The organism is Mesorhizobium sp. WSM4822, assembly GCF_055811155.1.
Window position 1 is genome coordinate 1 of record NZ_JBVVQM010000008.1, and the last position, 56,167, is coordinate 56,167.

53 protein-coding genes (1 of these 53 cut by a window edge) are annotated in these 56,167 nt (G+C 63.0%); 25 read left to right on the forward strand and 28 right to left on the reverse strand.

From position 1 onward, the window contains the following. Positions 1 to 151: 151 nt before the first annotated feature. Positions 152 to 598: a bifunctional adenosylcobinamide kinase/adenosylcobinamide-phosphate guanylyltransferase gene (cobU, locus tag AC0L3E_RS18900; RefSeq protein ID WP_473605502.1), complete on the forward strand. Its 447-nt coding sequence runs from the start codon at positions 152 to 154 to the stop codon at positions 596 to 598. Position 599: 1 nt separating this feature from the next. Beyond that, complete coding sequence (gene cobO / locus AC0L3E_RS18905; RefSeq protein WP_128309159.1) at positions 600 to 1,214, forward strand: cob(I)yrinic acid a,c-diamide adenosyltransferase; 615 nt, start codon at positions 600 to 602, stop codon at positions 1,212 to 1,214. Between the two features lie 39 nt (positions 1,215 to 1,253). On the opposite strand, the gene cbiB is transcribed toward cobO, so the two are convergent. Beyond that, positions 1,254 to 2,222, reverse strand: coding sequence for an adenosylcobinamide-phosphate synthase CbiB (gene cbiB / locus AC0L3E_RS18910; RefSeq protein WP_128309160.1), 969 nt, complete (start codon positions 2,220 to 2,222; stop codon positions 1,254 to 1,256). Between cbiB and cobD the strand changes: the two genes are divergently transcribed. Beyond that, positions 2,221 to 3,270 (forward strand): threonine-phosphate decarboxylase CobD, encoded by a 1,050-nt coding sequence (gene cobD / locus AC0L3E_RS18915; protein WP_473605356.1) that lies wholly within the window; start codon positions 2,221 to 2,223, stop codon positions 3,268 to 3,270. The genes cbiB and cobD overlap by 2 nt on opposite strands. Further along, positions 3,267 to 3,776: a tyrosine phosphatase family protein gene (locus AC0L3E_RS18920; protein ID WP_128309162.1), complete on the forward strand. Its 510-nt coding sequence runs from the start codon at positions 3,267 to 3,269 to the stop codon at positions 3,774 to 3,776. The genes cobD and AC0L3E_RS18920 overlap by 4 nt, the downstream gene beginning before the upstream one ends. A gap of 36 nt (positions 3,777 to 3,812) precedes the next feature. Here the strand turns inward: AC0L3E_RS18920 and AC0L3E_RS18925 are convergent, their stop codons facing one another. The 3 genes from AC0L3E_RS18925 to AC0L3E_RS18935 form a co-directional block, all read right to left on the reverse strand. Continuing rightward, a complete protein-coding gene (locus AC0L3E_RS18925; protein WP_368773604.1) occupies positions 3,813 to 4,202 on the reverse strand; it encodes an SMI1/KNR4 family protein in 390 nt (129 codons plus the stop codon). Positions 4,203 to 4,779: 577 nt separating this feature from the next. Next, positions 4,780 to 5,583 carry a creatininase family protein gene (locus AC0L3E_RS18930; RefSeq protein ID WP_473605357.1) on the reverse strand — a complete coding sequence of 268 codons (804 nt, stop codon included), beginning with the start codon at positions 5,581 to 5,583 and terminating at the stop codon, positions 4,780 to 4,782. Positions 5,584 to 5,637: 54 nt separating this feature from the next. Then, a complete protein-coding gene (locus tag AC0L3E_RS18935) occupies positions 5,638 to 6,021 on the reverse strand; it encodes a RidA family protein (protein ID WP_127271694.1) in 384 nt (127 codons plus the stop codon). A gap of 265 nt (positions 6,022 to 6,286) precedes the next feature. Here AC0L3E_RS18935 and AC0L3E_RS18940 point away from each other — a divergent pair, with 265 nt between their 5' ends. The 7 genes from AC0L3E_RS18940 to AC0L3E_RS18970 all read left to right on the forward strand — a co-directional run bounded on the left by AC0L3E_RS18940 (position 6,287) and on the right by AC0L3E_RS18970 (position 13,219). Then, the gene (locus AC0L3E_RS18940; protein WP_127272561.1) at positions 6,287 to 7,291 is read left to right on the forward strand and encodes an ABC transporter substrate-binding protein; all 1,005 of its coding nucleotides are present in this window, start codon (positions 6,287 to 6,289) and stop codon (positions 7,289 to 7,291) included. A 12-nt stretch (positions 7,292 to 7,303) separates the two neighbouring features. After that, positions 7,304 to 8,128, forward strand: a complete 825-nt coding sequence (locus AC0L3E_RS18945; protein WP_128309165.1) for an ABC transporter ATP-binding protein — start codon at positions 7,304 to 7,306, stop codon at positions 8,126 to 8,128. Beyond that, a complete protein-coding gene (locus AC0L3E_RS18950; protein WP_128309166.1) occupies positions 8,115 to 8,966 on the forward strand; it encodes an ABC transporter permease in 852 nt (283 codons plus the stop codon). Before AC0L3E_RS18945 ends, AC0L3E_RS18950 begins: the two co-directional genes overlap by 14 nt. A 186-nt stretch (positions 8,967 to 9,152) precedes the next feature. Further along, complete coding sequence (locus AC0L3E_RS18955) at positions 9,153 to 10,442, forward strand: cytosine deaminase (protein WP_128309829.1); 1,290 nt, start codon at positions 9,153 to 9,155, stop codon at positions 10,440 to 10,442. After that, positions 10,442 to 11,845 (forward strand): FAD-binding oxidoreductase, encoded by a 1,404-nt coding sequence (locus tag AC0L3E_RS18960; protein ID WP_128309830.1) that lies wholly within the window; start codon positions 10,442 to 10,444, stop codon positions 11,843 to 11,845. The genes AC0L3E_RS18955 and AC0L3E_RS18960 overlap by 1 nt, the downstream gene beginning before the upstream one ends. A gap of 205 nt (positions 11,846 to 12,050) precedes the next feature. Then, positions 12,051 to 12,632: an NAD(P)H-dependent oxidoreductase gene (locus AC0L3E_RS18965; RefSeq protein WP_473605358.1), complete on the forward strand. Its 582-nt coding sequence runs from the start codon at positions 12,051 to 12,053 to the stop codon at positions 12,630 to 12,632. Beyond that, entirely contained in the window at positions 12,632 to 13,219 is a 588-nt protein-coding gene (locus AC0L3E_RS18970) for an NAD(P)H-dependent oxidoreductase (protein ID WP_128309827.1), read from the forward strand. The genes AC0L3E_RS18965 and AC0L3E_RS18970 overlap by 1 nt, the downstream gene beginning before the upstream one ends. Before the next feature lie 168 nt (positions 13,220 to 13,387). On the opposite strand, the gene AC0L3E_RS18975 is transcribed toward AC0L3E_RS18970, so the two are convergent. Genes AC0L3E_RS18975 through AC0L3E_RS18995 form a run of 5 tightly spaced genes read right to left on the reverse strand, consistent with a single transcriptional unit; the run spans position 13,388 to position 20,954 of the window. After that, positions 13,388 to 15,844 carry a GcvT family protein gene (locus AC0L3E_RS18975; protein ID WP_473605359.1) on the reverse strand — a complete coding sequence of 819 codons (2,457 nt, stop codon included), beginning with the start codon at positions 15,842 to 15,844 and terminating at the stop codon, positions 13,388 to 13,390. Further along, the gene (locus AC0L3E_RS18980; RefSeq protein WP_027034771.1) at positions 15,841 to 17,022 is read right to left on the reverse strand and encodes a pyridoxal phosphate-dependent aminotransferase; all 1,182 of its coding nucleotides are present in this window, start codon (positions 17,020 to 17,022) and stop codon (positions 15,841 to 15,843) included. Before AC0L3E_RS18980 ends, AC0L3E_RS18975 begins: the two co-directional genes overlap by 4 nt. Beyond that, positions 17,015 to 17,920, reverse strand: coding sequence for a homocysteine S-methyltransferase family protein (locus AC0L3E_RS18985; protein WP_473605360.1), 906 nt, complete (start codon positions 17,918 to 17,920; stop codon positions 17,015 to 17,017). Before AC0L3E_RS18985 ends, AC0L3E_RS18980 begins: the two co-directional genes overlap by 8 nt. Then, positions 17,917 to 20,370 (reverse strand): GcvT family protein, encoded by a 2,454-nt coding sequence (locus tag AC0L3E_RS18990; RefSeq protein WP_128309352.1) that lies wholly within the window; start codon positions 20,368 to 20,370, stop codon positions 17,917 to 17,919. The genes AC0L3E_RS18985 and AC0L3E_RS18990 overlap by 4 nt, the downstream gene beginning before the upstream one ends. A 20-nt stretch (positions 20,371 to 20,390) precedes the next feature. Next, on the reverse strand, positions 20,391 to 20,954 hold the full coding sequence (locus AC0L3E_RS18995) for a helix-turn-helix domain-containing protein (RefSeq protein WP_127269323.1): 564 nt from the start codon (positions 20,952 to 20,954) through the stop codon (positions 20,391 to 20,393). 204 nt (positions 20,955 to 21,158) lie between these two features. On the opposite strand from AC0L3E_RS18995, the gene AC0L3E_RS19000 reads away from it, so the two are divergent. Then, complete coding sequence (locus tag AC0L3E_RS19000; protein ID WP_164748979.1) at positions 21,159 to 21,863, forward strand: nitroreductase; 705 nt, start codon at positions 21,159 to 21,161, stop codon at positions 21,861 to 21,863. Between the two features lie 11 nt (positions 21,864 to 21,874). Here AC0L3E_RS19000 and AC0L3E_RS19005 read toward each other — a convergent pair whose 3' ends face one another. The 5 genes from AC0L3E_RS19005 to AC0L3E_RS19025 all read right to left on the reverse strand — a co-directional run bounded on the left by AC0L3E_RS19005 (position 21,875) and on the right by AC0L3E_RS19025 (position 28,669). After that, positions 21,875 to 23,317, reverse strand: coding sequence for an MFS transporter (locus AC0L3E_RS19005; RefSeq protein WP_473605361.1), 1,443 nt, complete (start codon positions 23,315 to 23,317; stop codon positions 21,875 to 21,877). A 175-nt stretch (positions 23,318 to 23,492) separates the two neighbouring features. Further along, positions 23,493 to 24,095, reverse strand: a complete 603-nt coding sequence (locus AC0L3E_RS19010; RefSeq protein ID WP_128309354.1) for a sarcosine oxidase subunit gamma — start codon at positions 24,093 to 24,095, stop codon at positions 23,493 to 23,495. Then, on the reverse strand, positions 24,088 to 27,081 hold the full coding sequence (locus AC0L3E_RS19015; protein ID WP_473605362.1) for a sarcosine oxidase subunit alpha: 2,994 nt from the start codon (positions 27,079 to 27,081) through the stop codon (positions 24,088 to 24,090). Before AC0L3E_RS19015 ends, AC0L3E_RS19010 begins: the two co-directional genes overlap by 8 nt. Further along, the gene (locus AC0L3E_RS19020) at positions 27,078 to 27,392 is read right to left on the reverse strand and encodes a sarcosine oxidase subunit delta (protein ID WP_127381894.1); all 315 of its coding nucleotides are present in this window, start codon (positions 27,390 to 27,392) and stop codon (positions 27,078 to 27,080) included. Before AC0L3E_RS19020 ends, AC0L3E_RS19015 begins: the two co-directional genes overlap by 4 nt. 17 nt (positions 27,393 to 27,409) lie before the next feature. Beyond that, positions 27,410 to 28,669 carry a sarcosine oxidase subunit beta gene (locus AC0L3E_RS19025; RefSeq protein ID WP_128307500.1) on the reverse strand — a complete coding sequence of 420 codons (1,260 nt, stop codon included), beginning with the start codon at positions 28,667 to 28,669 and terminating at the stop codon, positions 27,410 to 27,412. Between the two features lie 241 nt (positions 28,670 to 28,910). Between AC0L3E_RS19025 and AC0L3E_RS19030 the strand changes: the two genes are divergently transcribed. From AC0L3E_RS19030 to AC0L3E_RS19085, 12 genes are all read left to right on the forward strand, one after another. Continuing rightward, a complete protein-coding gene (locus AC0L3E_RS19030; protein WP_473605364.1) occupies positions 28,911 to 31,397 on the forward strand; it encodes a mechanosensitive ion channel domain-containing protein in 2,487 nt (828 codons plus the stop codon). A gap of 156 nt (positions 31,398 to 31,553) precedes the next feature. Next, entirely contained in the window at positions 31,554 to 31,817 is a 264-nt protein-coding gene (locus AC0L3E_RS19035; RefSeq protein ID WP_164748978.1) for a hypothetical protein, read from the forward strand. 207 nt (positions 31,818 to 32,024) lie between these two features. Continuing rightward, a complete protein-coding gene (locus AC0L3E_RS19040) occupies positions 32,025 to 33,458 on the forward strand; it encodes a UbiA family prenyltransferase (protein WP_292701650.1) in 1,434 nt (477 codons plus the stop codon). A 2-nt stretch (positions 33,459 to 33,460) separates the two neighbouring features. After that, complete coding sequence (locus AC0L3E_RS19045; protein WP_128307502.1) at positions 33,461 to 34,813, forward strand: FAD-binding oxidoreductase; 1,353 nt, start codon at positions 33,461 to 33,463, stop codon at positions 34,811 to 34,813. A gap of 124 nt (positions 34,814 to 34,937) precedes the next feature. Then, on the forward strand, positions 34,938 to 35,387 hold the full coding sequence (locus tag AC0L3E_RS19050) for an EamA family transporter (protein ID WP_127330325.1): 450 nt from the start codon (positions 34,938 to 34,940) through the stop codon (positions 35,385 to 35,387). Then, complete coding sequence (locus tag AC0L3E_RS19055; RefSeq protein WP_473605365.1) at positions 35,384 to 36,391, forward strand: NAD-dependent epimerase/dehydratase family protein; 1,008 nt, start codon at positions 35,384 to 35,386, stop codon at positions 36,389 to 36,391. Before AC0L3E_RS19050 ends, AC0L3E_RS19055 begins: the two co-directional genes overlap by 4 nt. 104 nt (positions 36,392 to 36,495) lie before the next feature. Continuing rightward, complete coding sequence (locus AC0L3E_RS19060; protein ID WP_236383382.1) at positions 36,496 to 37,926, forward strand: aspartate aminotransferase family protein; 1,431 nt, start codon at positions 36,496 to 36,498, stop codon at positions 37,924 to 37,926. A gap of 19 nt (positions 37,927 to 37,945) precedes the next feature. Further along, positions 37,946 to 39,178, forward strand: coding sequence for a glycosyltransferase 87 family protein (locus AC0L3E_RS19065; RefSeq protein ID WP_128307504.1), 1,233 nt, complete (start codon positions 37,946 to 37,948; stop codon positions 39,176 to 39,178). Further along, positions 39,175 to 39,933: an FkbM family methyltransferase gene (locus AC0L3E_RS19070; RefSeq protein ID WP_128307505.1), complete on the forward strand. Its 759-nt coding sequence runs from the start codon at positions 39,175 to 39,177 to the stop codon at positions 39,931 to 39,933. Before AC0L3E_RS19065 ends, AC0L3E_RS19070 begins: the two co-directional genes overlap by 4 nt. 159 nt (positions 39,934 to 40,092) lie before the next feature. Beyond that, positions 40,093 to 42,654 (forward strand): GcvT family protein, encoded by a 2,562-nt coding sequence (locus AC0L3E_RS19075; RefSeq protein WP_128307506.1) that lies wholly within the window; start codon positions 40,093 to 40,095, stop codon positions 42,652 to 42,654. 93 nt (positions 42,655 to 42,747) lie between these two features. After that, positions 42,748 to 43,596 carry a DUF1194 domain-containing protein gene (locus AC0L3E_RS19080; RefSeq protein ID WP_128307507.1) on the forward strand — a complete coding sequence of 283 codons (849 nt, stop codon included), beginning with the start codon at positions 42,748 to 42,750 and terminating at the stop codon, positions 43,594 to 43,596. Between the two features lie 167 nt (positions 43,597 to 43,763). Beyond that, positions 43,764 to 44,105: a peptidase inhibitor family I36 protein gene (locus tag AC0L3E_RS19085; RefSeq protein ID WP_023812325.1), complete on the forward strand. Its 342-nt coding sequence runs from the start codon at positions 43,764 to 43,766 to the stop codon at positions 44,103 to 44,105. Between the two features lie 37 nt (positions 44,106 to 44,142). On the opposite strand, the gene AC0L3E_RS19090 is transcribed toward AC0L3E_RS19085, so the two are convergent. The 5 genes from AC0L3E_RS19090 to AC0L3E_RS19110 all read right to left on the reverse strand — a co-directional run bounded on the left by AC0L3E_RS19090 (position 44,143) and on the right by AC0L3E_RS19110 (position 46,937). Then, positions 44,143 to 44,634, reverse strand: a complete 492-nt coding sequence (locus AC0L3E_RS19090) for a GNAT family N-acetyltransferase (RefSeq protein WP_127317913.1) — start codon at positions 44,632 to 44,634, stop codon at positions 44,143 to 44,145. After that, positions 44,631 to 44,921, reverse strand: coding sequence for a type II toxin-antitoxin system TacA family antitoxin (locus tag AC0L3E_RS19095; protein ID WP_127317915.1), 291 nt, complete (start codon positions 44,919 to 44,921; stop codon positions 44,631 to 44,633). Before AC0L3E_RS19095 ends, AC0L3E_RS19090 begins: the two co-directional genes overlap by 4 nt. Before the next feature lie 72 nt (positions 44,922 to 44,993). Further along, positions 44,994 to 45,932 (reverse strand): GlxA family transcriptional regulator, encoded by a 939-nt coding sequence (locus tag AC0L3E_RS19100; RefSeq protein WP_348625597.1) that lies wholly within the window; start codon positions 45,930 to 45,932, stop codon positions 44,994 to 44,996. Positions 45,933 to 46,277: 345 nt separating this feature from the next. Beyond that, positions 46,278 to 46,412, reverse strand: a complete 135-nt coding sequence (locus tag AC0L3E_RS19105) for a hypothetical protein (RefSeq protein WP_013531161.1) — start codon at positions 46,410 to 46,412, stop codon at positions 46,278 to 46,280. A gap of 339 nt (positions 46,413 to 46,751) precedes the next feature. Next, positions 46,752 to 46,937 (reverse strand): hypothetical protein, encoded by a 186-nt coding sequence (locus AC0L3E_RS19110; RefSeq protein ID WP_032930657.1) that lies wholly within the window; start codon positions 46,935 to 46,937, stop codon positions 46,752 to 46,754. Positions 46,938 to 47,155: 218 nt separating this feature from the next. Here AC0L3E_RS19110 and AC0L3E_RS19115 point away from each other — a divergent pair, with 218 nt between their 5' ends. After that, positions 47,156 to 48,055 carry a LysR substrate-binding domain-containing protein gene (locus tag AC0L3E_RS19115; RefSeq protein ID WP_127411553.1) on the forward strand — a complete coding sequence of 300 codons (900 nt, stop codon included), beginning with the start codon at positions 47,156 to 47,158 and terminating at the stop codon, positions 48,053 to 48,055. Between the two features lie 27 nt (positions 48,056 to 48,082). On the opposite strand, the gene AC0L3E_RS19120 is transcribed toward AC0L3E_RS19115, so the two are convergent. From AC0L3E_RS19120 to AC0L3E_RS19160, 9 genes are all read right to left on the reverse strand, one after another. Further along, entirely contained in the window at positions 48,083 to 49,030 is a 948-nt protein-coding gene (locus tag AC0L3E_RS19120; protein ID WP_128307510.1) for an alpha/beta hydrolase, read from the reverse strand. 232 nt (positions 49,031 to 49,262) lie between these two features. Beyond that, positions 49,263 to 49,448, reverse strand: coding sequence for a hypothetical protein (locus tag AC0L3E_RS19125; RefSeq protein ID WP_127271300.1), 186 nt, complete (start codon positions 49,446 to 49,448; stop codon positions 49,263 to 49,265). 188 nt (positions 49,449 to 49,636) lie between these two features. Next, positions 49,637 to 51,787: an ASKHA domain-containing protein gene (locus AC0L3E_RS19130; RefSeq protein ID WP_473605366.1), complete on the reverse strand. Its 2,151-nt coding sequence runs from the start codon at positions 51,785 to 51,787 to the stop codon at positions 49,637 to 49,639. Continuing rightward, complete coding sequence (locus AC0L3E_RS19135) at positions 51,738 to 52,712, reverse strand: methyltetrahydrofolate cobalamin methyltransferase (protein ID WP_127271735.1); 975 nt, start codon at positions 52,710 to 52,712, stop codon at positions 51,738 to 51,740. Before AC0L3E_RS19135 ends, AC0L3E_RS19130 begins: the two co-directional genes overlap by 50 nt. An 81-nt stretch (positions 52,713 to 52,793) precedes the next feature. Beyond that, positions 52,794 to 53,885 carry a methylenetetrahydrofolate reductase gene (locus AC0L3E_RS19140; protein WP_473605367.1) on the reverse strand — a complete coding sequence of 364 codons (1,092 nt, stop codon included), beginning with the start codon at positions 53,883 to 53,885 and terminating at the stop codon, positions 52,794 to 52,796. Then, positions 53,882 to 54,508 (reverse strand): methylenetetrahydrofolate reductase C-terminal domain-containing protein, encoded by a 627-nt coding sequence (locus AC0L3E_RS19145; protein ID WP_128307509.1) that lies wholly within the window; start codon positions 54,506 to 54,508, stop codon positions 53,882 to 53,884. Before AC0L3E_RS19145 ends, AC0L3E_RS19140 begins: the two co-directional genes overlap by 4 nt. Continuing rightward, a complete protein-coding gene (locus AC0L3E_RS19150; protein ID WP_127258521.1) occupies positions 54,501 to 54,803 on the reverse strand; it encodes a virulence factor in 303 nt (100 codons plus the stop codon). Before AC0L3E_RS19150 ends, AC0L3E_RS19145 begins: the two co-directional genes overlap by 8 nt. Positions 54,804 to 55,007: 204 nt before the next feature. Beyond that, on the reverse strand, positions 55,008 to 55,790 hold the full coding sequence (locus AC0L3E_RS19155) for a formyl transferase (protein ID WP_473605368.1): 783 nt from the start codon (positions 55,788 to 55,790) through the stop codon (positions 55,008 to 55,010). A 93-nt stretch (positions 55,791 to 55,883) separates the two neighbouring features. Beyond that, on the reverse strand, positions 55,884 to 56,167 hold the 3' portion of the coding sequence (locus AC0L3E_RS19160; RefSeq protein ID WP_128309598.1) for a DUF4893 domain-containing protein. Its footprint extends 292 nt past the window's final position; the window shows 284 of its 576 coding nt (coding positions 293-576); its start codon lies beyond the right edge, outside the window; the stop codon is at positions 55,884 to 55,886.

Consider the following 56,167-nt stretch of genomic DNA (forward strand, 5'->3'; position numbering starts at 1 on the left):
CCCCCCCCCCCCCCCCCCCCCCCCCCCCCCCCCCCCCCCCCCCCCCCCCCCCCCCCCCCCCCCCCCCCCCCCCTCCCTCCCCCCCCCCCCCCCCCCCCCCCCCCCCCCCCCCCCCCCCCCCCCCCCCCCCCCCCCCCCCCCCCACGCCGAAATTTTGGCGACCGCCTTGCCGCCGCCCTGGACCTATATCGCCACGGCGCAAGCCTATGATGACGAGATGCATGAACGCATCGCGTTGCACCGATCGCGGCGCGGCGAAGGCTGGACGACCATCGACGCACCGCTCGATCTCGCCGGTACGCTTGCCGCCTTGCCGGAGGATCGGCCGGTGCTTGTCGACTGCCTGACGCTGTGGCTGACCAACCACATGCTGGCCGAACACGATTTCGAGCTGGAATGCCGGCGATTGACGGAGGTGCTGTCGCGGCCGCGCGGGCCCTGGTTCGTGGTGTCCAATGAGGTCGGCCAGGGTATCGTGCCGGACAATGCACTGGCGCGCCGGTTTCGCGATGCCGCCGGTCGGCTCAACCAGCAGGTCGCCGCCGTCGCCGACATGGTGCTGCTTATGGTGGCAGGGCTGCCGCTCAAGGTGAAATGACATGACCGACATCGACAATAGGGACGAAGAACGCCACCGCGCCAAGATGGCCAAGCGCAAGGCTGTGCAGGATGCCGAGGTGGCGAGCAAGACGGTCGAGAAGGGATTGCTGATCGTCAACACCGGTCCCGGCAAGGGCAAGACCACGGCTGCCTTCGGCCTGGCGCTGCGGATGCTCGGCTACGGCAAGCGCGTCGGCGTTGTCCAGTTCATCAAGGGCAAGTGGCACACCGGCGAGAAGGACGCCTTCGCCGCCTTCGGCGACCGCGTCGTCTGGCACGCGATGGGCGAGGGGTTCACCTGGGAAACGCAGGACCTGAAGCGCGACATCGCCGCCGCCGAAGCCGCCTGGGCCAAGGTGCTCGAACTGATGGCCGATCCGTCGATCAGCCTGCTGGTGCTCGACGAACTGAACATTGCGCTGCGCTACGACTATCTCGATCTCGACAAAGTGGTTGCGGCGTTGAAGGCGCGGCGTGAGGGCCTGCATGTCGTGGTCACCGGCCGCAACGCCAAGCCGGCGCTGGTTGAGGCCGCCGACCTCGTCACCGAAATGGGCGTGACCAAGCACCATTTTTCCGCAGGCGTGAAAGCGCAGCAGGGGATCGAGTTCTGAGCGTTTCTTACCCTCCCCACAAGGGGAGGGTGAAGTAGATCACGCCACGATGACAACGACCGAAACCAACCCGAACAGCGCGATCAGCAGATAGTCGGCGATGCGATAGAGTTTCAGCGCTCGCCTTATGTCGACGCTGTCGGCCTCGCGCCGCCCACCTTCGCCCATGAAGACGTCGTCCACGAGCACGCCGCCGTAGCTGCGCGGCCCGGCGAGCGCCAGGCCGAGCGCACCGGCCATCGCCGCTTCCGGCCAGCCGGCATTGGGTGAGCGGTGTTTTTTCGCGTCGCGCCACACCGCATGCCAGGCATTTTTCGCATCAGCGCCTTTGACGAAGAACGCCGCCAGCACGATCAGCAGCGCCGTCAGCCGCGACGCCGGCAGATTGATCCAGTCGTCGAAGCGCGCCGCCGCCCAGCCGAAGGCCTCGTGGCGCGGGGTGCGGTGGCCGATCATCGAATCGGCGGTGTTGGCGGCCTTGTAGGCGGCGCCGCCAGCCAGGCCGCCGACGCCGGTCCAGAAGGCAGGGGCGACGATGCCGTCGGAAAAATTCTCGGCCAGGCTCTCTATCGCCGCGCGGCAGACGCCGGCCCTGTCGAGCGTTTCAGGGTCGCGGCCGACGATCCGCGAAACGGCAAGGCGGGCCAAGGCGAGGCCGCCGGTGTCGAGGGCGTCAGCCACCGCCTCGACATGCTCATAGAGGCTCTTCTGCGACAGAAGCGATGTTGCCAGGAGGGCCGTGATGACCAGGCCCATGGGAACGAACCAGAACAGGATCTGTACGCCCAGGCCAATTATCGCCGGCACCAGCACGATGACCAGCAGCGCCTGGACACCACGCTTGCGACGCAGCGCGTCGGGATCAGTGGCGCGGTTGAGCCTGCGGTCGAGAAAGGATATCAGCCTGCCGAACCACGTCACCGGATGGCCGATGGCGCGAAACAGCCAATCGGGGTAACCGAGGGCGAATTCGACGGCCAATGACAGGAAAGCGATCAGGACTGACATGAAGCTTCTTAATGGGGCGGTTGTGGACCATGGTGGAAGTCTTGGCCGCGCGAGGGCGCTTTTCCCCAACGCCCTGCTGCCATTCGTCGACCTCTCGACCGGTATCAATCCGCACTCCTACCCGCTTTTCGACCTGCCCGCCACCTCGCTGTCGCGGTTGCCGGAAGCCGCGCGCACGCGTGAGCTGACAGAGATCGCTGCCAGTGCCTATGGGGCGCCGTCGCCAGCCAACATCGTGGCGGCACCGGGCACGCAGATCCTGTTGCCGCGCGTCGCCTCGCTGATTACCCCCGGAAGGGCGCTGGTGCTGGGTCCGACCTACGCCGAACATGCCCGCGCAGGAGTGATCGCCGGGCACGCGGTGACCGAGGTCGGCGATTTCGCTGACCTGGCGGACGCCGACCTTGCCATCATGGTCAATCCGAACAATCCGGATGGACGTGTCTTCGAGCGCGACCGGTTGCTGGCTCTGGCTGCCGGATTGCGCGCCAAGGGCGGGCTGCTGGTTGTCGACGAGGCGTTCATGGATGTTGGGCCGCGCGAGCATAGCCTCTGCGGCGATGTCGGCCAGGGCGGCGTCGTCGTGCTGCGCTCGTTCGGCAAGTTCTTTGGTCTAGCCGGCCTGCGGCTCGGTTTTGCACTTTCCGATGCTGTGACGGTCGAACGGCTGGAAACACAATTCGGGCCATGGGCCGTTGCCGGCCCGGCGCTGGAATACGGCATTCGCGCGCTTGCCGATATCGGCTGGCAGGACGCGATGCGGACGGCGCTGGCTGATGAATCGGCGCGGCTCGATGCGCTGTTCGGCCGCTTCGGTATTCCCGTTATGGGTGGCACCACGCTGTTCCGTTTTCTTCGCCTGCCGCATGCTGCCGATTTGTTTGCCGCGCTCGGCGGGCGCGGCATTCTGCTTCGCCATTTTGCCGATCGGCCTGACGTTCTGCGCGCCGGCCTGCCGGGGAGTGAGGCGGAATGGCAGCGGCTCGAGACCGTTCTTGCCGAATGGGCGTCGCGGCGCGAGCATCAATCGAAGGGTTCGAAACAATGATCCATGTCTGCTCGCTGGCAAAGATCGAGGAAACGGTGGCCAGGAGCGGCGCCGACCGCATGCTGTCGCTGCTTGCCGCCGGAACGGCGGTGGTCCGGCCGGCCTCGATATCGAAAGAAAATCATCTGCATCTGGTCATGCATGACATCGCGGCGGCGCAGGACGGCATGACCATGCCGGGCGAGGAGCATGTGCGCAATTTGCTCGATTTCGCGCGCCGCTGGGACCGGGCAAGGCCGATGCTCGTGCATTGTTATGCCGGCATCAGCCGCTCGACGGCTTCGGCCTATATCATCGCGGCCGCATTGGCGCCGAAGCGTGACGAGGCCGAGTTGGCGCGGACGCTGCGGGCGCTGTCGCCTTCGGCAACGCCCAATCCGCGACTGATCGCGGTGGCCGATGCGCTGCTTGATCGCAACGGCCGCATGATCGAGGCGATCGAATCGATCGGCCGCGGTGCGGATGCCTTTGAAGGGACGCCATTCGCGCTGAAGATCGACATGTAGGGCATGCTGCCCGAGTGCTATCTCATTCAAAATCCGTCATAGGAAGGGGCCACGTGCGCCCAGAAGGCTTCGTGCACCTTCGTGGAAGTCGTTTGATGGGGGCGCCTTCAATCGGAACCGGCGCAGCACGGGCTCTTCCGCCGCTTCCAATCTGAAATTGCCGCTTTCCAGCAGCCCGGCGATCCACTCGAGGAACTTGCCAAGGGATTCCGCAAGCACCGCCTTCACATCTTCGTCGCGCCCAAAGAGGATGACTTGGCCGACGCGACCGCTGGGCCAAGGATCGAAATCGAGACCGATATGATTGCCTGAGCCATCATGGGTCAGCGGTATCCAGCGCGGATTGATATAGGCCGGGTCAACCGCGTGTTCAGGCCACGCTCCTCCGGGAATTTCATAGCGATTGCCGCCGAAATCGACGAGCACATCGCCCCAGGCTTTCCATTGCGCCCCTGCCTGATGCAGCGGCAGCAGCGGAAGCCCATAGATAGGCCCCAACGGTCGTCGTTTTCGCCGTCGTGCCATCGGTATAGGGCGCGATAGGCGCGCGGCATCTTGAGGCCGATCAGGCGCTCGAACGTATCCAGTTGCGCGTCCGTGGCCAGCGGATTGAACACATATTTGTCTGGCGGCAGATGGGCAGCATACCAGGCATCAAGGCGCGCAAGCACCGGCGCGATATCTTCCTCCAGCAACGGCTTCGCCTGACCCGGCGGCCGTTTGGGATGGCTGGCTTCGGCCATGGGGGATTTTGTCCTGATTTGCCGCATTGCGCACATGGTAGGAAGCAGCCCCGCAAGGCTCAGGGCTCCAAAGATAGACGCACCGATCAGCACATTGCGCCTGCTCCGATCCATCACGGACATTCCGGCGCGATTGATCGGCGCCGCCATACAAGCCCCGAAGGCATCGCAGGTCTCGGCCCGGATTCGTTTGCCACCATTCAGACGAAGTCCGAGTTTGGCGGGCAACGGTTGTCTGTGATTACCTTCATAGCAGACACTTATCTCAACCAGTCCGCGAGCTTCGCCTTGCGCACATCCCGCAGCAGGCTGATGAAGCCGTCGGCCTGATATTCTGCCGTCAGCCGGCCCTTTTCCGCCGTCGCGATGCTGGCATCGCCGACGACGCCGTTCGGGTTGAGATCGCTAGCGATCCAGGCAAAGGCGTGGGTGCCGGTGTGGCGCAACAGCGAAAATTCCTTCTCGGCCTTGGCGACATTGGAAACGAAATTGTCTGATTTGCCCATGTCGACAAGGTCGGGTCGGAAATGCAGCATCAGCGAGGTCTCGACATCGCCGCCATGGATGCCGTGGCGGTCCTCGAGATCGGTGTACATGCCGGCCGGGCGGCCGAAGCGCTGCCAGCTGGTCTTTACCGCCAGCATTTTTTCGCGCACGCGCAATTCGCGCGTGACGATGCCCATGATCTCCTCGTTGCCGCCATGTGAGTTGACAACGATCAGCTTGCGCACGCCGGCGCGCGCGATCGACAGGCCAAGCTCGGTCCAGGCTTCAATCAGCGTGGTTGCCGGCAAAGTGAGGGTGCCCGGCGCGTGAAGATGCTCGTTCGACTTGCCCACCGCCTGGACCGGCAGGATGCGGATGTCGAGGTCGTCGGGCAGGCGCGAAATGACCGTGTCGAGCATGCCGTTCATGATCGAGGTGTCGGTCGATACCGGCAGATGCGGCCCATGCTGCTCGATCGCCGCCACCGGCAGCACGGCGATCGTCGCCTCCGGGTCGATCGAGGCGTATTCGGTGGTCCGGTAGTCGCCCCACCACACGCGTCTTTTGGCTACGGTCATGTCATGCCTCTTCAATGGTCAGGCAGACCTAGCGCGGCAAGCCCCGCCTGTCGATCACCCGGCCGCGATAGCCTCAACCTCGACTTTGAATTCGGGTCGGGCAAAGCCGGAGACGATCATCAGCGTCGAGGCCGGCGCGGGGCTGGAAAACAGCCGGTCGCGGACATCCATATAGGGCCGCAGATGCGCGCGGTCGGTGACATAGGCGTTGATACGGATGATGTCGCGTAGGCCCAGCCCGGCTTCGCCGAGGATCGCTTCGATGTTGCGGAAGCAGAGTTCGGCCTGCGCGCCGGCCTCTTCGGGAATCTGGTCGTCCGCGGTTATGGCAACCTGACCCGAGCACAGCACCAGCCGCTTTCCAGGCGGTACCTCGACCCCGTGGCTGTAGCGGGCAAAGGGCGGCTTGATCGACTTCGGGGTGAGGAATCTGAACATGGCAATCTCCTGGGTGCCGCCAGCCTAAAGCCGGACCCATTACACCTTCAAGATGGCGGTGCATGTTGCCCGGGCGATTGTGGACAGCCGTTCAAAAAATAGGCACGATGCCTTTCGTACAGCATGACCCGTCCGCGCTTGGCATGGCAACGTCTTTCAAGCGGGCGGCCCCGGCGCCAGACGCCGGTGGCATGTGTCTTGCTTCTTGAATCTTTGGTGTCGAGCCTGGCGCGTGGCGCGCCGGAGCAAACAGAGGGTGGTGTGGATGTACGGAAAACAGAAGATCTCGGTGGCGGCGGTGGCCCTGCTTGCAGCCAGCACGCTGGGTGCTGCTGCGAATGAGAAAGTCACCTTCGGCACCAACTGGTTGGCCCAGCCGGAGCATGGTGGATATTATCAGTCCGTGGCGGACGGCACCTACGCCGCCTGCGGCCTCGACGTCACCATCATGCAGGGCGGTCCGCAGGTCAGCGGCCGACCGCTGCTGCTGGCCGGCAAGATCGATTTCTACATGGGCGGCAATCTGCTGTCGGCTTTCGATGCCGTCCAGCAAGGCATTCCCATGCGCGTGGTGGCGGCGGACTTCCAGAAGGACCCGCAGGTCATCATGTCCCACCCCGGCGAAGGGCTCGACAAATGGGAGGACCTGAAGAACGCCGACCAGTACATATTGGGCGACGAGGGCGTGCAGACCTTCTTCCAGTGGATGGTCATCGAACTCGGCTTCGACGCTTCCAAGCGCGCGCCCTACACCTACAACACCGCTCCCTTCCTCGCCAACAAGAAGTCGATCCAGCAGGGCTACGTCACCTCGGAGCCGTTCGCGGTCAAGAAGGAAGGCGGCTTCGTGCCGAACCAGTTCCTGCTCGCCGACTATGGCTGGGACACCTATTCGACGACGATCGAGGTGATGCAGGATACGATCGACAAGAAGCCGGAGGTGGTCCAGTGCTTCGTCGATGGCTCGGCCAAGGGCTGGTACAAATATCTGTACGGCGACAACAAGGCCGCCAACGACATGATCAAGAAAGACAATCCCGATATGAGCGACGAGCAGATCGCGTTCTCGATCGAGCAGATGAAGAAGTTCGGCCTTGCCGATTCCGGCGACACCGAAAAGCTCGGCATCGGCGCCATGACCGACGAGCGGATCAAGAATTTCTACGACAAGATGGTCAAGGCCAAGGTCACGCCAGCCGGCATCGACATCAAGAAGGCCTACACGCTGACCTTCATCAACAAAGGCGTCGGGCTCGAGCTGAAGAAATAGGCCGGTCCCGGTATGATAAGGGAAAAGGTGGCGCCAGCGCCGGCCTCGGACGTTGCATCGACATTGCTGGCGCTGAGGGGCGTCGGCAAGGTGTTCTCCAACGGCGTGACGGCGCTGAGCGATGTCAATCTGACGATCCGGGAAGGCGATTTCCTCAGCCTGCTCGGGCCGTCGGGTTGCGGCAAGTCGACGGCGCTGCGGCTGATCGCCGGCCTGTCGACGCCGACCTCCGGCGTGCTCGAATGGCGCGGCGTCGGCTCAGCTGACCGCTCGAACATCGGCTTCGTCTTTCAGGAGCCGACGCTGCTGCCCTGGGCCAACGTTTTCGACAATGTCTGGCTGCCGCTTCGGCTGAAAGGCATTTCGCGCGCCAAAGCGACACCGGCGATCACGGAAATGCTGGCGCGGGTGCATCTGACCGGTTTCGAAGACGCGGTGCCGCGCGAACTGTCCGGCGGCATGAAGATGCGCGTCTCGATCGCACGCGCCATGGTGACCAAACCGCGCGTGCTGCTGATGGACGAGCCGTTCGCCGCACTCGACGAGATCACCCGCTTCAAGCTCAACAACGATCTGCTGGAACTGTGGCAGGACGAACGCTTCACCGTCGTCTTCGTCACCCACAGCGTCTTTGAAAGCGTGTTCCTGTCCAACCGCGTCGTCGTCATGGCGGCGCGGCCGGGCCGGGTGTTCGACGAACTCGCCATCGAGGCCTCCTATCCGCGCGACGAGGCGTTTCGCACCTCGCCCGACTATGCGGCGCTGTGCCGTCAGGCTTCCGACGTGCTGGTCAAGGCCATCAATTCAACAGCAGGCGCGCATCATGACGGCCATTGACGAGCGGGCGCTCGAACTCGACCCCGAGGAAGCGCGCCGCGTGCGCCAGGAGCGATTCGAACGGATCGGCCGCTGGGTGCTGCCGCTGGTGATCATGATCTTGGCGATCTGGCTGTGGGATCGCGTCTGCGTCTGGAACGAGATCCCGCAATACATCCTGCCGCGCCCGGGTGTGGTGCTGTGGACGCTCTACAACGATGCCGGCCTGCTGTTTTCCTCACTGCTGGTCACCTTGCGCATCACCTTCCTCAGCCTGGCTCTGGCCGTCATCGGCGGGGTCGGGCTGGCGGTGCTGTTTGCGCAATCGAAATGGGTGGAGATGTCGTTCTTCCCCTTCGCCATCGTGCTGCAGGTGACGCCGATCGTGGCGATCTTTCCGCTGATCAACATCTATGTGAACGACCAGACGACCAAGCTTCTGCTGTGCGCCTGGATCGTCGCCTTCTTTCCGATCCTGTCCAACACCACGCTCGGCCTCAACTCCGTCGACCGCAATCTGCGCGACATGTTCAAGCTCAATGGCGCGACGCGCTGGCAGCAATTGCGCTATCTCAGGCTGCCGGCCGCGATGCCCTATTTCCTCGGTGGGCTGAAGATCGCCGGAGGCCTGTCGCTGATCGGCGCCGTGGTGGCCGAGTTCGTCGCCGGCACCACCGGCCAGTCGTCCGGTCTTGCCTCACGCATCATCGAGGCCGGCTACCGGCTCAACGCGCCGCGGCTGTTCGCGGCGCTGTTCCTGATCTCGCTGACCGGCATTTTGATCTTCCTCGTGCTGTCGCTGATTTCGCATCTCATTTTGCGGCGCTGGCACGAAAGCGCACTGAAGCAGGAGCGCTAGGATGACTGAAAGGTTGGCGCGAAGCGCCCCCCTCTGTCCTGCCGGACATCTCCCCCTCAAGGGGGGAGATTGGCTGTTGTCACGACCTTCGCCAATCTCCAACGTTGAAAAAAAAGAGCCGGCGCGGACGCTGCCAATCTCCCCCCTTGAGGGGGAGATGTCCGGCAGGACAGAGGGGGGCAACGCTTGATACCAACCTTCGGCTCTTACCATCTCGCCAATGTTCGCCTTCATCGCTCACTGGCACCAGGCCTTTCCGCGCCCTTCGATGCTGACGGCTTCGGGCTTGCCGACATCGCTGTGGCCGACGGGAAGATTTCCAGCATCACCGCGCATGGCCGATCCGCCGATGCGATTGACCTCGCCGGCCGTATAATCCTGCCATGCTTCGTCGACTGCCACACGCATATCGACAAGGGCCATATCTGGCCGCGAAAGCCCAATCCTGACGGCACGTTCTTGGGCGCGTTGAATGCCGCCGGTGCCGATCGCGTGGCACGCTGGAGCGCCGAGGATTTGGCACGGCGGATGGATTTTTCACTGCGCTGCGCCTACGCGCATGGCACCAGGGCGCTGCGCACCCACATCGACAGCGTCGCGCCGCAGGAGGAAATCTCCTGGCCAGTGTTCGAGACGATGCGCGAGGCATGGCGCGGCCGTATCGAATTGCAGGGCGCCTGTTTGCTCGGCATCGAAGGCGTGCGCGACAAAAAGTGGTTCGACAGACTGGCAAAAAGGGTTGCCGCGGCAAAGGGCGTGCTCGGTGTCGTCACCTATATGGTGCCGGACCTCGAAGAACTGCTCGACCATGTCTTCGCGCAAGCCATCAAGCATGGCCTCGATCTCGATTTCCATGCCGACGAGACCGATGATATCTCCGCCATATCGCTGAAGAAGATCGCCGAGGCCGCTCTTTGGAACGGTTTCGAAGGAAAGATCCTCGTCGGCCATTGCTGCTCGCTGGCGCGCCAGCCGGACCTCGACGTGCTCGACACGCTGGACAAGGTGGCGAAAGCGGGGCTCGCCGTCGTCTCGCTGCCGATGTGCAATCTCTACCTGCAAGACCGCTCGGATCAGACCACGCCGCGCTGGCGCGGCGTGACGCTGCTGCACGAGATGAAGGCGAGGGGCATTCCGGTGGCGGTCGCTTCCGACAACACGCGTGATCCCTTCTATGCCTATGGCGATCTCGACATGCTGGAGGTCTACCGCATGGCGACGCGCATCCTGCATTTGGACCATCCGGTTGCCGACTGGCCGCAAGCGGTTACCGCGACGCCGGCTGATGTGATGAGACTCGACGGCTTCGGCACGCTGGCCAGCGGCGGCGATGCCGACTTCATCGTGTTCAAGGGCCGAAGCTGGACAGAATTGCTGTCGCGGCCCGAATCGGATCGCATCGTCGTGCGCGGCGGCAAGGCGATCGACCGGCAATTGCCGGACTACGCCGAACTCGACGAACTGATGGTGGAATGATGGATTTTTCGGCGCTCAAACGCGATCTCGAAGGCCTGAAGGTCGACGACAATCCGGCCATCGTCCAGCAGAAGAGCCGCGACTTCTACTGGTACAGCCCGGTGCTGAAGCAGCAGTTGGACCATGTCACCGGCGATTTGATCGTGACGCCGAAGAACGAGGCCGAACTGATCCGCGTGCTTGCCGCCTGTCACCGCCATGGCGTGCCGGTGACGCCGCGCGGCAGCGGCACCGGCAATTACGGCCAGGCGATGCCGCTCTCCGGCGGCGTCGTGCTCAACCTTGCCGAGATGAACGAGATCAAGTCGATCGCGCCAGGTCGCGTGGTGACCGGGCCGGGGGCCATCCTGGCCGATATCGACAAGGCAACGCGGGCGCATTCCGGGCAGGAACTCCGGCTGTCGCCTTCCACCTACAACACCGCTTCGATCGGCGGCTTCATCGCCGGCGGTTCGGGCGGCGTCGGCTCGATCAATTTCGGCGGGTTGCGCGATTTCGGCAATGTGCTGCGCCTGCGTGTGGTGACCATGGAGGCCGAACCGAAAGCGCTCGAACTCACCGGCGAGGATCTGCACAAGGTCACCCACGCCTATGGCACCAACGGCATCATATCGGAGGTCGAGATGCCGCTGACCGCGGCCTATGAATGGATCGACGTCATCGTCGGCTTCGACGCTTTCATGGATGTCGCCCGGTATGGCAATGCGCTGGCCTGCCAGGACGGTATTTTGACCAAGCTGATCACGCCGATAGCCGCACCCGTGCCGCAGCTCTATTTCAAGCGGCACCAGAAATTCCTGACGGAGGGGCAGAGCATCTGCGTCGTCATGGTGGCGCAACATGGGCTCGATGCTTTCCTGGCCTTCACCCGCCGTGCCGGCGGCGAGGTGATCTACAATGCGGTAACCGCGACGCCGGACGAGAAAAAGGGCCTGCCGCCGGCCTATGAATTGGCCTGGAACCATACGACGCTGAGGGCGCTGCGCGTTGATCCTTCGATTACCTATCTGCAGTCGCTCTATCCCTTTCCCAACCAGTTGGTGCTGGTCGAGAGGATGGACGCGATGTTTCCGGGCGAGGTTTTTTCGCATCTGGAATTCGTGCGGCTGGACGGCAACATCACCTGCTTTGGCCTGCCGCTGGTCAAGTTCACCACCGAAGCACGGCTCGACGAGATCGTGCGCCTGCATGAGGAGAATGGCTGCCCGATCTTCAACCCGCATCGCTACACGCTGGAAGAGGGCGGCATGAAGCAGACCGACGCGGTGCAGCTCGCTTTCAAGCGCGAGACCGATCCGCAAGGGCTGCTCAACCCCGGCAAGATGATCGCCTGGGAGAACCCGGACTATGACTACCGGTCGGGCCGGACATTCCTTTTCAAGGGGCTGCAGAGGGCAAGCTGATGACCAGCGTGTGGCGCTGCACCCCCCTCTGGCCTGCCGGCCATCTCCCCCTCAAGGGGGGAGATCAGACTGCCGCGCTGCTTTCGCTAACCATCAACGTCGCAGATAGGCAGCAACGCGGAAACCGCCAATCTACCCCCTTGAGGGGGAGATGCCCGGCAGGGCAGAGGGGGGTGCCTCGCGCTGACCTGCAGGATGTCCTCCGATGAACATCCTCGTCCTTTACGCCCATCCGGTCGAGACCAGCTTCAATGCCGGCCTGCACCGCATGATCGTAGAGCGGCTGACAGCGGCGGGCCATGCGGTGGACGACTGCGACCTCTACGCGGAGGATTTCGATCCGCGGATGACGCGCCAGGAAAGACTGGACTACCACAGCCAACGCGGCGCCGCTGACGCTGCCGCGCCTTATGTCGAACGCCTGCTGCGAGCCGATGCGCTGGTGCTTTCCTATCCGGTCTGGAACTATGGCTTTCCAGCGATCCTGAAAGGCTTTTTCGATCGCGTCTTCCTGCCCGGCGTGTCGTTCAAGCTGGTCGACGGCAAGGCGCAGCCGTCGCTGCACAACATACGCAAGGTTGCGGCGGTGACCACCTATGGGGGCAGCCGGTTCCGCGCCATGCTGATGGGCGATCCGCCACGCAAGCTGATCAAGCGCATGCTGCGCGCCACCGTAAAACCGGGCGCGCCGGTGAGCTACCTCGCGCACTACGCGATGAACCTGTCTACCGACCAAACGCGCAAGGCTTTCACGACCAAGGTCGCGGCCAGCATGGATGCCTTCTGATGCGCGCGCTGGTGGTCTACTGCCATCCGGTGCCGGACAGCTTCTGTGCGGCAATTCGCGACACCGCCGTGGACGTGCTGATGCGACGAGGCTGGGAGGTGCGGCTGCTCGACCTCTATGCCGAGAAATTCGATCCGGTGATGGGCTGCGACGAGCGGCGCTCCTACAATGACCAGGCGCCGCAGGACCCGGCGCTGAAGCCGCATTTCGAACTGCTCAACTGGGCCGAAGCGATCCTGTTCGTCTATCCGACCTGGTGGTACGGGCTGCCGGCGATGCTGAAGGGCTGGCTCGACCGGGTGTGGGCGACGGACGTCGCCTTCAAGCTGCCGGCAGGCAAGGGCCGGATCAAGTCGCTGATGACGCATGTAACCAAGGTCGGCGTCATCACCACTTGCGGCGCCCCGACCTGGTGGAGCGTCGTCGTTGGCCAGCCGGGACGCAAGACCCTGCTGCGCGGCATGCGAGCACTGTGCGCGACACGCTGCCGGACGTTTTTCCTGGCGCACTATTTGATGGATGCCTCGACGCCGGCGACGAGGGCGGCGTTTCTGGCGAAGGTGCGAGGGAAGTTGGAGCGGTTTTGAGCGGCACAACTTCCCTTCTCCCCTTGTGGGAGAAGGTGTCGCCGAAGGCGACGGATGAGGGGTGTTCCAGCGAAGTGAGACGTTGGCACTCCCTGGAACACCCCTCATCCGTCTCGGCGCTATCGCGCCGATCCACCTTCCCCCACAAGGGGGGAAGGTAAGAAGGCACTACATCCTCGTCCGCTCCGACTTCGGATCGTACATCGGCTTCAGCGACGCTTCCGCCGCAAAGCGCTCGCCGGCGATCTCGATTTCGTAGGTTGAGGCCAGCACGTCGGCCTCGCTCTCGCCCTCGCATGGCACATAGCCTAGCCCGACCGCGCCGCCGAGATGATGGCCGTAATTGCCTGAAGTGATCGGGCCGACGATCTTGCCGTCGCGCAGGATCGCTTCGTTGTGGAAGAGCAGGGGCTCTGGATCCTTCAGCCGGAACTGGACCAGTCGGCGGTTCAATCCAGCTTCCTTCTTGCGCAGCACGGCATCGCGGCCGATGAAGTCGCCCTTGGCGGTTTTCACCGCGAAGCCGAGGCCGGCTTCCAGCACATTGTCCTCGTCGGTGATGTCGTGGCCGAAATGCCTGAAGGCCTTTTCGATGCGGCAGGAATCCAGCGTGTGCAGGCCGCAGAGTTTCAGGCCGACATCCGCACCTGCCTCCTCGATCGCCTCGAAGACATGGGCCGCCTGATCGGTCGAGACATAGAGTTCCCAGCCGAGTTCGCCGACATAGGTGACGCGATGGGCGCGGGCCAGGCCCATGCCGATCTCGATCTCCTGGAACGTGCCGAAGGGATTTTTCTCATTGGAAAAATCGTTGGGGCTGACCTTCTGGATCAGCTTTCTCGCGTCCGGGCCCATCAGGCAGAGCACGCTTTCGGCCGCCGTCACGTCGGTTATGACGACTATTTCGTCGTAATCACCGACGTGCTTGCGCAGCCAAGCCAGGTCGCGCTGCAGCGTGGCGCCTGGGACGACGAGGAAGTAGGCGGTTTCCGACAACCGCGAGACGGTCAGGTCGCTCTCGATGCCGCCGCGCTTGTTGAGCATCTGGGTGTAGACGATCTTGCCCGGCGCGACGTCCATGTCGTTGGCGCATAGTCTTTGCAGGAAGGCACAGGCGTCGCGGCCCTCGACGCGGATTTTGCCGAACGAGGTCATGTCGAACAGGCCGACGCCATTCCTGACCGCGAGATGTTCTTCGCGCTGGTTGTCGAACCAGTTCTGGCGCTTCCAGGAATAGCGGTATTCGCGCTCCTGGCCCTCGCGTGCGAACCAGTTGGCGCGCTCCCAGCCGGCGACTTCGCCGAACACGGCGCCGCGCGCCTTCAGATGCTCGTGCAGCGGCGAACGCCTGACATTGCGCGACGTCGCCATCTGCCGATAGGGGAAATGGTCGGCATAGAGCAGGCCGAGCGTTTCGGAGACGCGCTCCTTCAAATAGCGGCGGTTCTTCTGGAACGGCTGTGCGCGGCGGATGTCGACTTCCCACAGGTCGAAGGGGGCTTCGCCGTCATTGATCCACTGCGCCAGCGCCATGCCGGCGCCTCCGGAGGAGACGATGCCGATCGAATTGTAGCCGGTCGCCATCCAGTAGCCGGCCAGTTCCGGCGCCTCGCCGAGATAGTAGCGGTCGTCGGGCGTAAAACTCTCAGGACCATTGAAGAAGGTGTGGATGCCGGCGGTCGCCAGCATCGGCATGCGGTTAACGCCCATTTCGAGGATCGGCTCGAAATGCTCCATGTCCTCAGGCAGTTGGTCGAAGCAGAAATCCTCGCTTATGCCGTCCATGCCCCACGGCTTGGCCACCGGCTCGAAGGCGCCCAGCATCATCTTGCCGGCGTCTTCCTTGTAGTAGGCGCACTCATCGGGCACGCGCAGCACCGGCAGACGGGTGAGGCCGGGGATCGGTTCGGTGACGAGGTAAAAATGCTCGCAGGCGTGCAGCGGTATGGTGACGCCGTTCTGCGCTCCCAGTTCGCGGGCCCACATGCCGGCGCAGTTGACGACGATGTCGGCCTCGATCGTGCCTTGCTCTTCGCCTTGCGCCCAGGACACGCCGGTGACGCGGCCGGCCTTGCTGTGGACCTTGGTGACCTTGACATTCTCGACGATGGTGGCGCCGCGCTGGCGCGCGCCCTTGGCCAGGGCCATGGCGATATTGGCGGGGTCGCACTGGCCGTCGAGCGGCAGATGCACGGCGCCGACGACATCGGAAACATTGAGATGCGGGTACATCTCGCTGACTTCCCTGGGCGAAATCTCGCGGACATCGACATCGAAGGCACGCGCCAGCGACGCTTGCCTGTAGATCTCGTGCTTGCGCTCCTCGGTCAGCGCCACGGTGATCGAACCGACCTGGCGCATGCCGGTGCCGACCTCGGTCTCGGCTTCCAGCTTGACGTAGAGGTCGGCGGAATATTTCGCCAGCCGCGTCATGTTCTGCGAGCCGCGCAGCTGGCCGATCAGGCCGGCGGCATGCCATGTCGTGCCCGACGTCAGCTGTTTGCGTTCGAGAAGCACGATATCGGTCCAGCCAAGCTTGGCCAGGTGATAGGCGACCGAACAGCCGGAAACGCCGCCGCCGATGATGACCGCCCTTGCTTTGGCGGGAACTGCCTTGGCGGTCATGCTGCCTCGCGACGGTAGCTGGAAGCAAAGCGGCGCAGACGAAGTGCAGCTTCCTGCAGCACCGGTTCGGGCTGGCAGAGACTGATTCGAATGTGGCCGGCGGCGGCCTCGCCGAAGCTGGAGCCGGGCATGACGCCGACCTTTTCCTTGTCGAGCAGGGCCCAGGCGAATTTCTCATCGTCTGGTTCGACGGCCGAGATGTCGAGCATGACATACATGCCGCCCTCCGAACCGCGCACGGTCACGTCGTTCATGCCCCGCACGGCGTCGAGCAAGACGGTGCGGCGTGCCGCGTAACGTTCGGCGATCTCCTTGACGCCGTAACGGTTCTCCAGCGCCTCGGAACAGGCGATCGAGATGAAGGCCGGCAGGCCGTAGGTCGTCACCAGATTGAGATTGATCATGAGCGTGATCATCTCCTCCGGTCCCGTCAGCCAGCCCATGCGCCAGCCGGTCATGCCGTGGCTCTTGGACATCGAATTGATGACCAGCGTACGCTCGGCCATCCCTGGCAGCGAGCGCGGCGAGACGTGCTCGCCGCCGCCGAGCGTCCAGTAGACTTCGTCCGACAGCAGCCAGAGGTCGTGCTCCCGGCAGACTTCTGCCAGTTGCTCCAGCCGCTCGCGCGAATAGACCGCACCTGTCGGATTGTTCGGCGTGTTGATCAGGATGGCGCGCGTGTTCGGCCGGATTGCCGCGCGGATCATGTCGGCACGTGGCTGGAAGCCATCCTCGGCCGGTGTCTCGACGACGGTGAAATCAGCGCCTGCGGCGCTGAACGTGTTGGGATAGGTGGCATAATAGGGCGCCACGACGATGGCGTGGTCGCCCTGGTCGAGCACGCCCTGCACGGCCGCGTAGAGTGCGGCCTGGCCGCCCGGCGTGGCGATGACCTGATCCGGCGACGTCTCGACGCCGGTGCAAGCGCTCGAGGCCGCCGCCATCGCCTTGCGCAGGCGCGGCAGGCCGGGAAGCGGGGTGTAGTGATGATTGCTGCCGCGAACCGCGGTCACACAGGCTTCGATCGTCTGCGAAGGCGTATCGAAATCATGGTCGCCGACCGACAGCATGATGATGTCTTCGCCGGCCTCCTTGCGCGTCCAGGCGGCGAAATGGACTTCCCAGCCGTCCTTGCCCGAAGGCACGATGCCGGAAATGCGCGATGATGGTCTAGGCATGCAAAACTCCCGAAATTTCGTAGCCGGCCTGTTCGAGCCGGTCGCGCAGAGCGGCGATGTGCGGAGGTCCGACTTCGCAGCAGCCGCCAACGATGCTTGCCCCAGCCTCGACCCAGCCGATCGCCTGGTCGGCATATGCATCCGGGCCAAGGTCGTGACGGGCGTGCAGCACATCGACGGTGCCGCCGTGCTTGAGCGCTTCGGTTGACGTGAAACCGTTGGCGTAGGCGCCGACCGGGCCGCCGAGGCCGATCAGTTCAGGCAAAGCCGCGGCGATTGCTTCCGGCCGGCAGCAATTGACCAGCCGCGCGGCGACTGCCAGGCCGTCGAGCGCGCTTGCCGCGGTGGCTATTGCTTCGCCGCTGCGCAGCCGCGGCTTGCCGTGGTCGGCCAGCGTCCACGACACCCATACCGGCTTGCCGCTTTCCGATGCCGCGGTGACCGCCGCGCGGGCTTCGTCCGCCGACGCCATGGTTTCACACAGGAACAGGTCGACGCCATCGGCCTGCTCGGCAACGATGCGGCGGTAAATATCGAGCGTGTCCTCGAAGGAAATGGTCAGTGCCGGTGCATAGCTGCCGAAAAGCGGCGACAGGCAACCGGCGATGGCTGCATCGCCGGCCTCGTCGCGGGCCTGCCTGGCCAATTCGATGCCGCGCTTCTGCAATGGCTTGAAGAGGTCTTGCGCACCTTCACGCGCCAGGCGTTCGGGCGTTGCCGAATAGGTGTTGATGGTGATCACGCGGGCGCCGGCGCGGATGAATTCCGCGTGCAGGTCGCGCACCAGATCCGGTTCGTCGATCAGCACCCCGGCCGACCAAAGCGGTGTCGGCTCGGATTTGCTGCGACGGACCAGTTCCTGGCCCATGCCGCCATCGGTGAGGATGATTTTCTTCATGCGCGCAGCCTTTCGTTCTTCGGATCCCACAACGGTTCATCCTTCTGCACGATCGCCTGAAAGCGGTCACCGAAGATTTCGACCTCGACTGATGTGCCTGGCTCGGCCAGATCGGCGCGCAGCATGCCGAGCGCGATCGATTTGTCGACCCGGTGGCCCCAGCCGCCGGACGTCGTCTCGCCGACGATCTTGCCGTCATGCCACAGCGTCGACACCGAAGGGGCGTCGCAGTCGCCCGGGTTCTCTATAACCAGCGTGACGAAGCGCTTCTTCACGCCTTGCTGCTTTTCGTTCTGGAGTGCAGCCTTGCCACGGAAATCGGGCTTGTCCCATTTGACGAAGCGCTCCAGCCCGCCCTGCAGGATCGAATAGTCGGTCGACAGGTCGCCCTTCCAGGTGCGGTAGCCTTTTTCAAGCCTGAGCGAATCCAACGCATACATGCCGAATGGCTTCAGCCCATGTTGCTGGCCTGCCGCGCAGACGGCGTCGAAGATGGCTGATGTGTCGTCCACCCTGGTGTGGATTTCCCAGCCGAGTTCGCCGGCGAAGGAGACGCGCACGAGTTTGGCCCAGCGACCGGCGATCTTGGTTTCCTGATGCGTCAGCCATGGCAAAGTGAGGTCGGCTTCGCAGACATCGGCGAGGATTTTCCGCGAGTTGGGGCCGGCCAGGATCTGGGTCGAGAATTCCTCGGTCCGGTCGATCAGCCTGAACGGCGCATCCTTGGGCATGCGCGACTTCAGCCATTCGAAATCGTGCCACTGCGCGACCGCCGCGGTGATCAGCGTCATCAGGTTGTCGTCGTGGCGCACCACGGACATTTCGGTGACGATGCGGCCCTTGTCGTCGGCGAAATAGACGAGACCGAGGCGGCCGGGCTTCGGCACCAGGCCGGTGACCTGCAGGCTCAGCCATTCGGCGGCACCGGGACCGTCGAGGTTGAAGCGCGAGAAGCCCGGCAGGTCCAAAATGCCGGCGGCGTCGCGCACGGCCAGGCATTCCTCGCGCACGCGATGATGCCACGGTCCGTCGCGGCGGAAGGTCAGCGTGGCTTCCTCGGAAATGTCATCGCCGTCTTGTGCGTACCAGGTGGCCCGCTCCCAGCCATTATAGGCGTCGAAGCGGCCGCCGAGCGCCTTGATGCGATCATGGATCGGCGACAGCTTGCGGTCGCGGCCTTCCGGCCAGGCATGGCGCGGGAACTGGATGGCATACTCGTTGCCGTAGATCTCCATGCCCTTGGCGACGCAATAGTCCGGCGCCGAGGCAAAGGAGGTGAAGCGGCGCGGGTCGCACGACCACATATCCCATTCGGTCTGGCCCTCTGTCACCCATTCGGCCAGCACCTTGCCGGCGCCGCCACCCTGGGCAATGCCGAAGGTGAAGACGCAGGCCTCGAAGGCATTGGGAACGCCGGGCATCGGGCCGATCAGCGGATTGCCGTCCGGCGTGTAGGGGATCGGCCCGTTGATGACCTTGGACAGGCCGGCGGTGCCAAGGATCGGCACGCGGGCGACGGCATCGGCCAGATAATGTTCCAGCCGGTCGAGGTCGTCGGGGAACAATTGAAAGGAAAAATCCTCCGGCATCGGGTCGTTGTGGGTGGCCCAATGCGCGCGGCAATTGCGCTCATAGGGGCCGAGATTCATGCCGTTCTTCTCCTGGCGCAGATAGTAGGAGGTGTCGACGTCGCGCAGCAGCGGCAGTTTCTTGCCGTGTTCCTTCGACCATGCCGCCAGCTCGGGGATCTCCTCGAACAAAATGTACTGATGGCTCATCACCATCATCGGCACGTCGCGGCCGAACATCCGGCCGACTTCGGCGGCGCGGTAGCCGGCAGCATTGACGACGATCTCGCAGCGGATCTCACCTTCCGCCGTCTCGACCACCCACTCGTCGTTCTCGCGGCGCACGCCTGTGACCGGGCAGAAGCGGATGATCTTCGCGCCCATGTCGCGCGCGCCCTTGGCCAGCGCCTGGGTGAGCTGCGCCGGATCGATGTCGCCGTCGCTCGGGTCGTAGAGCGCGCCTTTCAAATCATGCGTCTCGATGAAGGGATAGCGGCGCTGGATCTCGTCGACGCCGACGATGTCGATGTCCATACCCTGGTAGCGGCCCATGCCCTTGGCGCGCTGAAATTCCTGCATGCGCTCTTTCGTGTGGGCAAGGCGCAGCGAGCCGGTGACGTGATAGTTCATGGGATAGTCGACCGCGTCGGCCAGCCCGCGATAAAGCTCGGTCGAATAGCGCTGCATGTTCATCAGCGACCAGGACGAGGAGAAAGTCGGCACGTTGCCGGCGGCATGCCAGGTCGAGCCCGAAGTCAGCTCGTTCTTTTCCAAGAGCACGCAGTCGGTCCAGCCCGCCTGGGCGAGATGGTAGAGCGCGGAAGTGCCGACGGCACCGCCTCCGATGATCACCACGCGCGCCGTGCTCGGCAAACCCGCCATGTTCTTCTCCAAACTTGAACTCAATAGACGGGTGGTGAAACCACCCAGATGACAATTGCAGGCTCCGCGCCCGGATTGCGCCAGCGGTAAGGCTTGCCTTCAAAGCGAAAGGAGTCGCCTTCGCCAAGCCGATGCCAGACACCTCCGATCTCGATGTCGAACAGCCCGGAGGCGACGTATCCAGCTTCTTCGGTCGGCCGCTGCGCCTCGGCCTTCAGTTCCGCGCCCGGCGCGAAGACCGAACGCACCATCTCGAAGCTACCGCCGAGATCGGGCGACAGAAGCTCCTCCACCAGGCCGGATTCGCTTGTGCCAAGCGTGCGGCGCCTGCCAGCGCGCACGACCACGCCGCGCTCGCTTTCGACAGGTACGTCATGGCTGAAGAACAGGCTGATCGGCACGCCGAACAGTTCGGCGAAGGCTCGGAGGTCACCGAGCGACGGCGTCGACAGACCGCGCTCGACCTGGCTGACCCAGCCGACCGAACGGCCAAGCTTCGAGCCGATCTCGGCGAGTGTCAGCCCGCGCGCCTTGCGCAGGGCCCTGATATCGCCGGCCAGCACGCGTTCGTCAGGTACCTGCAATGTTCTAGCGGTAGTCGAAGGCAAAGCGCTCACTTTATGAAAAAATCTGGCCAAATTTCATGAGAAGTCAAGCTCATGAAAAAATCAAGTAGATTTTCACGGATGCACAAGATTTGCTTGCGCGATTTTGACGGTTCATGCAAAGGCTCCGCCGAGAGCGGCGAGTGGGGACGTCCGATCGAGACAAAGGGTAAGGGACGGCCCATGCTGGAAAATAACCCCCGAATTGCGGGCGATGCCGAGATTGTCGACGAGGCGATCCTGTCGCGCCGTTCGGTGCGCGCATTCCTGCCCGACATGGTCGACGACGAAACCATCCGCGCCATTCTGGCGGTTGCGGCGCGTGCCCCATCCGGCACCAACATGCAGCCATGGAAGGTCTATGTCACCAAGGGCGAGAGCAAGCAGCGGATATCAGACGCCATTCTCAATTCCGGCATTCGCGCCGAAAAAGCTGATTGGGACGAGTACCGGTATTATCCCACGCAGTTCTTCGAGCCGTATCTGACCCGCCGCCGCGCCAACGGTTTCGGCCTCTATGGCGCGCTCGGGATCGGTCGTCGCGAGGTCGACAAGATGCGCGCCCAGCACGACCGCAACTTCGTCTTCTTCGACGCCCCGGTCGGCATGATCTTCACCATCGACCGCCGCCTCAACCAGGGTTCATGGATCGACTACGGCATGTTCCTGCAGAACATCATGGTCGCAGCTCGGGGCAGGGGTCTGCACACCTGTCCGCAGGCGGCCTTCGCGCCCTATCACCGGCAGATCAGGCCGGTGCTCGACATTCCGGACGAAGAGATCGTCGTCTGCGGCATGGCGCTTGGTTATGAAGATACGTCAAAACCTGAAAACGCCTTCCGCACCGACCGCGTGCCGCTGGAAGAGTGGGTCACGTTCAGCGAATAAGCCAGCCAGCCTCATTCGGTATTCATCTGTGCGCCGTGGCCGCTGACATGGGCACCGTCCTGTGGCGTCAGCTTGAGGTAGGCAAGCAGCGCGCAGAGCGTGATGATGCCCTCGATGACGAACAGGATGCGGAAATCGTCGGCGACGGCTGGACCGCCGCCGGCCAGAAATGACAATACCGCCGCAGCCAGACCGACGCTGATCGCCACCGCCAGCTGCCATAATATGTAATAGAGCGCGCTGAAGCGGGCGAGCTGCTCGGGCGCGATGTCGGAATAGGCGAGATTGCCGGTCGAGGCCCATTGCGCGGAGCGGAAGACGCCGAAGACGAAGATGTAGGTCAGCACGATCCACACCGGCGTGGTCGCCTGCATCAAGGCGAAGCCGGCGACCATGGCGGCAACGATGGGCGTGTTGTAGACCAGCACGCGGCGAAAGCCGAAACGGTTGAGGAAGCGCGGCATGAAGAAGCGCATGGCCACGGAGCCGACCGCGGCGACGAAGGTCAGCGATCCCGCCTGCACCGCGCTCATGCCGAAGCCGAGCTGGAACATCAAGGGCAGCAGGAACACCACCGAGCTGAGTCCGATCGTATCCAGCCCGCCGCCGGTGAGGAACGAAATGCGGAAGGTGCGGATGCGCAACAGCTTGAGATCGAGCAGCGGATTGCGCACGCGCAGGCAGTAGAACGAGGCGATGGTCAGGATGACCAGCGCCAGCGCCAGTTCTGCGGCGATGATGCCGCCCGCGGCATCCTTGGCAGCAAGCGAATCCATGCCGAAGACGAGCAGGACCATGCCGCTGCCGACCAGCAGGAAGCCCGGAAAATCGAACGGCGTGCGCACGGGCTTGGTCATCGTCGGAAACAGCGAGGCGGCAAGAATTGCCGCCGCCAGCGCGAACGGCACGTTGATGAAGAAGATCCAGCGCCAGGAAATGTAGGTGGTCAGCGCGCCCCCGACGAGCGGACCGACCAACGGTCCGGACTGGCCAGCCAGCGAGATGTACATGTTGATCTTCAGCGTTCGGCTGCGCGGAAAGGTCGACAGGATGACGACCTGGCCGAGCGTGCCCATCAAGGCACCGCCAAAGCCTTGCAGCGCGCGGGCGCCGACCAGCATCCAGATGTTGTCGGACAGCCCGCAGAGCGCCGACGAGGCGGCGAACACCAGCAAGGCAAAGCAGTAGACGTTGCGCAGGCCGAAGCGATCGGCGGCCCAGCCGCCAAGCGGCATCGAGATGATCAGGCTGGCGACATAGACGGTAATCAAGAGGCCGAGCTGGCTGGGCGGACGGCCGAGGCTTTCGCTAATGCCCGGCAGCGCGGTCACCACGACATTCTGGTCGAGGCTGGTCATGAACACGCCGCAGGCGACCGTCAGCGGCAGCAGGAGCAAGGCTCTGGCCGGCACATCGGCGCGATCCGTGGCGCCGGCGGATAGTTCTGCGGTCATGGAGATGTTCGAACCAAACGAATGTGCCGACTCTTGAAGAAGGGATTTCATATCCCTCGGGCCGGTTGGGCGGCCACGTTTTCGCACCATGGGCGCCGGCGGCCAGATTCTCTAGCGGCAGAAGCGGCTGGCGTTGATGCCAGATGTGGGCAACGCGGCCATCCGGCCGCGCCGCCTACTGCACCTCGTAGCCGACTTCCTCGCTGGCATGGCAGAGCGCCTTCCAGAAAGAGCGTGCAAACGAGCGGAAGACATAGATGTCGAACTGGTCGGCGCTGGTGCGCTGGATCTGGGCGAAGATGTCGTGATGGGTGGTCGAACGGCCGGTGCCGACCGGAAAGGCCGGCAGCGCGAAGTCGATGGCGAAGAATTTCGCCAGCACCCATTCGGCCTTCGGCCCGGCAATGCGGATGGCGGTGCGGCCGTGCGAGAGGTCGGTCACGGTGCCAATGGCGGGGGTCACCACTTTGGCAAAGGCCGCAGCCAGGCCTTCGGCTTCATCGGCAACGGTGAACTTTCCCGGCGCGAAGCCGAACACCGATTTCACGCCGTCGCTCAAGCCGCCGCCGGCGCCATCGGGCAGGGCAAGCCCGGTGACGGTGCGGATGGCTGCTATCAGCTTCTTCTCCTCGCCGGGCCACGCGGCGAGCTGCACGATCGAGCCCGGCCTTGTCTCGGTCAGGATGATCTCGACGCCGTGCTCGAAATTGCCGTGCGAGCCGACATGGAATTCAGGCTCAAGCGGCGACAAGGGTTCGGGTGATTGGCGCTCAACCATGCATGCGGCTCCCGTCCGGATCGAAGAAGTGGTTGGAGACGATCTCGACCGGTCCGAACCGGTTGCGCAAGGGATCGGAGACATGAGCGCGCGTGCCCTGCCGTGCCTTGCCGCCCTTGACCAGCGCCAGCGCGATATGCCTGCCGAGCGCCGGTGAATAGCAGCAGGCGGTGATGTGACCGATCGAGCCGTGCGGATTGGCCTCGTCAACCTCCTCGACGATGTGCGCGCCGCCATTGAACGGCCGGTTGTCGAGGGCGATCAGGCCGACCAGTTCCAGGCGATCAGACGCGATCAGGCCTTCGCGATCCATCATCGCCGAGCCGATGAATGGCTTCTTCTTCGACAGCATCCAGTCGAGATGCAGGTCGCGCGCCGTGGTACGGCCATCGATCTCGGCGCCGGTCACATGGCCCTTTTCGATGCGCATCGTGCCCAGCGCTTCAAGCCCGTAGGTGACCAGCCCGAACGGCTTGCCTGCTTCAACAAGCGCTTCCCACACATGGGTGCCGTACCCGGCGCCGGAATAGACCTCGAACGCCATTTCACCCGAGAAGGACAGCCGGCAGATCATCGCCGGCACGCCTGCTATCTCGCCGCGCACGATGCCCATGAAGGGCAAGGCGGCATTGTCGACTGCGGTGCCGGTGACACAGGCGGCGAGGATCTGCCTGGCCTTCGGCCCGCCGATCGCGGCCCCCGCCCATTCGTCGGTCACCGAGGTGACGTGGACTTTCAGCTCCGGCCAGATCACGTCGAGGAAATATTCCAGATGCTGCATCACCTTGCCGGCATTGGCCGTGGTGGTGGTCATCAGGAAATCCTGTTCGCCGAGCCGCCAGGTGGTGCCGTCGTCGAAAGCAAGGCCGTCCTCGCGCAGCATCAGACCGTAGCGGGCCTTGCCGACGGCCAGCGTCGAAAACATGTTGGTGTAGACGCGGTCGAGGAATGCGGCGGCGTCGGGGCCCTGCACGGCAATCTTGCCCAGTGTCGAGACATCGACGATCCCTGCGCTTTCGCGCGTTGCCTTGGCCTCGCGCACATAGGCCTGCTCGACCGTCTCGCCGGCATGGCCGTAGATCATCGGGCGATACCAGAGGCCGGCGGAATACATCGTCGCGCCGTTGGCGAGATGCCAGTCATGCATCGGCGTCAGCCGTTCGGGCTTCAGGTCGCCAAAACGTTCCGCCGCCAGCGAGCCGATCGACACCGGCGCAAAGGGCGGCCGGAAGCGCGTCGTGCCGACTTCGGGGATGGGCTTGCCCAGGGCTTCGGCCATGATGGCAAGGCCGGGCACGTTGGAGCTCTTGCCCTGGTCGGTCGCCATGCCGAGCGTGGTGTAGCGTTTCAGATGCTCGACCGAGACAAAGCCTTCCCGGTGCGCCAGCCGCACGTCCTCTGCCGTCACGTCGTGCTGGAAGTCGACAAAGCTCTTGCCCTTGGCCCTGATCTCGAACACCGGTGCCGGATCAGGATCGCCGGGCACGGCTTCCACCACCGGCAATACAGAAGGCGCGCTGGGGCCACCGGCTGCGGCAAGGCCCGCGGCGCGGCCTTCGGCGATGGCTTCGGCGGTGGAGAAACTGCCGGTGAAGGCGCCGGCACCGATCCAGCTCTGTGTTGGCTTCGGCGGCAGGAAGGCCTGCCGCGCGGCATTCCATTCCGCCTTGGCGCCGGCCTGGCTGGCCAGATGGATGGTCGGCGACCAGCCGCCGGACATCAGCAGGCAATCGGCGTGGATACTGCGGGCATCACCTATGAGTGCGCCATTGGCCATATCGAAGCGTTGCAGTTTGAGGCCGGACAGCGCCTTTCCGCCTTCGGTGGCGACGACGGCATGGCCAGCGAAGATCTCGGCCTCGGCTTCCGCGGCCAGCTTGCGCATCTCCGGCGAAAGTTCCGGCCTGACATCGGCGATGGCGACGACCGCGGCACCGGCCTTCTTCAAGGCGACGGCCGCCCGATAGGCGCTGTCATTGTTGGTGAACAGCGCGATCCGCTCGCCCGGCAGCACGCCGAATTCGTTGGCATAGCGCTCGGCTGCATGCGCCAGCATCACGCCTGGCCGGTCATTGCCGGGGAATACGAGCGGCCGCTCGAACGCACCGGTGGCCAGGACCACGGATTTGGCACGGATCGCCCAATAGCGATGGCGCGGCTCGCCCTTGCCTGGCTGATCCTTGTGATCGCTGACCCGTTCCAGCGCGGCAAGCGTGTTGTTGTCGTAATAACCCCACACCGTGGTGCGCGGTAGAAGCCGGACATTGTCGCGGCCTGCGAGCTGGGCGACCGCGCGCCGCGCCCAGTCGGCGGCAGGCGCGCCATCGATGCTTTCCTCGGACCAGTTGGCCGAACCACCGAAAAGCGGCTCGAGATCGGCCAACATGACGCGCGCTCCCTGATCGGCGGCGGTCCTGGCGGCCATCAGGCCGGCCGGGCCGGAGCCGACCACCAGCACGTCGCAAAAGGCGTTCATGCGCTCGTAGCGGGCCGGGTCTTTCGCCGTTCCGGCGCTGCCGAGACCGGCTGCGCGGCGGATGAAGTGTTCGCAGAACATCCAGAAGCGCGTGCCTTTGAGCGGACCGAACACCGGTCCCATGAAGGTCTTGTAGTAGAACCCGGCCGACAGGATATTCCCGCCGAGCTGGTTGACGGCGTTGATGTCCCAGGCAAGCGAGGGAAAGCGGTTCTGGCTGATGGCAACCAGGCCGTCATGGATTTCGACCATGGTCGCCGGAATGTTGGGCTCGCGAACCTCGCCCTTCAGCACCGTCACCAGCGCGTTGGGCTCCTCGACGCCGGCAGTCAGCAGGCCGCGCGGGCGGTGGTATTTGAACGAACGTCCGTAAAGCGTGACGCCCTTGGCCAGCAGCGCCGACGCCAGCGTGTCGCCGGCATGGCCGGTGTAGGCCGTGCCGTCGAAGGTGAAGCGGATGGTTTTCAGCCGGTCGATGCGGCCGCCGGTATCGGCGCGGCGCGGGCTCATGCCTTGTCCTCCGCCTTGCGGCGCGCGGCGGAGCCATGATCGCCGCGCCCTTGATGATCACCGCGCACGAAGGCAACGCTGGAAATCTCATGCGTCAGCGTGTTGCGCACGACGCGCAGATGCGCGCGGCAGCCGCCGGAATGCTGCCAAATCTCGTTGTGATCCCCGGCCGGGTTCAGCCTGTCATAGACATAGGCATTCCACGCCTCGAAATTCTGAGAGGCAGGATCGGGACGCTCGCGGTTGCCGTCACCCTGATAGGTGAACTCGATGACGTCGCGCGGACCGCAATAGGGGCAAGTGATCAACATTGAACTCTACCTAATGCCTAATGCAGCCGGGGGTTTGCACCCTGGCCCTTGTCGTCGATCACCAGGCCGCGGTGGAAGCGGTCGAGGGTGAAGGGGGCGTTGAGATCGTGCGGCTGGTCCTTGGCGATGGTCCAGGCGAAGCACCAGCCGGAAGCCGGCGTCGCCTTGAAGCCGCCATAGCACCAGCCGCAGTTGAGATACATGCCGGGCAGGGGGCCGGTGGTGATGATCGGCGAGCCGTCCATCGACATGTCGCAGACGCCGCCCCAGGAGCGCAGCATGCGCACGCGCGCAAGGCCCGGAAACAGCGCCAGCATTTCGCTCATCACCTCGTCGACGACAGGCAGATTGCCGCGCTGGGCGTAGCTGTTGTAGCCGTCGATGTCGCCGCCATAGATGAGGCCGCCCTTGTCCGACTGCGACATGTAGAAATGGCCCATGCCGAAGGTGACGACGGTGTCGATGAAGGGTTTCAGCGATTCCGTCACGAAGGCCTGCAGCACATGGCTCTCGATCGGCATCGTCTCGATGCCGGCCATCTGCATGACCCGTCCGGTGCTGCCGGCGACCGCCACGGCCACCTTCCTGGCGCGGATGTCGCCGCGCGAAGTGGTGACGCCTGATATGCGGTCGCCATCGCGCAGAAAGCCGGTGACCTCGCAATTCTCGATGATGTCGACGCCGCGCCGGTCGGCGCCGCGCGCGTAGCCCCAGGCCACCGCATCGTGGCGGGCGGTGCCGGCGCGGCGCTGCATCAAGCCGCCGACCACCGGGAAGCGCGCGCTGTCGGAGACATCGAGCGCCGGGATCAGACGTTTGATCTCAGCCTTCGTCATCAGTTCGGCGTCGACGCCGAGATGGCGCATGGCGTTGCCGCGCCTTGCATAGTCGTCGAACTGGGCCGGCGTGTGCGCCAGGTTCAGGCAGCCGCGCTGCGAGAACATGACGTTGTAGTTGAGCTCATGCGAGAGGTTCTCCCACAGCTTCATCGAGTGTTCGTAGAAGCGGGTGTTGGCCGGCAGCAGGTAGTTCGAGCGCACCGCCGTGGTGTTGCGGCCGACATTGCCGGAACCGAGCCAGCCCTTTTCCACAACGGCAACATTGGTGATGCCGTGTTCCTTGGCAAGATAATAGGCGGTCGCCAGCCCATGACCGCCGCCACCGATGATGACGACGTCATAGGACGCCTTCGGGTCAGGCTTGCGCCATGCCGGCTTCCAATCCTTGTTTCCCTTGAGCGCGTTCGCGAGCAGCGAAAAGGCCGAGTACTCTGCCATTGATGTCATCCGGTTCGGGCGATGCGGCAGACTATAGAGCAGGCCGCACCCGCAAAGCCAATATTGCGCCATCGCCTTTCGACTGGCCGACGCTTGAAATGGATCGATGGGGGTGAGTGATCGGTTGGCGCCAATGATCGGATGGGCTCGCGATACGACGGCTTGCCCCAGGATAGGGCCGTCTTTATCAAGGACAGGCTTTTTCAAATTGCCTTTGCCGCCGATGAGTCGCCAACAAATCATGCTTTTCCGATTGCTTCGTCTCATTTTGATCCTCACGCTTGTCGTTTCGGCGCCGATGTCGTTCGACGCGGCTGCACAAGGGCTTGGCCAGGCGCCAGCCGGGCTGGTCGCCGACCAGCAGAAGATCCTGCAGGACCTGACGACCAAGACCGACAATCTGGAAAAGAAGATCCAACAGGACGCCGATGAGGATAGCAGCCTCGTCGATATCCGCTTGCAGCTCGAGGAGTTGTCTCGGCAATCGCTGAACAGCGCACTGGCTTTCCGCACGCGTCTTGGCGAGATCAACAGCCGGCTTGAACAGATCGGGCCAGCGCCCGCCGCCGGCCAGCCGCCGGAGCCCGACATCGTCAGCGGCGAGCGCCAGGCGCTGGTGTCGGAAAAGGCGGAGATAAACGCCGTCATCTCGCAGGCCCAGTCCTTGTCGATCCGCATCAGCGGGCTGATCGACAAGATCGGCAACATGCGCAGCGAGTTGTTCCGCAACCTTTTGACCAAACGCTACGTGCTGTCGGATGCGCTGAGCCCGCAGGTTTTCTCCGACGCCCAGGACGAATACACCAATCTGTACAAGGCGGTGTCTTCCTGGCTGAGCTTCGCTTTCAAGTTCAAGTTCCAGGCCATCCTCGCAGCGACCTTCGTGGCGCTCGGGCTGGCGCTGGTGCTGCTGGTCGGCGGCAGGCGGCTGTTCGGGAGGGTGTTCGAAGCCGATCCCTCCAATGAGGACCCGTCCTATCTCAGCCGCTTATCGGTGGCTTTCTGGTCAACCTTGCTGCCAACGCTGGCGGTTGCCGCCTTTCTGGGATCGACGATTTTCTTCTTCAATTATTACAATGTGTTGCGTGGTGATATTGGCCTGTTCCTCAATGCATTGGCGACCGCCATCGGCGTGGTGTTCTGCGTCAACCGGCTGACCAATGCGGCGCTGGAGCCGCGGCTGCCGAACTGGCGCCTTATCCCGGTCGAAACGGGGCCGGCGCGCTGGCTGGTGCGCCTGACCACCGCCATGGCCGTGGTCATCAGCGTCAACACCTTCCTGTCGGTGATCAACGACAAAATGGGCTCGCCGCTGTCATTGACCATTGCCCGCAGTTTCGGCGCAACCATCATCGTCGGCGTCATCCTGATCCTGATGGCGATGCTGAGGCCATTCAAGGCGCGTGATGGAAGTTGGCGGCCGTGGCCGGCATGGCTGCGCTATACGGCGCTTGCACTCGGTCTTTTCACCATCGTCGCGGCGCTGCTTGGTTACATCGGCCTCGCTCTGTTCGTTTCGCTGCAGGTCGTCGTTACCGGCACCGCGCTGATCACCGCCTATATCGGTTTCCTGTCGGCACAGGCGATCGGCGAGGAGGGTGCTTTCGCCAACACGACCGTCGGGCGCTGGCTGTCGGCCAAATCCAGCTACGAGGATACGGCCCTCGACCAGCTAGGCCTTGTCGTCAGTGTTGCCATCAATGTGATGATCGTGCTGGTGTTCCTGCCGCTGATCCTGCTGATGTGGGGTTTCCAACTGGGCGATATCCAGGCTTGGGCCTACAAGCTCGCAACTGGGATCAACATCGGGTCGGTGACCATTTCGGTGACCGGCATCCTCTCCGGCATCGTCGTCTTCATCATAGGCTATTTCCTGACGCGCTGGTTCCAGGGCTGGCTCGACGGTTCGGTGATGGCGCGTGGCAAGGTCGATACCGGCGTGCGCAACTCGATCAGGCTGGCGGTCGGCTATGCCGGCGTCGCGCTCGCGGCACTGGTCGGCATCTCGGCGGCGGGCATCGACCTGTCCAGCCTGGCGCTGGTCGCCGGCGCTCTTTCCCTCGGTATCGGCTTTGGCCTGCAGAACGTGGTGTCCAATTTCGTTTCCGGCCTGATCCTGTTGGCCGAGCGGCCATTCAAGGTGGGCGACTGGATCGTTGCCGGCGATGTCAGCGGCACAGTCAAGAAGATCAGCGTGCGCGCCACCGAGATCGAGACCTTCCAGCGGCAATCGGTGATCCTGCCCAATTCGAACCTGATCAACAACGCCGTCGGCAACTGGACGCACCGCAACAAGCTCGGCCGCATCGACATCAAGGTCGGCGTCGCTTACGGCAGCGACGTCAAGCAGGTTCATGCCGTCCTGCTGGAGATCGCCCGCAGCCACCCGATGGTGCTGAAGAACCCCGAACCCTTCGTGCTGTTTTCCAATTTCGGCCCTGCCGCCCTGGAATTCGAGATCCGCGTGTTCCTGGCCGATGTGATGAATGGCAACATCGCGCAGAACGACATCCGTTTTGCCGTCCTCGAAAAATTCAGCAGCGAACACATCGAGATGCCCTCGACGCCGCGCGCCGTGGTCGAGGCCCATAAGCCCAAGGCGTGGCCGACAGACGACGACAAGATCGAGGCCGACTTCGCCGAACAGGAGCAGATAAAGGCCGAAGCCGAGGCGGAGAAGAAGCGGCTGGTCAAGTCCCGCAAAACCAAGAAGCCAGATCCGGACTAAGCTGGGACTCCGTCGACCTTGATCCTGCCGGAACCGATTGCGGCATGAATGCGGCATTCAGTTGCGGTTCAGCTTCCATCTCCTATAAGCTCCCATGCAAAGGCGAAATTGCCTTGCGAAATGCAACAGAGGCGGTGGGAACACCGATATTGCACCATGTGGAAGTCTCTCGTCGCTGCCGTCGCCCTGGTCGCCGCCATCGGCTCGGTCCATGCCGCAAGCGCGGTCAACAAGGACGCCGAGACCCGCACGCTGGTCGTGACCGAGGGCGGCAGCAAGACCGACCTCGCGCTGGCTGGTGGCGAAACGGTTGAGTTCTGCCCGAATGGCTGTTTCGTCACCTTGCCGAACGGCGACCTCGAAGCTCTGACCGGTTCGGAAACCATCGAAATCTCGGGCGGCGTCGCCCGAATCAAGTAATTCCGGTTGGCATATCTTGAGAGGCCGGGCGTTTGCTCGGCCTTTTATCGTTTCCGGTAGCAGTCGCTTAACAATGACGCCGGAAATACCGTCACGGCAGCCGTCTGCAACCGGGCGTTTTAACGTTCGCTACGCCATCGCCCGCTATACCAGCCTCAAGACGCCGGAAAGCGGCGCGCAACTCTACGCGGGCAGGGCAGGACGGACATGGATGCGCGGTCGGACAGGAACGCAATACCGCTTGCGGTCGATCTCGACGGCACGCTGATCGCGACCGACCTGTTGTGGGAAGGGCTGTTCATCCTTCTCAAGATGAACCCGCTCTATATCTTCCTGGTACCTTTCTGGATCGCCGGCGGGCCGGCGCGGCTGAAGCAAGCAATCGCGCAACGCATCGACATCGATCCGGCATCGCTGCCCTATCGCGAGGTGTTGCTTTGCCGCCTCCGGACCGAACACGCCGAGGGCCGCAAGATCGTGCTGGCGACCGGTACGCCGCGCAAGTTCGCCGACGCCATCGCGGCCCATCTCGGCATTTTCGACCAGGTGCTGGCCACCGATGGTCTCGCCAATCTCACCTCGGGCAGGAAGCGCGCTTCGCTGATCGCAGCCTATGGCGATGGCGGTTTCGACTATGCCGGCAACAGCCGTCACGATCTCCAGGTCTTCGATGCAGCGCGCAACGCGATCGTCGTCGCGCCCGACCGCCATGCCGCGCGCTGGCAGGCAGCGCATGGCGCCGAGACGATGCCGGCGCCGAAGCCGACTTTGCGGACCATCGTCAAGATGCTGCGTGTCCATCAGTGGCTGAAGAATTCGCTGATCGCAGTGCCGATGGTGCTCTCGCATGAATATTTCAACACCGACATGATCTGGCAATGCCTGCTGGCATTCGTCTCGTTCAGTGCGGTGGCATCGGCCATCTATATCCTCAACGATTTCTTCGACCTCGCGCTCGATCGCAAACACCTCACCAAGCGCAACAGGCCGTTCGCCAGCGGTGCGCTGTCGATCCCGTTCGGACTTGGCGCAATCGCGGTGCTTCTGGCGATCGGCATCGGCACCGGGCTGTTCCTGTCGCCCGAATTCATGGCTGTGCTCGGCGGCTATATGGTCGTCACGACGGCCTATTCGCTGTCGTTCAAGCGCATGCTGCTGGTCGATGTGCTGACACTCGCCGGCCTCTACACGATCCGCGTCCTGGCCGGTGCGGCGGCGACCGGCGTCGACGTCTCGTTCTGGCTGCTGGCCTTCTCTATCTTCTTCTTCCTGTCGCTGGCGCTGGTGAAGCGCTTCGTCGAACTGCGCACCACCGCCATTCCGCCTGGCGAGCGCATTGCCGGCCGCGGCTATCGCACCGAAGACCAGGAGATCGTCGCCCAGGCCGGAATGGCCTCGGCCTTCTCCTCGGCGCTGGTGCTGGCGCTCTACATGGACAGTGTCGCGGTGCGCGAGCTTTATCCGCATCCGTGGCTGATCTGGCCGCTGGCACCGATCGTGCTTTATCTCACCATGCGCGTCTGGATCCTGGCGCGCCGCAACGAGATGCATGACGATCCGGTCGTCTTCATCATCCGCGACTGGCGCAGCCAGATCGTTGTGCTGATCGGTGCAGTGATGCTGGTCATCGGGGGCTGGTAGGCATGGCCACTGAGCGGTTCCCGAGCTTTGGCCTTGCTACGCCGCCGGCGCCGCGCGCCATCGGTGCCGACGAGGCTATCTCGCTGCTGAAGGGCGGTCAGGCCAAGCCAGCGTCACTGCTTGCCTATGGCAATGGCCGCTCCTACGGCGATTCCTGCCAGAACGCGGCCGGCGCGGTCGTCGACATGCGCTCGCTGAACCGGATTCGTGCCTTCAACGCCGAAACCGGTGTTCTCGAGGCGGATGCCGGCGTGCTGTTGTCCGACATCATCGCCCACGCTGCCCCACACGGCTTCTTCCCGGCGGTTGTGCCCGGCACCCAATTCGTCACGCTGGGTGGCGCCATCGCAAACGACGTGCATGGCAAGAACCATCATCGGCGCGGGACATTCGGCTGCCATGTCGAGAGCTTCACGCTGCTCAGGTCCGACGGAAAGACCCACCGCTGCTCGGCATCGGACAATGCGCGGCTGTTTGCGGCAACGATCGGCGGCATGGGGCTGACCGGCCTCATCCTGTCGGCCTCGATCCGGCTGATGCGGGTGCATTCGCTCGACATCGTCGAAAAGGCGACCCCGTTTCGCGATCTCTGCGAATTCTTCGGCCTGGCCGAGGCGGCCGATCAGGCCAATGAATATGCGGTCGCCTGGATCGACCAATTGGCCGGCGGCCGCAACAGCGGTCGCGGCCTGCTGTTGTCGGGCAATCACGCCGAGCACGGCTCGCATGCCGCCTCGCGCGTCGGCGGCAATTTCTCGGTGCCGGTCCAGCCGCCGTTCAATGTGCTCAACCGGCCGTTCCTGACCGCCTTCAGCGCTGCCTACAGGTGGAGGAAGAGCCGGGCAACCGTGCCGCGCCAGGCCGGATATCAGGGCTTCTTCTTCCCGCTCGACGGCGTGCGCGACTGGAACCGGCTTTATGGGCCGAAAGGGCTTTTCCAGCACCAGAGCGTGGTGCCGGAAGAGACGGCGCGCGAGGCCGTGCCGGCATTGCTGGCGGCTGCAAGGCAAGCCGGGCAGGGCTCGTTCCTCACGGTGCTGAAACGCTTTGGCTCCATCCGCTCGCCGGCGCTGCTGTCGTTTCCGCGTTCCGGCTACACGCTGACACTGGATTTCCCCAACAGGGGTGCCGCGACACTGACATTGCTGCGGGAACTCGACCGCATCACGGTCGAGGCCGGCGGCGCGGTCAATCCATATAAGGACGCCCGCATGGCCGCCGAGATATTCGCCTCGTCCTTTCCCGAATGGCAGCGGCTGGAAGCGCTCCGCGACCACGCCTTCATGTCTGACTTCTGGGCGCGCACCGCGAAGAGGTTAGATGCGCGACGAGGCTCGGTCGAGGCGGCCGAATAGATAAAACTCGAATAACTACTGGTTAATTGATGCTTAATAACGCGATTTACTCAAAATATCGTTGGGACTTCACCAAATGTTTGCGGGTTTGTAGTAGGAAGCGCGAAGGGGTGGCTTGGAACACATGAAATACATCGTCTTCATTCTCTTTACAGTCATGACTAATGCCGCCGCGCAGCTGATGCTGAAGCAAGGCATGATGTCGCTCGGGCCGATCTCGTTCGAGGGCGTCAATCCGCTCGTCAAGTTGCTGCAGATCGTTTTCAGCCCCTGGGTGTTCCTTGGCCTGTGTACCTTCGTCATCTCGATGGCATCGCATCTCTATGTGCTGTCCAAGGTCGAGCTCTCCTTCGCCTATCCGTTCCTCAGCCTCGCCTATGTTGCCGTCGCCATCTTCGCTTATTTCGTCTTCCGCGAGGACCTCAATGGCTGGCGCATCGCCGGCATCGCCTTCATCTGCGTCGGCACGGTGCTGATCGCCCAAAGTGGCCGAGATTTGGGTGGTCGAGGGCATGAGGACCAGACCGCTTCCATCACGCCCGACAAGATTCACGCAAACGAGATCGTTCGATGAGACATGTGATTTTCGGCGGCGACGGTTTCGTCGGCCGCCATCTCGCCCCGAAACTTGTGGCCGATGGTGAAGAGGTCGTCGTCGCCGATATCGTCAAGAGCGACCTGCCGCATTACCGCACTGTCCGCTTTATCCAGTGCGACGTCACTGATCCGGCATCGGTCGCGGCGGTTGGGCTGAAGGCCGACGACATGGTCTATAATCTGTCGGCCAAGATGCTGTCGCCGATCCAGGTGCGCGCCAAGCGGCACGATTTCTTTTTCCCGGTGAATTTCCACGGCACCGAGCACATCATGCAGGCCATGGACGGAGCCGGTGCGTCAAAACTCGTCCACTACACGACCGACATGATCTACGGCCACACGGTCACGCAGCCGATGACCGAGGAGCACCCGGTGGCGCCGCTGGGCGAATATGGCTGGTCGAAGCAAAAGACAGAGGAGTTGGCGGCCGAATGGCGCAAGCGCGGCATGTCGATCTCGCTGTTTCGCCCGCGCCTGATCATCGGCCCCGGCCGGCTCGGCATTCTGGAGAAACTGTTCAAGCTGATCGAGTGGAACCTTCCCGTGCCGATGATCGGTTCGGGCAGGAATCCTTATCAGTTCATCTCGGTGTTCGACTGCGCCGAGGCCGCGCGCGCGGCCTGGAAGGCCGGTGTGCCTAATGAGGCCTATAATCTGGGTTCGCTCAACCCGCCGCCGGTCAAGAAATTGCTCGGCGATTTGATCCGGCATGCCGGCTCGAAATCGATCCTGATCCCGACACCGGGCTGGGCGGTCAAGCGCACGCTGGACCTGCTCGACCTCTTGAACATGCCGATCATGGACCCGGAACAGTATCTGATCGCCGACGAGGACTGCGTGCTCGACGTGTCCAAGGCCGGGCGTCAGCTCGGCTGGGTGCCGCAATATCGCGACGAGGACATGCTGATCGCCGCCTACAGCGAGTACCGCGCCAAGAAAGCCGGTCACGCCGTCGCCACCAAACATGTGCCCGCCGAATAGCGGCTCGCAAAACAGCTTTCGTTGCGCTCGATCCTGGTCGTGCGTGCAGACAGGAGATTGAAATGACCGTCATGGCCAAGCCCGAACAGACCAATTTGCGCACCATGGTCAGCGCGCCGTCGCTGTCGCCCGCCACCATCGCCAAGCCCGATTTGATCAGCGTCGAGCAGGCCAAGGCGATGGACGTTGCCCGCATGACCGACCTGTTCAAGGCGCATCTCAACCCCGGCCAGCTGCACTTCATGAAGCTGCTCGGCTTCCACAAGATCAAGATCGAGCGTGCCGAAGGCATGTTCTACATCGACCAGAACGGCCGCAAGATCCTCGACTTCTTCGGCGGCTTCGGTTCACTGGCCTTCGGCCACAATCATCCGCGCATTCTGGAAGCACGCAAGAAATTCCAGGAGGAGAAGCGCCAGGAAATCGCCATCGCCTTCATGTCGCAATATGCGGCAGCGCTTGCGCACAACATCGCCAAATGCTCGCCCGGCGATCTCGACATGGTATTTTTGGGCTCGTCCGGTTCGGAAGCGATGGAAGCGGCGGTGAAGCTCGCCGAGCGCGCGGCCGGTCCGAAGCGGCCGAAGATCGTCTATGCCGAGAATTCCTTCCACGGCAAGACCAAAGGCGTGCTGGGCATCACCGACGGGCAGCTTTACCGCGCGGACTTCAAGGTGGCCGAAAACACGGTCCGCATCCCGTTTGCCGACATCGAGGCGGTCGAGCGCCTGTTCCGCTCCGATCCGGAGGTCGGGGTCATCGTGCTTGAAACCATCCAGGGCGGTGGCGGCATCATTCAGGCGCCGGCCGAATATTGGCAGAAGCTGCGCGCACTGTGCGACCAGTATGGCGTGTTGTGGGTCGCCGACGAAGTGCAGTGCGGCTATGGCCGGTCAGGCCGCTTCTATGCTTTCGAGCATTACGGCGTCATTCCCGATGTGACGGCGCTGGCCAAATCGCTTGGCGCCGGCAAGGCCGCGGTCGGCGCGATGATCGCGCGGCGCGAGGTTTATATGAAGGCCTATGGCACGCCGAAAACGGCGATGATCCATGCCATGGCGACCTTCGGCGGCATGGGCGAGGCCTGCGTCACCTCGATCGAGGGGCTCAACGTGCTCTACGACGAGGGGCTGATCGACAATGCCGCCGTCACCGGCGACTATTTGCTGCAGCGCCTGCAGGCGCTCAGGGAAAAGTACCCGAAGATCATCAAGGAGGTGCGCGGCAAGGGTTTTATGATCGGCCTGGAGTTCCACGACTTCTCGCAGACCTTGCCGATGGTGCTGCGGCCGATCGTCAGCGTGCTCGACGACAAGCTGAAGGGTTCGCTGTCGGGCTTCATCGGGGCGCTGCTGCTGCGCGACTACGATGTGTTAGTCGCCTTCACCGAATACAACCGCAACGTCATCCGGCTCGAGCCGCCGCTGATCTGCCAGCGCGAGCATGTCGACCGCTTCGTCGATGCCTTCGACAGCCTGCTGTCGCGCGGCATCGTGGGAATCGTGAAGGATTTCGTCAAAAGCCAGGTCCGTTAAGCGCTCGCTGGATACAACGATGCTGACCAAGTCGCCCGCTCCACAAAACCCAGTCGACCGGCTCACCGAGCCCGTTCTGACGTGGGGCGAGGGGACTTATGCGCGGCTGGCAGCACCGATCGGCGCGGCGGCTTTCGCGCTTTACATTCTTTTTACAGCGTTCACCGCCTGGGTGATGCCCGACGCCAACTGGGACATGCTGCCCTATCTCGCTATAGCGGAGGAAGGCACCTATCCCGATGCACAGGCGCTGCACGATTATGCGTATAGCACTGTCAAAGCGGGCGTTTCCGCGGGCGATTACAAGGCGCTGACCGACGATGGCGGCGGCTTCCGCAGCCACATGACCGAAAATGCCGCCGACTTCCATTCGCTACTCGGCATGTACCGGATCAAGTTCCTCTACGCCGAGATCCTGTCGACGATGAGCGCGGTGATGTCGCCCGTCGAGGCGATGCGCCTGGTGTCAGTGTTCTCCGTGCTGCTATTCGGCGTGATCGCGCTGCTGTGGCTGCGCTCGGAAAAGGCATTGGCTTTGGCGCCAGCGGTCGGCGCGGTGCTGATCATGGCCGATTTCGGCGATGCGGCGCGCGCCTCGACGCCGGATCTGCTCACGTCGGCGCTGTTGCTGGGCGGGCTTTATGCCTATGTCCGCGGCTACGAGGCGGCAACGGCGCTCCTGCTTTTCCTCGCCTTCATGGTGCGCCCGGACAATATTGTTTTCCTTGCTGTTTTTGCTGTGCTGCTGGTTGCGTTCCGGCAGAAGGCGTGGGGCGCGCTGGCCGGCTTCGCCGCTTCCTTCGTCGCCTATTTCGCCATTTCGCACTGGGCTCATCATCCAGGCTGGTGGCCGCATTTGTGGTTCTCCAGCATTGAGCAGCATTACAATATGGACGGGTTCGAACCGCCATTCTCGGTCACCGCCTATCTCAGGGCATTTGCCGCCTCGCTGCTGCGCGCCGTCAGCCTGAACAGCTGGGTCGGCGTGTCGGTGCTGGCACTGGCCGGCTGGTTTGCCGCCGCCCGCGCCGGCTTCCGCCTCGACCGCCGCGCCGGCATCCTGTTTGCGGCACTGGTGCTCGGCGCGCTGGCGAAGTTCACCGTCTTTCCGATCCACGACACGCGCATCTATTTCCCGCATCTGATCCCGCCATTCCTGCTGCTGGCGACGCCGTTCATGGCGCTGTGGGCAGCCGCGGCTCGTGGCCAGAATCGCGCGCCCTTGCCAATCATTCCTGGAGACAAGCCATGAGTTCGCTATCCAGCCTGGCGCGCGTTGCCCTGTCGCTTGGTCTTCCCAAGGGCGTTCTCGATCGCGGGCCGTCGCTGCGCGGCACGAAGTTCCTGGCCAGGGCGGCGCTGAAGGCGCGATTTGGTGGGGCAGGGCGACCGTTCCAGATGGTCAATGTCGGTGCCTGCGACGGTGCGCTGTTCGACGATGTGACGCCGTGGCTGCACCGCATAGCTGGCGCACGCGCGATGCTGGTCGAGCCGATCCCGTACAATCAGAAACGACTGCGCGCCAATTACCCCGACACCAGCCGGTTCATCATCGAGCCGGTGGCGGTGACGAAGACAAAGGGCACGATCACCGTCCACACTTTCGATGCCGCCGCGCTCGAGGCCGGCGCGCTGCCGATCGAGTTCATCGGCTGCTCGTCGGTCACCGACACCAATCTGATGTCGGGCAAGAATGCCTGGGGCGAGGCCGACACCAACTTCAACAAGTTCGCGCCGCATCTCAGGGACATCGAGGTGCCATCCGAGACCTTGCAGACGCTGCTCGACCGCAATGGCATCACCCATATCGACGCCTTTCTCGTCGATTGCGAGGGCGCCGATTGGATCGTCTTCGAACAGCTTGACCTCAAGCGCTACCGTCCCGGCATGATCAAGGTCGAGGTCGGCGCGCTGCCCGCGGCCGAGATCGGCCAGGTGGTGGTCAAGCTGAAGACAGCAGGTTATCAGGTCGGCTTCCAGGCCGAAGACGTCTGGGCGTTTGCTTGAGTTAGCGTCCACCTCGAAAAGCGAACCGTCCAAGGCGCCCGACAGGAAGCATTCTGCCGTCTGGTCGCTCGGCTTTTTGCCAATGTCGCAAACAGGCTTCAATCGTGCTGCTGCTCCGCCTTATAGTCCGCGCGCTTTATCACTTTGGAGTCGCGGGCAATGGCAGAGTTTCCGAAAAAGGCGAAGGTCGTCATCGTCGGCCTGGGCGGTATCGTCGGCGCATCGATCGCCCATCACCTGATCGAACGCGGCTGGGATGACATTGTCGGCATCGACAAATCGGGCATCCCGACCGACATCGGCTCGACGGCGCACGCCTCCGACTTCTGCTACACGACCAGCCACGATTTCCTGTCGTGCTGGACGACGCTCTACTCCATCGATTTCTACGAGAAGATGGGCCACTACGCCCGCATCGGCGGCCTTGAGGTCGCGCGCGTCGGCGATGACAGCCGCATGGAAGAGATCAAGCGCAAGATCGCCTCCGCAAAGGCGTTTGGCACGCGCGCCCGTCTGATCGAACCGGCCGAGATCAAGGAGAAATTTCCACTCATCGAAGAAGCGATTGTCCAGGGTGGCCTTTGGGATCCCGATGCCGGTCTGGTCATCCCGCGCTCGCAGACGGTCGCCGGCAAGCTGGTCGATCAGGCGGAAGCGTCCGGCAAGCTCAAATCCTTCGCCAACACGTCGGCTCGGTCGCTTGTCGTCAAGGACGGCCGCATATCAGGCGTGGTGACGGACCGCGGCACCATTGAGGCCGACTATGTCATCGTCTGCGCCGGGATCTGGGGCCGGCTGATCGCGGAAATGGTCGGCGAGGACCTGCCGGTCATGCCGATCGACCATCCGCTGACCTTCTTCGGCCCCTACAACGAGTTCGCCGGCACGGGCAAGGAGATCGGCTGGCCGCTGCTGCGCGACCAGGGCAACTCGGCCTATATGCGCGACACCGGCGATCCAAAGACCGCCGAGGGCGGGCAGATCGAGTGGGGTTACTACGAAGAGACCAATCCGCGCCTTTGCCATCCGCGCGACCTGCTGGAGAAGGACCAGGCGCGGCTTTCGCCCTCACAGCGCGACCTCGACATGGAGCAGATCCTGGCACCGCTCGAACGCGCCATGGAACTGACGCCGATCCTCGGCGAACTCGGCTATAACGAGAGCCATTCCTTCAACGGGCTTCTCCAGGTGACGGCTGATGGCGGCCCGTCCATGGGCGAAAGCCAGAAGGTGCGGGGCCTTTGGTATGCCGTCGCCATCTGGGTCAAGGACGGTCCCGGCATGGGCAAGCTGATCGCCGACTGGATGACCGACGGCCGCACCGCGATCGATCACCATGCCATCGACTATGCACGGTTCTATCCGCACCAGACCAAGGAGCAATTCATCTGGGATCGCTGCACCGAGACCGCGATGAAGGTCTACAATCCGGCGGTGCATCCGCGCGAGCCGTTCTCCAAGGCCCGCAATATCAGGCGCTCGCCGTTCTGGGAGCGCGAGAAGGAACTTGGCGGTTATTTCATGGAGCTCGGCGGCTGGGAGCGCGCCCACGGCTATGCCGCCAACGAGCATCTCCTGGAAAAATACGGCAACCGCGTGCCGGTGCGCGAGAACGAGTGGGACAACCGCCATTTCTGGCGCGTCTCCAATGCCGAGCATCTCGCCATGAGCGAGGATTGCGGCATCGTCAACCTGTCGCATTTCGCCATGTACGACATCGAAGGTCCCGACCATGTCGCGCTGCTGGAATGGCTGTGCGCGGCCAAGATCGGCGGCGACAACAACATCGGCAAGGGCATCTACACCCACTTCCTCGACGAGGAAGGCATGGTGCGCGCCGACTTTACCGTCATCCGCATGGCCGACCGCTGTCGTTTGATCGACGGCGCGGACGCCGGTCCGCGCGACTTCCAGTACATGCGCCGCACAGCACAGGACAAAGGTTTCGACGTCACTATCACCGACGTGACCGAGAAATACGTCACTATCGGCATCTGGGGGCCGAACGCCCGGGCGACCTTGCAGAAGGTGGTCGAAAATCCGGACGGGCTCTCTGTTGAGAACTTCCCATTCGCGGCAATCAAGCCGGTCCGGATCGGCGGCAAGGATGTCACCGCTTTCCGCATCTCCTATGTCGGCGAGCAGGGCTGGGAGCTGCACATGCGCTACGAGGACGGCCTGGCCGTCTGGGACGCCTTGCGCTCGACCGGCGTGATGCCCTTCGGCGTTGAGACCTATGCCAACACGCGCCGCATGGAAAAGAGCCTGCGGCTGCAGAACGCCGACCTTTTGACCGAGTACAATCTGCTCGAAGCCGATCTTGCGCGTCCGAAGGTCAAGGAGAACGATTTCTGCGGCAAGGCCAAGCATGTCGAATATCGCGCCCGCGAGCACCAGCCGGCCATGCTGTGCACGCTGGTGATGACCGAGAATGTCGATGCGAAGGGCGTGGCCCGCTATCCGGTCGGCACGATGCCGGTGATGGACCCGAAGACCGGCGAAACGCTGGTCGACGAACTCGGCCGCCGGTCCTTCACCACCTCGATGGCGTACGGGCCGACCGTCGGCAAGAATATCGGTCTTGCCTATTTGCCGTGGGCGTACGCCCAGGAAGGCCGCAAGCTCACGATCGAGTATTTCGGCGAGACCTATCAAGTCGAAGTCGCCGCCGTCGGCTACAAGCCGCTCTACGATCCGGAGAATTTGAAGCCGCGCAGCTGATTGCTGGCAGGCGCAAGGGCATAAAGGCAAAAGCCTGGCCATCGGCCGGGCTTTTCTCTTTTTAAGCCGGCGGTTTTCGCTTACCCTTGCGGAATGTCTGCTTTTGCCTGTGCTAGACATATGCTTTCGGGCTGTGCCGCGTTCGCGCTGACGCTTTGGTTGGCGCCGGCGTCCCTTGCTGACGAGCCCGTCGATGTCGAGCTGGTGCTGGCCGTCGATGTCTCGCTGTCGATGTCACCGGACGAACTCGAGATCCAGCGTCATGGCTACGCAGCGGCGCTGACGCACGACAATGTGCTGCAAGCCATTGCCGATGGGGCTTATGGCAAGATCGCCGTTACCTATGTCGAATGGGCCGGCACCACCTGGCAGCGCGTCATCGTGCCGTGGACGGTGATCGCCAGCCGCACCGACGCCGAGCGCGTGGTCGCGCAGTTGTCGGCGCAGCCGCCCAATAGCGCGCGGCGCACCTCGATCTCCGGAGCGCTGGAGTTCGGCAACGACCTGTTCGCCGAAAGCGGCTACCGGGGCACGAAGCGGGTCATCGACATTTCGGGCGACGGCCCCAACAACCAGGGTGCGCCGGTCAATCTGACCCGCGACGGGCTGATCAAGCAAGGCATCGTCATCAATGGCCTGCCGCTGATGACGCGAGGCGGTTTTTCCGGCGCCTACGACGTCAGCAATCTCGATCGCTACTACAGCGACTGCGTCATTGGTGGTCCCGGAGCCTTCATGATCCCGGTCAATGACTGGACGCAGTTTCCCGAAGCCATTCGCCGCAAGCTGGTGCTGGAACTCGCCGGTCCGGCCTCGCCGCAATGGGCGGCGGAAGAAGCCGCGCATCCGCCGGTGATATTGGCGCAGGAGAGGTCCACCACCGACTGTCTGGTCGGTGAGAAAATGTGGCGAAACCGCAGTTGGATGTTCGACAGCCGCTAAAGCTCTTCTCCGTTGAGCGTGATCTTTGGCCGAACCGGGTCCCATTCTTGCCCCGCTGCCTACCTGTTCGGGCTTACGCTCCAGGCTTGCCTCCGCTACCGAAGCAGTGGCAAACTGGGCGGGCCGCGTGATCCAGCCAGGAGCGCGGCCGAACCGAGGAAACACCGATGAGACGTCTTGCCATCCTGACCGCAGTCGCGTCTGTGCTTTATGCCGACGTCGCCAGCGCCCAATACAACCAGGCTGCCTGCATCATGTTCGAGAACGGGAATTTTCGCGGGCGGTCCATCGGCATGGGTGCCGAGGATTCCGTAAATTTTCGTGGCGGCCAGTTTTGGAATGACCGTGTGTCGTCGGTGATCGTTCGCCGCGGCTGCACGCTCGTGGCCTATGAGGATTCTCGGATGGGCGGCCGCTCGATCGAGATCACGCGCAGGATCCGCAATTTGGGCGGCAGTGACTGGAACGACCGTATCTCCTCGGCGGAATGCACCTGCGACGACTACTGAGGTTCAGGCGGCGGAGCGCAGACCGATTACGTGTGCCTCAAAGGTTCCGTAAATCCTTTACAAGCACATAGAGGTGTAGCGGGTCGGTTGGGGATTGAATGAAACCATAACGCTCGTAAAAGGCGCGGGCATTGTGATCCTTGGCATGTACGGTCACCGCGCGGATGCCTGCAATGTCAGCCGCCTGCAGGCTGCGCAGGATGGCATCGCGCAGCATTCCGCCGCCAACGCCTTTGCCCTGCCAGTTCAGGCTGACCGCGAGACGCGCCAGCAGCATTATCGGAACCGGATGGCGCGCAAGGCCTTTCGTCAACCGCTCGGGCGCACCATCATAGGCGACTTCACCAACCACGAGCGTATAGAAGCCGACCACATCTTCGCCGGAGAGACCAATATAGGTTTGCGAAGCATTTGCTTGCTGGTTTTGAAGTGCGTACCTGGCGAGAAACCTATTGAGCGGCAGTTCGCCGCAATCGAACACATCCACCAGATGCGTGCGAGCCAGTTTCTCGATACGAAACCGGCTCACGCTGGATCGCGGCCGGAAAAGATGCTCGGTTCACTCAGCAGGCGCTTCAGGCGCGGAAGATCTCGCGTGGGGGCATCCAGCGCCGCGATGAACGCAGCCCATTTTTCTGCGTCGAGGGAGAAGCTGTGTCGGTCCGCCAGTGTTTCCTCGGCGCGCCCAAGTGCACTTTCAAGGACAAAATCACTCAGCGAACGGCGTTCAACGGCGGCTGCGGTCGCGAGCGTCCGCTTTGCTTCGACGGTAAGACGCAAGTCCAGTTTTTCGGATCGAGTCGTTCTCGTGGTCATGTGACACCTTTCGACATAAGGATATCACATTTTGCCAGACAATGTCATGACAATTCTCTAAGGGATATCGGATCAGGCCGCCAGCAGCTGCTTGCGGTCTACGCGCTCCTGCTGCGGCGAGCGGGCGTAGAGTTCTCGGTAGCATTTGGAGAAATGCGAGGCCGAGACGAAGCCGCAGGCGACCGCCACCTCGACCACCGGCATCGACGACTGGATCAGCAGATGTCGGGCGCGGTCGAGCCGGATTTCGAGATAGTAGCGGGCAGGGGAGCGCCCCATCTCGGTGCGGAACAGCCGTTCGATCTGGCGGCGCGACAGGTCGACATGGTCGGCGATCTCGATCAGTGACAGCGGCTCCGACAGATTGCCCTCCATCAGTTCGATGATGGTCAGCACTTTCGAGTTCTGGACGCCGAGGCGGGCGCGTAGTGGCAGGCGCTGGCGGTCCGTGGGGCTGCGCACGCGGTCGGTCAGCACTTGCTCGCAGACGCGGTTGACGAGGTTCTCGTCAAAGTCGTCGCCGATCAGCTTCAGCATCATGTCGAGTGCGGCGGTGCCACCGGCGCAGGTGTAGATGTTCTGGTCGATCTCGAAGAGGTCGGCAAAGACATTGGCCTTCGGGAACGCTTCGGAAAAGCCCGGCAGGTTCTCCCAGTGGATGGCGCAGCGCTTGTTGGACAGCAGGCCGGCGGCGGCGAGGATATGCGCGCCGGTGCACAGGCCGCCGACGGCGACGCCGCGATTGTATTCCTCGCGCAGCCAGGCGAAAGCGGACTTGTTCTGGTAGCGCTCGACATTGATGCCGCTGCAGACGATGGCCATGTTCGGCCGGTCGGGACCTGCCATCTTCTTGCGTTCATCCTCGAGCGACGTGTTGACCGCGCATTCGACCCCGTTCGAGGCGCGCACCGGCTTGCCGTCGATGCTGGCGAGGCGCCAGCGATAAGCCTCGTAGCCGAGCATGCGATTGGCCGAACGCAACGGGTCGAGCGCGGTCGCAAAAGCGATCATGGTGAAATCGGGAATAAGGAAGAATACAAACGATCGCTTGATCGGATGCTTTACGGCGTTCAAGGGAACCTCACACAGCCATGGCGCGAACAGGATGTCGCGAATAGCATAGCGACATCAGGAAAAACCATGTCTGTCAATCGGCTACGCCGCTACGACGAGATTAAATTTGCGACATGGGTCGCAAACGGGCAATCGGCGTGCAGCGAGCCCTGGAAGTGGCACGAACTGTTCAAGGGACGGGCAACGTACTGCCTGCGCGCAAAACAAAAACGCCGCCTTGGCTGGAGCCAGGCGGCGTTACAGTTTTAAAGCAGCGGCAGGGATGCGCTGCGCCTAAAATCTTCAGGCGACGAAGCCGAGGCGCGCCGCATTCATGGCGCCGGTCTGGCCGGGCATAGTGTTGGCGAGACGCTGACGCTCGAGAGCGGTGGTCAGGTTCATTTCGCGGCGGGCAAAGAGGCGTGCAAAAAGCTTCATAATCATCTCCATTTGTTGCTCAGACGGGTCGCCTTCGCTTGATGGAGTGGGGCAGCTCGTTTGCTGGCGCCGATATAGGCTTGTGTAAGCAGAAACTAAATCGCAAAAGCGAAGCGCTTGATATGAAATGCGACATCGGTTGCGACAGATTTGGGCAAGGTGCCCAAAATTTGCGGTTATTTACAAGGCATTAATTGGAAACAGGAGCTGCTATGCGGCTTTCTCATATGCGTCATGCGCTGGAAACATGGCTCTAAAAATTCATTTGAGTGCAAATAAAATAGAGGAGGCCTGCCGGGCGGTTTGCGCGGCAGGCCTTCAGCACATGGCACACACGATCTACTTTGCTCCAGCCCAGGATCCGACGCCGTTGCGAGTACCGGTCTTGGTATCGGAAGCTTCAGGCCAGCCGATGTCCTTCTGCAGTTCGATCGGCAGGGAGCGGATAGCGCGTTCAGTCTGGTAGCGGGCGCGCGCCGCGCTGAATTCGGTCGCGATGCGACCAAGGGACGACAGGATAGACATCTCTTTCTCCTTTAGGTCGGCTAGTGCCAGACAGCGAGTTGGCTACTGCGGGTTTGTTTCAACGTCATTTCGTGTCGAATGCAGGTCTGTGTCGAGGTCGTTTCATGGCTGCTTGTGGCAGCTACTGCTTCGATGGAGTTGACTATCCTCCCAATCTGATGTTCAATCAAACGAAATGGAATGATGTTTTGTATCAGAAAAATTGAAGGTCGGTTGCCATGAACGCCCCGCTCAATCATCCGCTGCCGCTGCTCGATCTCGATGTTTTGCGCACGTTCGTGGCGATTGCCGAGACCGGCAGCTTCACCACCGCCGCCAATGCCGTGTTCCGCACGCCGTCAGCCGTTTCCATGCAGATCAAGAAGCTCGAGGACATTCTCGGCCGCTCCGTGTTCGCGCGCGACGCTCGCTCGGTGTCGCTGACGACGGACGGCGAGATGCTGCTCGGCTATGCCCGCAGGCTGCTGTCGATCAATCGCGAGGTGGTGTCGAAGTTCATCATTCCGGAGATTGTCGGTGTGGTGCGGCTTGGTTCGCCGGACGATTACGGTGAGCGCGTGCTGCCGCATGTGCTGAAGCGTTTCGCGCAGTCGCATCCGTCGATCGCCGTCGACGTCACCATAGACCAGAGCAGCAATCTGCGCCGGCGCATGGACGACCGGGCGCTCGACATCACGCTGTTGACCAATTCCTACAAGACCAGCGCGCTCGGCGCCGAGGTGCTGCTCACCGAGCCGATCGTCTGGGCCGGTGCCAAGGGCGGCTCAGCGCATCTGCGCGAGCCCTTGCCGGTGTCGCTTTGGGAAGAGGGCTGCGCCTGGCGTGCCGGCGCGCTCGATGCGCTTGGCCGCGAAGGCCGCAATTACCGCATCGCCTATATGAGCGCGCACACGGCCGGCCAGCGCGCCGCGATCATGTCCGATCTCGCCGTGGCGCCATTGCCGAAGTCGTTCCTCGGCAATGACATGGTCGAACTCTGCCCGAAGGACGGCATGCCCGACATCGGGACCTACAATCTGGCGATGGTGGTGGCGCCGGATGCCAGTGCCCCGGTCAAGGCCGTTGCCGACCACATCCGCGCGACTTTCGAAGTCTTCCGGGAAACCGGCAAGTTCTGACCGGCTGGTAAGGACGATAGTATAAAGCTACTCCGCCGCTTCGGCGGGGCGCTGTTCAGGCCTTACTCTCGTATCGTGCACGATCCGGCTCTCCCCGAGAAAGGCGACGATGCGCTCGCGGGCGCGCCGGGCTTCCGGCATGTCAATCAGCGGCCAGACGTGGAACATGCCTTCCTCATAGACAAGATCGATTTCAACGCCGGCTGCGCGGGCTTTTTCGGCGAAGATCAGATTGTCGGGAGTCAAAAGATCGCGCGAGCCGGTCAAAAGCAGCGTTTTTGGCAGCACGGACAAATCTCCATAGACCGGGCTGATGTGCCAGTCGCTGGGATCGATGCCGGCACTGTACAGGCGAATCGCCTCCCGTCCGCCAGCTATGCCCAGCCAAGGGTCGTTGCGTTCCGCCTCGAACACTGCGGGGTTGGTGAGCGACACGTCGAGACCCGGCGAAATGAGCACATGCCGCGACGGCAGGGGCAGTCCTTCTTCGGCGACCATCATGGTCAGCACCACAGCCATATTGCCGCCGGCGGAATCGCCCATGAAGACGATGTCTTCGGCTTCCGTCTCGGCGAGCATCTGCCGGTAGACATCGCCAACCATTCCGAACATGGCATGGAAATCGTGTTCGGGAGCGATTGGATAGATCGGCACCGTGATCCCGTAGCCCAGCCGATCCGCCATCTCGGCGATCAGGTGCCAATGATAGGGTGTGATTTCAAAGACATAGGCACCGCCGTGCAAGTAGAGAATCCGCTTCTGCTCGCCGGTCCTGGGTGCGATTTCGTAGACGGGGAAGCCATCGACCGTATGCATCTCGATGTCGAGACGCTGATGCAACGAGGCGGGCGGGCGGTGGTTCTCGGTCTTGCGCGCGGCCGCGATCCAGCGCTGCAAATTTTCCGGACTGGCAAATGCCTGCTTGCGGCTGTGCCGCAGGACGAAAGACACGACATGGCTTTTCAAACTTGGCATGCGAATACACGAACTTCGGCAAAGCCGACTAAGAGAACCCCCACTATCTTCGAAGATCGTGCCGTGGCCGAAAATGTCAAGATTTGCGCCGTATCTACACGGTGGTGTGATCCGCGCCGCGGTGCTCAGCGACGTGGTAGAAGTGCGGCACGCAGCCGGTTGCTGGTGGTCGCCGGGGACATGCGAGATCCCCGACGCATGCCGAGCAATTTGCATTTGTCGGCGAAGGTCATCAGCGCGCGGCGCTCCAGATCGTGTTGATAAGTGCGGCCTTTTCGCTGGATCGCGGCGATACCGGCCAGCCGATATCCTTCTGGATTTCGGGCGGCAGGCTGTTCAACAGGCGTCGCGCCTTGCTGCGGTCGTGAGCATTCTTGATGGCCGTGCCATAGCGGCCGAGGTTTTCGAGCATTGACATCGTTGTCTCCTCTGGAGCGTTGCGGCGGCTGGAAAGATATCTCCAGCCTGCCATTCGATGCCGGTTGAATGCGCCTGCCATGTATCTGGCGAATTTCACGAAAACAGCTTTTTGGTTTCCGGATCAGGCGATCCGGAAACATTTGCATGCAAATGAGTTTGGAAAGGCCGTGACCTGGGCGCGGCCGCTTATTCCCGTCCACGCCTGGCGGCGTGGCCTTCGCGCGAACGCCGTCGCGGAGCGGCGTCGCCGGCAACGCCGTCCTCGCTGACCGTCTTGCGCGGCGGCAGTTTCACCGCTGCCGACAGCTTCGGGAACGGATCGACCTTGTTGGGCAGCGCCATGGCGTAGACGAAATGCTCCTGGAATTTCGGTTCCAGGGCCGTCTCGATCTTCTCGATCTTGCTGACCGTGTCCTCGATCTCGCGGCGGTAGCCGCGATTGAGCAGCGCCATGCGCGCGCCGGCACCGGCGGCGTTGCCGACGGCCGAGACCTTGTCGAGGTCGCAATCCGGGATCAGCCCGAGCACCATGGCGTATTTCGGATCGATGAAGGAGCCGAAGGCGCCGGCGAAATGGATGCGGTCGACATGCTCGGTGTTCTGCTTTTCCATCAACAGCTTGGTGCCGGCATAAAGCGCTGCCTTGGCAAGCTGAATGGCGCGCACATCGGTCTGGGTGATGGTGATCTTCGGCCCATCTTCCGTCAATGCGGCAGAGCCTTCCTTCAGCACGTAGGAGAAGGTGCGGCCGTTGGCGGTGACGCGCGGCGAACGGGCCGAAAGCCCGCCGTCGATGACGCCGTCCTCGGAAATGATGCCGGCGAGATACATCTCCACCACCACTTCGATGATGCCGGAACCGCAGATGCCGGTGACGCCGGTTGCCTGGACGCTTTCCAGGAAGCCCGGCTCGTCGGACCACAGCTCAGAGCCGATGACGCGGTATTTTGGTTCCAGTGTATCGGGATCGATGCGCACACGCTCGATGGCGCCCGGTGCTGCGCGCTGGCCGCCGGAGATTTCGGCACCCTCGAAGGCAGGGCCTGTGGGCGAGGAGGCCGCAACCACACGCTGGCGATTGCCGAGTACGATCTCGGCATTGGTACCGACATCGACGATCAGCATCATCTCGTCCTGGCGATGCGGGCCTTCCGACAGCGTCACCGCCGCCGCGTCCGCTCCGACATGGCCGGCGATGCAAGGCAGCATGTAGAGCCTGGCGCCCTGGTTGAGCTTCAGGCCGATGTCGGATGCCTTGATGTGCACAGCGCCCGAAACGGCCAGCGCAAAGGGCGCGCCGCCAAGCTCGGTCGGATCGATGCCGAGGAACAGATGGTGCATGATCGGATTGCCGACGAAGACGCTGTCCAGGATGTCGTTGCGCTGGACATTGCCTTCGGCGCAGACCTTGTCGACCAGCCCGGAGATGGCCTCACGCACGGCGACCGTCATGCCTTCGCGGCCGTCAGGATTCATCATCACATAGGAGACGCGGCTCATCAGATCCTCGCCGAAGCGGATCTGCGGGTTCGAGGTGCCGGAGGAGGCGGCGACGCGGCCCGACAGCAGCGACACCAGATGCATGGCGATGGTGGTCGAGCCGATGTCGCAGGCGAGACCGTAGGCCTCGTTCTTGAGGCCGGGCCAAAGTGCTACGACGCGCGCGGTCTCCGAATCGGCATCCTTGTAGATGGCGGCGGTCGCGGTCCAGTTGCCCTTGCGCAGGATACCTTGCACCTGCGGCAGCAGATAAAAATCGAAATCAAGGCTTTTTAGGCCCCAATCGTGCATCAGCGCGATCTTCAGCCGGTCGAGATCGCCAAGCGGCTTGTGCATGTCGGGTTCTTCGATCTCGACATAGCACATGCGGATCGCTGAATCGCGGGCGATCACCCTGGTGTCGGCATCCTTGCGGATGGTCTGCGCGTTGATGACCGTGTCCTGCGGCACGTCGATGACGAGGTCGCCGAGAATCTGCGCCGAGCAGGAGAGGCGGCGTCGTTCGGGCAGGCCACGGACGCGCTCATAGCGCTCTTCCTTGGCGCCCTTGGGCGTGATGTGGTCGTTGGAGGAGGTGATCTTGTGCTTGGCGAAATTGCCTTCCTGCACTTCGATCTGGCAGCGCCCGCAGGTGGCGCGTCCGCCGCAGACGCTTTCGACATAGACGCCGAGCTGGCGCGCGGCGTCTAGCACGGGCGTGCCGACAGGAAAACGCCCGCGCTTGCCGGACGGCATGAACAGCACGAGCGGGTCGGTGATGTTGGCAGGTGAGTTCACGATTGCGCGCTTATCCTCGGCCCATCCGGGCTTCACGGCCGCCACGGCGGCGGCCGCCATTGCCGGCGCCGTCGCCCGGCGCATTGACTTGCGTCGGGGCGGCAACGGCCTGGCCGCCTTCGGCGGGCTTGTAATCCTTGTAGGTGCGGATCCAGTTTGTGCAGTTCTCGTCGGTGCCGTTCAGCACATTGGCGCCGCGTACGGCTTCCATTTCCTGCGGACGCACCGGGTTCATGATCGCTGATGTCATACCGGCGCCGATCACCATCGGGATGAAGGCAGCGTTGATGCCATGGCGATGTGGCAGGCCGAACGAGATGTTGGACAGGCCACAGGTGGTGTTGACCTTGAGCTCTTCACGCAGGCGGCGCAGCAGCGCGAAGACCTGGCGGCCGGCATCGCCCAGCGCGCCAATCGGCATCACCAGCGGGTCGACGACGACGTCATGCGCCGGAATGCCGAAATCGGCGCAGCGCTCGACGATCTTCTTGGCGACGGCGAAACGCACATCCGGATCCATTGAAATCCCGGTCTCGTCGTTGGAAATGGCGACGACGGGCACGTTGTACTTCTTGACCAGCGGCAGGATGGCTTCGAGCTTTTCTTCCTCACCGGTGACGGAGTTGACCAGCGGACGGCCCTTGGCAACCTTGAGTGCGGCTTCGATCGCGGCGGTGACGGAACTGTCGATCGACAGCGGCAGGTCGACCAGCCCTTGCACGATCTCCAGCGTCTGCACCAAAAGGCCGGGTTCGGTCTCGTTCGGGTTGACAGATGTAACGCCTGCGTTGACGTCGAGCATGGTGGCGCCGCAGGCTGCCTGCTCCAATGCGTCCCGGATGACGGTGTCGAAATTGCCCGCGATCATCTCGGCGGCCAGCTTCTTGCGGCCGGTCGGGTTGATGCGTTCACCGATCACGCAGAACGGCTGGTCGAAGCCGATGATGATTTCTCGTGTCGCCGAAGCGACGATGGTACGGGTCATGAATTCTCTCCGCCGTGATATAAAGATTTCTTTATATCGTTGTCTGGTTTCGTTCAAGCGAATGGGTGGCCGTCCGCGCTGTCAATGCGCGGTCTTCACCATGTCCACCTGCGTTTCGGTAATGTCGTCGTGCAAGATGCTGTCGAGCCGGTCGGCGACAAGCTGATCGTCGCGGCGGATCTCACGTTTCCATGGCTGGCGGCCCTTCAGCACGCCCGATTCATCGACGATCTCGGCGACATATTCCTCCTGCCGGTAGGCCATCACATGGACGCCGGAAACGCCTGATATTTCCTTCACCTCGTTGATGATGTCGATGCAGAGCTGCTTGCCTTCCTTTTTCTGGTCCTGGGCGCCTTCCAGCCGCTTGATGACAGAATCGGGAATATGGATGCCCGGCACGTTGGAGCGGATCCACTTGGCCGTCTTGGCCGAGGCGAGCGGGCCGACGCCAACCAGGATGAAGCATTTTTCGGTGTAGCCGAGGTCGCGCACCTTCTGCATGTAGGTGCGGAACATCGGCACGTCGAAGCAATACTGGCTCTGTACGAATTGCGCGCCGGAGGCGATCTTCTTGCCCAGCCGGTGCGGACGGAAGTCGATCGGCGGCGCGAACGGATTGATCGCAGCTCCGAGGAAAAGCTGCGGCGGCGTCGTCAGCTTGCGGCCGGACAGGAACTTGCCATTGTCGCGCATGATGCGGCAGGTTTCCAGGAGCGACATGCAGTCGAGGTCGAACACCGGCTTGGCCCCGGGCTGGTCGCCGGCCTGCACGCCGTCGCCGGTGAGGCACAGCATGTTGGCGACGCCCATCGCGGCACCACCCAGCACGTCGCCCTGGATGGCGATGCGGTTCTTGTCGCGGCAGGCGATCTGCATGATCGGCGCATAGCCCATGCGGGTCAAAAGCGCACAGATCCCGACCGAGGACATGTGGCAATTGGCGCCCGAAGCGTCGACGGCGTTGATGGCGTCGACCCAGCCGTCGAAAATCTTCGCGCGGTTGTAGACGTCCTCGGGATCGGCGCTGTCGGGTGGGTTGAGCTCCGTCGTCACCGCGAACTCGCCGCGCCGAAGCACGCGCTCCAGCCGGCCGCGCGAGGTGTGGCCGGGCAGGGGTTCGAGCGGCAGATCGATGCCGGCGGGGTTCTCGTCGCGCTGACGTCCGATCATGCCGACGCCCCGGTGTTTGCCGCCCCATTCTTGGCGGCAGCGGCGGCTTCGCGCGCGGTGGCCGCCTGCGCGGTCACCCGCAGCCAGGCCGAGGTTTCGCGCAGCGACTGGTCGACCGGCTTCTGCACGGTCAGGATCCTGTCGCTGTGCACCATGTTCTGCGAGCCTTCCCAGGCCTTGACCCAGACGCAAGGCATGTCAGGCTCGACCTCGCAATTGCCGTTGGCGCGCACGCCGCCGCAGGGGCCGTTGCGCAGCTGCTTGGGGCAGTTCATCGGGCACGACATGCCGGTCGAGGACAAGATGCACTGGCCGCACATGCGGCAGTCGAACATGAAACCCTTGACGCGCTTCTCGACGAATTTGATCGGCCCTTCGACGCGGCCGTAGCCTATGCCCTTCCACAGGGGATGGAGGAGCAGGAACATGTCGGCGAATTTGGCGTAGAACCATTCGAGTAATCGCGAGTGCCGCACAGACCATAATCTGACTGCGAAGGAACGCTGTACGCGCCGCTGCGGCGACACGTCGGCCGGTTTGTAGTCGGATTTCGGCGCCGCCTTCTTGACCAGAGTTGCCTGGGTAACAGCCGGCCCCTCCTTGGCAGGAATGGTGTCAGACATTTTCTTTGCCGCCCGCCTTGACCAGAGCGACCAGCCGCTCTCGGTCGTATTTCGTGTCGATGTCCTGAAAAGCCTTCTCGACCTCGGCTTCGAGGTCGTCGCCGACCGGAATGGGATCGGCTTTGCGCCATTCGGCCAGATAGTCGTCTGTGCCGCCGGCGCCGGTGCGCATGGCGCACATGTCGATCGCCTCGGTGAAGCGCAGCGGCAGTTCGCGCTTGGCGTTCTGCCGGCCTTTCTTGACGATGATCTGGGCGGGGATATCGCGCCAGTAGACGACGATCAGATCGGCCATGAATTCTCACTCCTCGAACTATCGAGCATTGCCGCAAGCGCAGTGGGGCCGCTTGTTATGGGACGACGCGCGCGCATTCAAAAGCGACGCATTTCGATGTCGTAAAATGAAAGGTGGGTTTATTCGTTTGCGGCGTATGCCGGCGCCCGGTTCCACGCGTCGGAAACGCCGGCGCGCAGCATGCCGTCCGGGACGAAAAACGCGCTACCAGATGCCGGTTCTGAGGCCCGTCCAGACGTAGAACCAGATCGTCGGATGATACCACAGTTTCGAAGGCAGGCCGGGATCGATCGTCGTGAGTTTTCCAGCCAGAGCATCGCTGACCGCCTCGACGCAGATGTCGCGCGAGAACGCCGTCTGGCGTAGTGCGTGACTTGAGATGGTGTCGCCTTTTTTCGATCTGCCGCGCGCCTGCTTCAGCACGCCACCAGTGTCGACGCCAGCGTCGACGAGGTGGACAGTCGTGCCGAAATTCTGCGCATCGCCTGATACCAGAGCCCAATAGCCGCCATTCATGCCGCGATATTTCGGCGTGATGCCCGCATGGTAGTTGAGAACCGGGCAGGGCATTTTGCTCAGCATCTCAGCCGAGATTAGTCGGCAACCGTTGAGCAGTATAACGCCTGGCCGGATCTTCTGGATCGCCTGCAGGCACTCAAGCCCATTGGCGGAGGCTACTTGTATGATCTCCTGGCCTGGTCGCGGCTCAACCTCCAGCTTCTCCTCGGCAATCAAGCGCGCGCTGTGGCCGGCCAGGAATCGCTTGCCCAACCTGCTCAGCACCATCGTGCCAAGCTGGCCCATGGCGGAGATCCAGCCCTGGCGGCGAGCCCGGCCCCGCAGCAATTGCTTTTTGGATTCAGGGGTTTCGAGGACGACGCTGACAGGACCAACGCGATCGGCGATTGCATTGATCATAGCCCAGACATGCTGGCCGCCGCCGGTGACGACCACGATCGGACGCGTACTGGATTCTGATGCTGCCATGGATCTTGCCCCCTCCAAGCAACCCGTTCTTGATAATGGTCGGGATGCTAGGGCGTCCGGGTTAATCCTTGGTGATCAGCCTTCGATACACCGTCAGCGCTTGAATTCGATGATATCGAGCTTCGATTCGTAGTAGGGCGCCGGAAATTCGATGCGCCATTCCTTAGCGCTGTTGCGGAAAGCATAGCCGACCTGGTCGGTTTGCGGGCCGCTGCCATAGGGCTTTGCCGGATCATCGTTGACATAGAAGGAGCCGAGATAGATCGCGCGTTTCTCGCCGTCGTCGAAGAAGCGGCCCTTGGTGCGCTGCGAGCCGCTGATCTTTTCCAGCCGCCAGCCGGAACCGTCGTCGGTCACCGTGCACTTGAACCAGCCAT

Excerpts from the sequence above, each read along its gene's own strand:
- AC0L3E_RS19055 (WP_473605365.1), top strand. The coding sequence starts at position 35,384 with ATGAGACATGTGATTTTCGGCGGCGACGGTTTCGTCGGCCGCCATCTC.
- AC0L3E_RS19150 (WP_127258521.1), bottom strand. The coding sequence starts at position 54,803 with ATGGCCGATCTGATCGTCGTCTACTGGCGCGATATCCCCGCCCAGATC.
- AC0L3E_RS19030 (WP_473605364.1), top strand. The coding sequence starts at position 28,911 with ATGCTTTTCCGATTGCTTCGTCTCATTTTGATCCTCACGCTTGTCGTT.
- AC0L3E_RS19015 (WP_473605362.1), bottom strand. The coding sequence starts at position 27,081 with ATGAGCCCGCGCCGCGCCGATACCGGCGGCCGCATCGACCGGCTGAAA.
- AC0L3E_RS19045 (WP_128307502.1), top strand. The coding sequence starts at position 33,461 with ATGGCCACTGAGCGGTTCCCGAGCTTTGGCCTTGCTACGCCGCCGGCG.
- AC0L3E_RS19080 (WP_128307507.1), top strand. The coding sequence starts at position 42,748 with ATGTCTGCTTTTGCCTGTGCTAGACATATGCTTTCGGGCTGTGCCGCG.
- AC0L3E_RS18950 (WP_128309166.1), top strand. The coding sequence starts at position 8,115 with ATGACGGCCATTGACGAGCGGGCGCTCGAACTCGACCCCGAGGAAGCG.
- AC0L3E_RS19065 (WP_128307504.1), top strand. The coding sequence starts at position 37,946 with ATGCTGACCAAGTCGCCCGCTCCACAAAACCCAGTCGACCGGCTCACC.
- AC0L3E_RS19085 (WP_023812325.1), top strand. The coding sequence starts at position 43,764 with ATGAGACGTCTTGCCATCCTGACCGCAGTCGCGTCTGTGCTTTATGCC.
- AC0L3E_RS18985 (WP_473605360.1), bottom strand. The coding sequence starts at position 17,920 with ATGAAGAAAATCATCCTCACCGATGGCGGCATGGGCCAGGAACTGGTC.
- AC0L3E_RS19020 (WP_127381894.1), bottom strand. The coding sequence starts at position 27,392 with ATGTTGATCACTTGCCCCTATTGCGGTCCGCGCGACGTCATCGAGTTC.
- AC0L3E_RS18975 (WP_473605359.1), bottom strand. The coding sequence starts at position 15,844 with ATGACCGCCAAGGCAGTTCCCGCCAAAGCAAGGGCGGTCATCATCGGC.
- AC0L3E_RS18935 (WP_127271694.1), bottom strand. The coding sequence starts at position 6,021 with ATGTTCAGATTCCTCACCCCGAAGTCGATCAAGCCGCCCTTTGCCCGC.
- AC0L3E_RS19125 (WP_127271300.1), bottom strand. The coding sequence starts at position 49,448 with ATGTCAATGCTCGAAAACCTCGGCCGCTATGGCACGGCCATCAAGAAT.
- AC0L3E_RS18945 (WP_128309165.1), top strand. The coding sequence starts at position 7,304 with ATGATAAGGGAAAAGGTGGCGCCAGCGCCGGCCTCGGACGTTGCATCG.
- AC0L3E_RS19100 (WP_348625597.1), bottom strand. The coding sequence starts at position 45,932 with ATGATCGCTTTTGCGACCGCGCTCGACCCGTTGCGTTCGGCCAATCGC.
- AC0L3E_RS19075 (WP_128307506.1), top strand. The coding sequence starts at position 40,093 with ATGGCAGAGTTTCCGAAAAAGGCGAAGGTCGTCATCGTCGGCCTGGGC.
- AC0L3E_RS18960 (WP_128309830.1), top strand. The coding sequence starts at position 10,442 with ATGGATTTTTCGGCGCTCAAACGCGATCTCGAAGGCCTGAAGGTCGAC.
- AC0L3E_RS19145 (WP_128307509.1), bottom strand. The coding sequence starts at position 54,508 with ATGTCTGACACCATTCCTGCCAAGGAGGGGCCGGCTGTTACCCAGGCA.
- AC0L3E_RS19040 (WP_292701650.1), top strand. The coding sequence starts at position 32,025 with ATGGATGCGCGGTCGGACAGGAACGCAATACCGCTTGCGGTCGATCTC.
- cbiB (WP_128309160.1), bottom strand. The coding sequence starts at position 2,222 with ATGTCAGTCCTGATCGCTTTCCTGTCATTGGCCGTCGAATTCGCCCTC.
- AC0L3E_RS19155 (WP_473605368.1), bottom strand. The coding sequence starts at position 55,790 with ATGGCAGCATCAGAATCCAGTACGCGTCCGATCGTGGTCGTCACCGGC.
- AC0L3E_RS19110 (WP_032930657.1), bottom strand. The coding sequence starts at position 46,937 with ATGTCTATCCTGTCGTCCCTTGGTCGCATCGCGACCGAATTCAGCGCG.
- AC0L3E_RS19140 (WP_473605367.1), bottom strand. The coding sequence starts at position 53,885 with ATGATCGGACGTCAGCGCGACGAGAACCCCGCCGGCATCGATCTGCCG.
- cobD (WP_473605356.1), top strand. The coding sequence starts at position 2,221 with ATGAAGCTTCTTAATGGGGCGGTTGTGGACCATGGTGGAAGTCTTGGC.
- AC0L3E_RS19130 (WP_473605366.1), bottom strand. The coding sequence starts at position 51,787 with ATGGCGGCCGCCGCCGTGGCGGCCGTGAAGCCCGGATGGGCCGAGGAT.
- AC0L3E_RS18920 (WP_128309162.1), top strand. The coding sequence starts at position 3,267 with ATGATCCATGTCTGCTCGCTGGCAAAGATCGAGGAAACGGTGGCCAGG.
- AC0L3E_RS18980 (WP_027034771.1), bottom strand. The coding sequence starts at position 17,022 with ATGCCTAGACCATCATCGCGCATTTCCGGCATCGTGCCTTCGGGCAAG.
- AC0L3E_RS18970 (WP_128309827.1), top strand. The coding sequence starts at position 12,632 with ATGCGCGCGCTGGTGGTCTACTGCCATCCGGTGCCGGACAGCTTCTGT.
- AC0L3E_RS19095 (WP_127317915.1), bottom strand. The coding sequence starts at position 44,921 with ATGACCACGAGAACGACTCGATCCGAAAAACTGGACTTGCGTCTTACC.
- AC0L3E_RS19000 (WP_164748979.1), top strand. The coding sequence starts at position 21,159 with ATGCTGGAAAATAACCCCCGAATTGCGGGCGATGCCGAGATTGTCGAC.
- AC0L3E_RS19025 (WP_128307500.1), bottom strand. The coding sequence starts at position 28,669 with ATGGCAGAGTACTCGGCCTTTTCGCTGCTCGCGAACGCGCTCAAGGGA.
- AC0L3E_RS18940 (WP_127272561.1), top strand. The coding sequence starts at position 6,287 with ATGTACGGAAAACAGAAGATCTCGGTGGCGGCGGTGGCCCTGCTTGCA.
- AC0L3E_RS19010 (WP_128309354.1), bottom strand. The coding sequence starts at position 24,095 with ATGGTTGAGCGCCAATCACCCGAACCCTTGTCGCCGCTTGAGCCTGAA.
- AC0L3E_RS19070 (WP_128307505.1), top strand. The coding sequence starts at position 39,175 with ATGAGTTCGCTATCCAGCCTGGCGCGCGTTGCCCTGTCGCTTGGTCTT.
- AC0L3E_RS19105 (WP_013531161.1), bottom strand. The coding sequence starts at position 46,412 with ATGAAGCTTTTTGCACGCCTCTTTGCCCGCCGCGAAATGAACCTGACC.
- AC0L3E_RS19005 (WP_473605361.1), bottom strand. The coding sequence starts at position 23,317 with ATGACCGCAGAACTATCCGCCGGCGCCACGGATCGCGCCGATGTGCCG.
- cobO (WP_128309159.1), top strand. The coding sequence starts at position 600 with ATGACCGACATCGACAATAGGGACGAAGAACGCCACCGCGCCAAGATG.
- AC0L3E_RS19135 (WP_127271735.1), bottom strand. The coding sequence starts at position 52,712 with ATGACCCGTACCATCGTCGCTTCGGCGACACGAGAAATCATCATCGGC.
- AC0L3E_RS19120 (WP_128307510.1), bottom strand. The coding sequence starts at position 49,030 with ATGCCAAGTTTGAAAAGCCATGTCGTGTCTTTCGTCCTGCGGCACAGC.
- AC0L3E_RS19035 (WP_164748978.1), top strand. The coding sequence starts at position 31,554 with ATGTGGAAGTCTCTCGTCGCTGCCGTCGCCCTGGTCGCCGCCATCGGC.
- AC0L3E_RS19050 (WP_127330325.1), top strand. The coding sequence starts at position 34,938 with ATGAAATACATCGTCTTCATTCTCTTTACAGTCATGACTAATGCCGCC.
- AC0L3E_RS18965 (WP_473605358.1), top strand. The coding sequence starts at position 12,051 with ATGAACATCCTCGTCCTTTACGCCCATCCGGTCGAGACCAGCTTCAAT.
- AC0L3E_RS18930 (WP_473605357.1), bottom strand. The coding sequence starts at position 5,583 with ATGACCGTAGCCAAAAGACGCGTGTGGTGGGGCGACTACCGGACCACC.
- AC0L3E_RS19115 (WP_127411553.1), top strand. The coding sequence starts at position 47,156 with ATGAACGCCCCGCTCAATCATCCGCTGCCGCTGCTCGATCTCGATGTT.
- AC0L3E_RS19060 (WP_236383382.1), top strand. The coding sequence starts at position 36,496 with ATGGTCAGCGCGCCGTCGCTGTCGCCCGCCACCATCGCCAAGCCCGAT.
- AC0L3E_RS18990 (WP_128309352.1), bottom strand. The coding sequence starts at position 20,370 with ATGGCGGGTTTGCCGAGCACGGCGCGCGTGGTGATCATCGGAGGCGGT.